The following is a 57,671-nucleotide window of genomic DNA, read 5'->3' on the forward strand; positions in this document are numbered from 1 at the left end:
GCATAAAATCTAATTTAAGTTGCTCCAGTTCAAGTATCCCAAGGGCTGAAGCCTATTTGAGTACTTTCAACCTTTAGTTATATTAATAATTTGGCCTGTATTTAAAGGTGAAGCCATACAATCAACTATTTCAAATTGGTTAATCTTAGGAATTGGAGTTTTTGGAACATTACGCAGTTTAGCAAAATCTCCCCAAAAAGGTGCATAGGAATACACACCCAAGGTTAACTTTCTATGCACATAATCAGTTTTCTTAAACGATTTTATTCTCGTCACCAACATTGATATTAATCGAACGGGAAAAGCTCAGGTATCGACATTCAAGTTTACTGTGTTGTCAATTGGCCATGATATATTTGCACTAGCTCACTTGCTCAGCTTGATTTCGTTTTAATTGAAATTTATTATGATTGTTTCATTAAAAACGTTTGATGATTGTTACGTTACTGCTTATTCCAAGCCGTCCCCAGACTATTCGAGACTGTTGACGCAGGTCTGCTGTTCTGCTGTTGTTGTGGGTCAGTGCCTTTGCATTCACAAAGGCGAACGTGGAATTTTGTTGAAAATTCAATATCCACAAAGTGACCGCCTGATCGTACAGCACAATTAAATTGTCTCATTGGTTATTAAACACGGGATTGTCAGTAGCTCAAGAAACATCCAATACCTAAGCTGTTACATGAATAATACCGGAGAAACTAGTTTTGTTGACTGAATGACGATAAAATGGGTGGATTAGTTGCAAAATCAACCAATTTACGGTTAGCAATCTCTGAATAATTTGTCGCACAAAAAAACAGTCTCGCGTTCTACTCGAGACTGCTTGTGGTGAGGTGCGGCGACCTTCGGAATGCTTGCGCACCGATCGCGTACCCCCACCGTGGTTTGGCACCACGAGTAGTATCGCACGTGGTTGCGGGTGAGTCAAGCGAAAATTTATCGCTGTTTCACGTGGAACATTTGCCAGCTTAAGCCTTACCGATAACCTTTAAGCCAGAGCTAGTCCCCAGACGAGAAGCGCCGGCGTCAATCATGGCTTCGGCTTCTTCCTTAGAGTGCACACCACCGGAGGCCTTGACCTTGATGCGGTCGCCCACGGCCTTCTTCATTAAGACAACGTCCTTAACGCTGGCGCCACGGGTCGAGAAGCCGGTTGAGGTCTTCACAAATTCGGCCCCGGCGTTGGCAACCAGTTCGGACGCCTGCATAATCTCTTCGTCGCTCAGCAGGGCCGTTTCGATGATCACTTTGGCCAGCTTGTGGTGGGAGTGAGCGGCGTCGATGACGGCCTTGAGGTCCGCGGTGACGGCATCCAAATGGCCACTCTTGAATTCACCAATGTTCATGACCACGTCAATTTCGTCGACGCCATCTTGAACGGCCTGTAAGACTTCGGCGACCTTGATGGCCGTGGTGTTCGCGCCCAGAGGGAACCCAATCACCGTGTCCGTATTGACGTCGGTGTCGGCCAATTGCTTGTGGGCGTAAGCGACCCAGTAGGGATTGATCATGACGGAGCGGAAGTTGTTTTCCTTGGCCTCGCGAACGATGCGGTCAATGTCGGTTTGGGTGGCTTCGGGTGCCAGTAAGGTGTGGTCGATAGTGCGATTTAAATTTTCCATGTGAATGTCCTCTTTTCGTGTTTGTCTAATTGACAGTCTTAATCTAACACGTTTTCTTACAAATGTAAAATACTATTTTTAACAAATGTAAAGTGTGGTAAAATGAAGACAAGCATTTAGTCCGGTCAAAACAACTATCAGGAGGCACCCACATGGCATTGTCTAAGAAACAAATCGAACGGCTCATCGCAATCAGCCGGTACTACTATCAGGATGATCTCAGTCAACAGGAGATTGCCCAGAAGATGAACCTGTCGCGGCCAACGGTGTCCAAGTCGCTTCAGCTAGCCCGCGAGAATCAGATTGTCACCATTAAGATTCAGGACCCGTTTGAAAATACCGCGGTTATCCGCGAGCAGCTTCAGGAAAAGTATCACCTGAAGGATGTGGTGATTGCCGAGCAGGCCAACTACGATGAACAGGGCATCTTGGAACAACTCGGTGCCGTGACGGCGGATTATTTGGACCGCATCGTGACGGACGGCGTCACCATCGGCATTAACTGGGGGCGGACCATGGAGGCCGTGGCCAATCACCTACACCCGAGCCACAACCGCGACGTGCAGCTGGTGCAGCTCAAGGGGAGCGTGACCAACTCCAGCGAAACCAACTATTCCGCGGACATTACGCAGAAATTTAACCAGGCCTTTCACACGCAGGCGAGCCTCCTGCCGCTACCCATTATCTTTGGCGATGCACAGGTCAAGCAGCTGGCGATGCAGGATCAATTTATCAGTCAGGTCGTCGCCAAGGGAAACGCCGCGGACATTGCGCTGTATACGGTTGGCACGACGCGGCCAACCGCGATGCTGTTTCAGTCGGGCTACCTCGCTGCGGACCAGATTGCCCAGTTGCGCACCGATTCCGTGGGAGACGTGCTCTCCCACTACATCACGGCCGACGGGGCGTTGGCGGCGCCGGACCTGGATGCTCGGACGGTTGCCATCTCGCTGGATCAGTTGGCCAAGAAACGCTATGCCATTTTAATCGCGGGCGGTCAGGCCAAACTGCAGTCGATTCACGCCGCACTGGTCGGGGGTCACGCCAACGTGTTGATCGTGGATCAGGCGGTGGCGAAGTCCTTGCTGACACTGTAGAAATTAATTGGATAGTAAAATGGGTCACAACTTGGATTGCGGGTTGTGACCCATTTTTGTGGAGCGCTTAATTTTACAGATTAACGTTTGAAAATCGTGGCGCCATAGGTTTCATTGCCCGTGTAATTACCGGCGAGGTTAGGCGTATGTTTTTGAACGATATCGAAATGTGACTTGCTAAAAATCTTGATTTTGACGCGTGCAGAATGCTTCTTGGCATAATGTAGGCGACCGTAGTAAGTGGTGGCGCTGCGCTTCTTTAACCCACTGAAGCGCCAGTGGTAGCGTAGGTTAGTCCCCTTGACCTTGATGGTGAAGTGATTCCCCTTGAACGTCGTTTTGTCGTGGAAGCCGCCTTGGCTGCCGTCGGTTAGGCGATACCAGGTATGGCTGCGGATGGACCGAGGCAGCGTTGTACTTTTCGCGTTGGCCGTCGTGGGGATACCAAGCGGAGCGAGGGTGATGAGTGCAAGACCGGTGACTGCTAGATGGGTTAGTTTCATTTTTAAAAGGCTCCTTAAAAATTAGGATGATGATCAATGGTGTAGTGCCAGCCTTTATTATTCATATAGGTCGTGTAGGTCCAAACGTTGTAAGGTGCTTGACCGTAGCCACCATGATCGTTGGACGGGTCAAACTCTCCGAGGGTCCAGTGCTTATGGCCGTTGAGGTAGCGCCAACTAGGCTTGATGTAGGTAACATCATCACTTTCACGGGCGCCAAATTCGTACCAACCATTATGATGGCGAACGTAGTAATACTTTGCAGCAATTTTACCATGTTTCCATTTGCCGTTACGTTTGGTTTTTGTGGCAAAATGAACGGTATGCTTGGTAAAGTGCAGACGTTCATAGCCCCATTTGCCGGTATAGGCATTTTGATAAGAATACCAATACTTATGATTCCGGAGGGTCTTACTATTGGTGTAGAGCTTCGTCTTGGCGCTAGCGGTGGTGCTAGGCGTCAGCGCCACTAATCCCGTGAGAACGGCACTGATAGCTAGCGTTGAATAAACAATCTTTTTCATAATGAATCCCCTTTCATGTGTCTCCAGTATACGAGTGTGAGGAGGCGTTTCAAGGGTAGTTTGCACTAGAAATAAGCTGAGCTATAATCTAATATATAGCGAATTTATAAGTGCAAGTATAAGGAAATTTGTAAGCCATATCATTGTTATTTTCGTTGGCACTATGCTGTAATAGATTTGCTAGAAGCTCCAACAGGCATTCGGGGAGGTCGAGTGAAAATGAAGGCAAAGTGGTTAGTCATCTTAGCAATTATCTGTTCCATGGTGGTCGGACTAGGGGTTGTCACATCAAGGGAACACGCCCGCGCAGCCAAGCCGCAACAGACGCTGCGGACGTTTCCACGAGCGTTACGCGGAACCTGGTACCGGTACGAGTATCACCGGTACCGGCGGATTCAGATATCCGCGCACAGTCTCAATGATGACGGCTTTAAGGCCGGGATTCACGCAAAGAAGTTGCCGCTGAAGATTTCCGCCGCACAACGCCGGGCCCATCCAACCTGGCTCATTGCCTATCCGGTGCGCTACCAGCACGGACGCTGGACGCGAGTGACCGGCTGGAATACCTGGGACGGTCATGGCGGGTATTTCCGTCAAATCCAGCAGCGCATTGGCGGGAAGTGGCTGCCCCTCCTCGAGATACAGAGTGGGTCGCAGTTGAGGACGGATGGGGTCGCCTTTCAGAGCAAACGACTGGCCAAACGATATGCCAATTTAAAAATTAATAACTAATATTTTATTATTAATAATTAAATGAGCCTGGAGAAAATTCCAGACTCATTTTTGATGTTCTTATTTATATGACCGAAACGTACGACAAAAGGCAACTAGTTCCGCTTAAAACAGCTAACCGTCTTTTGTCCTTAATACCACCAACGCGGATAGGTCGGATCAGATGCACGCCAAACGGCATCTTCGCCAAACCAATCGTACGGCGAGGTTTCCAAGTAGATGGGCTGCCGGAAGAGTTTAATCAAGCCCCACATGAGAAACGGGAGGAACAAGATGAACGTGACCCGATCCCAGGTTGGCCCGGTTTTAACCGTTTTGACCTTGGCGATGTGCTTACTGATGAAGGGCTGGTAGCGGTTGAAGACGGCCATGGTCGAGGCCGCGGTGCCGACCTTGTTCGGTAGATGCCAGGTCAGAAAGGTCTTGTTGAGGTCGGAAACACTGTGATAGAGGTCCTCCGAGGGATAGATGATCGTATGCCAGCCGTTGTTCGGGTAGACCAAGATAAATGAAATGCGTTGTTGTAACCGTTGTTGCCGTTGGATGACGGCAATCTGATGGTCACCATCAGTCGTTTTGCCAGCTAACTGTTGCTGGGCTAAGCGGTGTAAAACGCGGTCGCCCAGCTCGTTGCCCGCGGTGTTAAAGGGGTCCTGGTAGTTGAATCCAGCGAGGGGCGTGCTGAGGTGGCTGTAGGTATAGACCCAAAGTTGCGGCTGATGGCGGGTCTGCGCCCACTGATGGTTGATCCGTTTAATCTCGGCTTTCTGCTGAGGAGACAACAGGTTGGCCTGGTCCCGCACAACCGGCGCCGCCTGGGCGGTCAGTAGCCCGCAGATTCCGGCAATGGCCGTGAACCAGATAATCAAACTTGTTTTTGCCTTACCCATCGTGCTCGCCTCTTTACTTATATGCCACCATTATAGCATGGCGCCGGTGATGTATAATAGATAGGTGAGATTTTTTAGATGAGGTGAGTTTTTGAAGAAATTAGCACCCTTGTTCGTGGGGTTAGGCGCGGTGAGTTTTGGGATTCCAGCATCATTATTTAAAATTGCGGCTCGTGAAGGCGTGGTCAACGGACCACTCCTGTTCTGGTCGTTTCTAAGTGCCGTCATTATTTTAGGCGTGATTCACTTCGCGCGGCGGCAATGGCTGCGGTATCAGCACACCAATTGGAAACAGATTGGGCTGGTAATTGCGGCCGGTACAGCTTCCGGGTTCACCAATACGTTTTATATTCAGTCGTTAAAATTGATTCCGGTGGCGGCCGCGGCCGTCATGTTGATGCAGGCGGTCTGGTTGTCCGTGCTACTGGGCGCGGTGATCCACCGGCAATGGCCGTCACGGGTCCAGGTGCTGAGCATTGTCCTGGTTCTGATAGGGACGGTCTTGGCGGCGGGACTTTTCCCGATTACGCAGGCACTGTCCCCACTGGGGCTGTTCTTCAGTTTCCTAGCGGCGTGCGCGTACGCCTGCACCATGCAGTTCACGGCAAGCCTAGGCAATAACCTGGATGCCTTGAGCAAGACTTGGTTGCTCTGTATCGGGGCGTTCATTCTGATCTCCATCGTCTGGGGACCGCAGATTGTGACGGCCAAGGTGACCGGCAATACCATCTTCTGGGGTGTGTTGATTGCCCTATTCTCGATGGTCTTTCCACTGGTGGCCTACTCCATCTTCATGCCGTACTTGGAACTGGGTATCGGCCCAATCCTGTCATCACTAGAATTGCCATCATCCATCACGGTGGCCTTCATCCTGTTGGGTGAGACGGTCGATTGGCCGCAAATCGTGGGGGTATTGGTCATCATCGGCGCGGTTATTTTACCAAATGTTTGGAGCATGCGGCGCCGAGGTCAAATCAATTAAACTGTTTCACGTGAAACAAAAGGTCGTCTGAATTTTTTCAGACGACCTTTTCGTTTTGGCTCAAGTTGTTGGGACTAACCGTGGTCGTGGTCGTTCGGTGGGTCAGGACCACACTGGCCGTAGCGCCCAGAATCAAAATAGCGAGAATAATCTTAAGGATTCGTTTCATGGGAGCAGGCCTTCTTTGGCAGTGAGTATACCACGAAATGGGGGTGCCGAGGGCGAGGGTGTCTGGTGAAAACTGATTGTGACGGTCAATATTGGCTTATCTTCTCTGGAAATTTAGATGTAACGGGCAATGGGGGGTATCTGAAGCCCATTTACAAGGTAATAGTTAAGCCGAACAACCGCCTTAGTCAGTTATCACGGATAGGCTGTAGCATTGTTGCCAAATTGTGGTAACGTATCACGTTACTATCCGCGTCACGTCAATGATATAGCCACTAACTGGTAGCTGCACGTGGTGGTCAAAAGGGGCTCCTGTTATAGTTAAGACGTTGGCGAGCCCGACAAGCAAATGAGGGTAATCACCAACGGAAAAATGGCCTGCAGGCATTTTTCAAAAATAGTGTGTCCCAGAGCTGAACTTTGCTAGACGTGCGGCGTGGCGTCTCATATACTGGAATGAAACACCTAAAATTAAGGGGGTTACCCATATCGCGGTAACGTTGGATCCAAAATTAAAGAAGCTATTGCAGGCCAGCAACCTGGGCCTGAGTCGCGACCACCGCTTAGCGGGATGGTACGTCTTGACGATTCTCTATCATGATGGGGCGGCCAGTGGTGCGGTGACGAACCTGAATTACCTGGTCCAGAAATATAACAATTCGTATTTAGACGCTGAGGAAAGACCGCTCACGGAAGACGTGTTGAAGCGTATTCTGGATATCTTGGGCAACCAAGCGAGTCTGGTTGAAGTGTCCCCGCGCAAGGTGCGTAGTCGGATGGTGAATGGGGGCTACCACATCCATCAGTCATACGTTTACAAGATTACCAGTAGTGGCATTGAATATATCACCATGATGCAAAAGGTGATTGACGCGGACAATACGGTTACGGCCAACATTACCCGGATTCGGGAGTACTGTGAACTGGTAGCCAAGCTAGCGGACCCCACGCTTTCGGCTGCCAACACCCAACTGTACAACGACTTCCAAAACATGTTGTCCGCGTATGCGGATGTCATGAAGGGGATGCACAAGCTGGATGAAGACCTGAGTGAACTGGCCAACGACTTGGCATTCAATCATGGCGGGACCGCGGCCAGTCAGTTGCAACAGATGTTGCAGGACAAGGCGATTCCGGCGTTCAAGCAGCTGTTGAATCAGGGCCCGCGGATTCAAGCGTTGGCAGATTCGACCAATTTCAGTCAGCGGGTCGCCCGTAGTCAACAGGGGAGCGACGATTTGGATGCTGCCCATGCGGCTGGCGACCAGGCGAAGATGCTCTTGCGGTTTCAACGGGTCCAGGACTATGCGCAGCGGCAACTATTACGGCTAGCGGCTAGTTTCGACCCGAGTGCGACCGCTATCGACAATAGTCTCGACACGGTTTATTTATTGTTCCAAACGATTTTAAGTGCGATTCGCTTGTTGAGTCAGGAGTATGATCACATTCAGAGCCAAACGGTGGATGTGAAGGCCCTGACCAAACAGGTGGATCGGCTCCTGAAACACTATTCCTCAATTATTGTGCGCCAGCCGATTCCCCGGTACCTCCCCAATGATCGGGAGGACCTGGATGACACGGCCGACCTGCTGAACGCCACCACCATGGGCCCCGTCGTCTATGCGGCGGCAATCCGGACGAAGAAAGTGGCGACAGCGGCCGACAATCCTCAGCTGGCAACGGATGATCCGGAAGTGCCAACTGCTCAGGAAGGCCTAGCAGAATTTCAGAAATTAGTGATGCGTGATGCCACGCACGGGGTGGTCGACCACGACCTGACCTTCCACTCGCGGCATGCGCGTGACGAGGTGATTCGGTTGTACAGCGCCACCGGGTACGATCACTACGATAGCTTTGCCCCGTTTGGTCGTGCGATTGGCGAGGTCACGGCATTAGAGACCGGGCCGATTCACATTCACTGTGTTGGGGAGACCTATACGGTGACCTTGCCGGATGCCTTTACCCTAACGTTTGCGGAGGAGGAAGCGAAGAATGAGTGAGTTACGGGCGACGGAACGCTTAATCATTAATCAGTTAATTGATCACGGAATCTTTACCAGCACGATTACACCGCAGACTGCCGGAACCACGGCGGATGCCATCAACGCACTGAAACGACCGGTCACCCAACAGCGACTGAACAGTTATTTTAAAACGTTATTGGGTGTCGTGCCCGATAATTATCAGGAAAATTTACTCTTCCTGTTTAGCGATAAGCGCTTGGATGCCGAATCGGTTCACGTCCTGTTGGCGACGATTAAAGCTGTCATTAATTTACCGGAACTCCAGAACACCCAGAGTGACCGGGTGGTACCGACGCAGACCGTGATTAGTCAGGTGCGCAGTGAGGTCGTTTCGCTCGATGAAAAGGAAATTCGGCGGCGCATCACGGCACTCTTTGTGGACCGCTTTGCGTTGTTCACGCCGGATATGCCGGAGTTGGGACCGAGTGAGCAGACGGAAGAGGTCGAGGACTACTGGGATATCAGTCCGGACTTCAACTACGTCGCGCAGTGTCTGGTCAACCATTTGCAAGCTGGTGAAAGCGCCCAACCGGCAACGGCGACGCAGCGGGTCAACCGCGCGCTGCTGAATCACCGTTACCTGAGTCGGTCCTCCAAGCTCTGGCCAGACTTGTTGCTGCACAAGGAAGAAATCGCGGCACAGTGGGCACAACTCGACCGCTTTGAGTTGGAGTGTGGGGATGACTATGCGCTCCTCCTGGACAAGACCCGCCAACCGAGTCGGGCCAAACCATTTGTGGTGGCGATTGCCGTGGCGGGGTCGTTGGGGGTGGGTCTACCGGTGGATCAACTGGGAATCCGGATCCGTTCGATGATTCGACAAATTTTTCCAGATGAGTCCGTGACGGTCACACTGGTCAAGCAGGCACTAACGGATTTCGGCTTGGTCATCGCGGAAAATAGTTACGTCAGTCCCACGCCGATTGCCAGCCGCTTTGCGATGAAGACGATGTTAGAACAGGATGCAGGCGGACAGTCACCTGAAGGGGAGAATTAATTTGACGAAAACACATGAGCAATTGACACCAGTGAGCTACCACCTCCGCAACTTCAATAAGTATGTGAAATTGGATATGCAGGCCGCTGAGAACGGCAATCTGACCCTGATTGGGGAAAATGCTGCCGGGAAGACGACGCTGGCAAACTGCTTCTTTCCCATGCTGATTGACGGGTCCATCGCGACGCCCTCATTTAATTCGGCGAAGGGCACGGATAAATTAGATCAAACTGGGAACCCACGGAATAGCGCGCGGGAGACCCGGAACTTTGAGAGTATGCTCCTCGGCTGGGGAAGCGGTGCCATGCAGGTCCGAACCGGCTATAGTTACATTTACCTGCAGTCCACGAAGCGCCAGGTGATCTTAGGCCTGGGCGCGCATCGAGCAGTGGGCGAAACGCGGAAGCCAACTTGGTGGTTCGTGGTGATCAGCGATAGTCCCCACGCGGACTTAGACTTGGTGACGACCGATGAGGCGGGAAAGAGCCTGGATGAGGCAGATTTCCAGGCAGCTAATGCGGCCCTGGGTAAACAGTTACGACTCTTTAATCAAGCCACGAATTATCGGGAGTACGTGGCCACTCAAGTGTACGGGTTCACGGGTGGCGCGGCCTTGGGAAAATTAGCCGCCGTGTACCGGTTACTGGCGTCACCCATTTTAACGGCCGGGAATGCCCGGTTTACCCCGATTCGGGAGGCCTTGAAAAACGCTCAGGAAGGCATTGACCCCCAAATCATGCAACAGGTCGCCGATAGTCAGCGTGACGTGAACCAGACCAAGGGGGTGTTGGACCGGTTGAAACGGGCCCAACAACGGCTGCAGAAGATGAAGAAAGATATCTTCTGGGGCAACCTGAATCATATCCGGGAGACCACCTTGGCGCCGTACAGTCAGTTCAAACACGACTATGAGCAAAAACAAGAGGTCATCGACCAAGCTCGTCAGACCATGGTGTCGGTAGCGGAACAATTGAAATTGGTGGCAGCGAGTCTGACCCAGGGGACGGAGCAGTTGCGTCAGTTACGTCAGCAGAAGGCTGAGCAACAGAGCATCATGGTGTTACGGGACCAGTACCAGGAACAAATCAAGAATCTGAATCAGCAATTAGCCACTTACCGGGCCCAGGCCAAGCAACTGGCCGCATTACGGACCCAGCTGGCGGACCTGGTTCAGCAGCAACAAACCCTGACGGACCGGCAACAGGCCATCAAAGAACAGAATCTACGGCCATTGCTGACGCAGCTGGCAACGCACGCCACCGATTTAGCAGAACTGATGGACGTGGTCACCGAGGTGGAACCAGCCACCGTGAGTGACCGGTTAGCCCAGTACATTCGGCAGATGAAGAAATTGCTGACCCGCTACTTGGACGATGAGCAGGCCAAGGAACGGGTTAGCCAGGACGTACAAATCGTTAGTGAGATGCGCGGCGAGCTGGATACCCGCATCGACAAGCGCGTGGCGGGGCCTTTACAGGGACGGGCACGGAAAGAGTTGCACCAAGATAACGCAGAGGTCCATGAATCCGGGGCCGCGAAAATGAACGCGCAGTTCCAACAAATTTTGGCTAAGCAACAGGCAGCATTGGCGGCCCATCCTGATTTAAAAGCCATTCTGGCGCAGGATGATTTCTTGAAGCAACTCGGTCAACAGCAAAAATCCTTGGCGGGGATGGTCCAAGAGCTGACAGAAAATGACCGGCAGTTGGCAACGCTAACCGGGAATCAACAGCTGATCGATCAGCAAATTGCCCAGGTGGTTGGGACCATGGATGCGGACTTTGATGAGGCACAAGCAGAAGCGGACCGGCAGACTGCGCAGGACAAGCGAGATGCCCTGGTGATTGATACGCAGCTGGATCAAAAGATTGTTCAGGCGGAGCAGAATCAGGAAAAGTTCAGACAAGAACAAACGGTTTTGACGACTAAACGCGCGAATGCCGAGGGGCGGATCAGTTCTGCCCAGGAGGACATGACCGGCCTGGAACAACGCCTTACAAAATTGCGTGAAGACGGTAAGTTAATGCTCCAGACACTGGCGCCCTATATGCCAGCGGAAACCCAGCTGACCACGATTCTAGAGGCGCTGGCCTTTGTTCAGCAACATACCAGTGAGGTCCGCAATAGTAGTTATGCCGACGTGAGCGATCGCGTTGGCCGGGCTATCCACCGGAACAACAGCGACGGCATTGACCGCAGTGCCCTCGATACCATTTTTGAGGAGCGGGGCTACAGCGACTTTGCCAGTGCCATGCGCCAGCAGCGTTCCATCAGTCAAAATGGTCTGATTGTGGTGGCGTTTGATATTAACCGGGCCCTACTGCTGATGACCACGGATGAAAGCCACGTGAAAAAATCCTTGGCGGAACTGACGACAGGCAATAACGTCGCCCAGGAAACCTACTTGGCCGCCGCTGTGCAACGAATTACGGCGCAGTACCGGTTGATTGATGCCTATAACCAGATGTTGACGGAGGGGGTCAGTCGGGAACAGAGTATTAAGCTCAAGATTGAGCTGATTCCAGCCGACGTGGATCCCCAGATTATTGCGGAGGCCTGTGACCCGCAGCTACAGGAGCGACCGGCATTATTAGCTGAAGTTCAGAATCGCTTAGAGAAGCTGGCCAATGACCTGACCGTGGCGGATGACGATGATCTCTTCGAGGCAGCGGCCCAACGGTTACTGGATACGCGGCAATGGTCCACGTTCAAGGTCCTAATCAAGCGGCGGCAGAGTGACGAGAATCACTATGAAGAGGTCGACGATAAGTTCGTTCAGTCTGGGGGTTCAGGCGCGGAAAAGGCGCAGGCCATGGTTTTGCCCCTGCTGTTGGTACCCAAGATGGTCTTGCAGCGGGCGACCCTCACCGACGCCCCGTACCTGGTCATGTTTGATGAATTTGCCGATAAGCTTGACCCGGAAACGGCCAAGTCATTCGCGAAGACCATCGCGCGCTTTGGCTTTAACTTTATCGCGACGATGCCAAGTGGCGCACAGAATAAAATCTTGGCGGACCGGGTCGATAACGTGGCGTATGATGTGATTGCCCCCGTCAACCAAAACGATGGTCGGTTCCACGTGAACGTGGTCCGAGAAGCGCTGACTTGGGGGGATGTCCATGCGTGATTATCAGCAACGCTATACTCTGGCAACGGGTAAACGGGTGCCGGTGGAGGCCGATGTACTGGACGGCCTCTTTGACCGAATCGCCAACGGGGACGTGTTACCGCCACGGGGCCAGCAGGCCGTTGACCTAGGACTGACGGCCCATAGCCTAAATGACCCTCAGGAAAATCCGGCGGTGTATGACTACTATCACTGGATATTGGCCAATTATTTTGCTCCCGAGCAAATCAAGGAAGTATCGGCAAAATTGATTGGGATGGCCTTTACCTGCGCCAATATTTTTGCCACAGACCTCCCGCAACCGATGACGCTCAACCCGTGGCAGATTACCGCGATGACGCGCTTTCCACTCGCAACTGACCGGGCCGTCATTGTTGAAAACAACGGGGTGTTCGCTTGGCTGCTGCAGCTTCATCCGGACTGGCCACTGATCAATCAGTCGGGCAATGATTTCAACGCGGCCTACGTGGCGTTGATGCAGTCCTTAGAAAGCCGGTCCGTTCGGTTCACCTACCTCGGCGACCTGGATAGCCGCGGCATTCAAATGGCGGATCATCTGTTTGAGCTGCTGACCGCCACGTCGATTGACACCTTTACCGCCTTGCAGTCACCAGCCAATGTGGTTCGGTGGCTGATGCTAGCGGGAAAAACGGATACCCAGCGGACGCGGCAACTCACGGTTCAGAATCCCGTTTTCCAAAAGGAAATGAATTCGATTAACCTGTTGGGCAAATTTGTGGAACAGGAACAGCTGATTCAAACGTATGAAACGTTAATTATTGATTGGCTAAAGCAATAGAGACACAAAAGCCTCACCCCGGCAATGACAAGTCGTGGTGAGGCTTTTTGATTGTGTGGATGGCTAGTCTGATTTTGATTGCTTAGGGGTCAGCGATGGGTCACAGCTCCCCAGCGTTACAAGGGTAACAGTGATAAATAAAGCGGCAAAAGAGGTGATAAGTTTAATCAGCATGGGAATGGACTCCTTTCAAGCAGCTAGGGATAACTTGTTGGATTAGTTCACTTGCTGTGAGTGTAGCACGAATGACGGCTCAGTGGGAAAGAATCGTTTTATCCATCAATTGGTCGACAACTCGGTCTGCTGACCCGAATAGCCATAATCGCAATGGTAAGACTAATCCGCTAAAATAAGGGCACTATCAGTCATTAAGGAGGAACTATCATGGCCACACTCAAACGCATCGATTCACTGGAATTAGACCTCTTTCTCAAAGGCATCTTTACCCAGCAGTTTGCCGAGAATCACTTTGATTATGAAGGCAAGGTGGGGGAGGTCCTCGCCGTTGGGGCTTACGCCGGCGAGGACTTGGTCGGCGGAATCTTGATGCGCCGGCGTTACGACCATTTAGACATTGCCAAGCTGGCGGTCGCTCGGGACTACCGGGGCCGGCGATTGGGGACGCGGCTGATTCAAGCTGCTGAGCAGGTGGCACGTGACCGGAACATTATCAATATCACGCTGTCGACTCGGAGCTATCAGGCGGTCGGCTTTTACGAAAAATGTGGGTACCAGATTTACGGCACGCTGCCAGACCTCCCGTTTGCCGGGGTGACCACGACCTATTTTGTGAAGCGACTGACGGCAAAAAAAGCCCTCAGGTGAGAGCTTAATCACTGACGCCATCGTAACCAATGAACGTGTAGTAGGCCTGGCCGCCGATGCGGTAGAGACTATCAAACGTTCCCGCGGTCCCTGTCTCCGGGTTACCCTTGGTATGTTGGGGCGTGTGGAGGTTCTTTAAAGTTAATTTGTATTGGGTGTTACCCGAGTGGTGGACCCGGGTCGTCTTGACGCCCTGGACGTCGTGACTAAAGTACAGCGTCCGGTAAGGGTCGTGGAAGTCCGTCTTGGTGATTTTGGCCATGCCAACGGGTTTCTGGTAGAAGCCCAGTCCTGCGTTGGCCTTGGCATCATACTTTAGGACTTCCAGGTAGCCATCCGGGGTGACCCGGATACTCTGGCTGTCCGGTTCGATGGGGCTCAACGCCGCGTCGGCACCGCCGATGTAGAGGTCACCGTGGCTGTAGCCCGGCATGTAATCCGGGGCCTTGACCCGCTTAAACGCGGACAGCTTGGCGGTATCGGTGATGGTGGCCTGGGGATCATAGGCACTGTCGCCAGGATCAATCGTATAGCCAGCCTTGGCGCTGTTGGCCAGCGCCGCGTAACTCAGTCGGGCCAAGAACAACTGTAAGCTAGGGACCAAGTAGCTGCCGGATTTGGTCGTCGTCAGGTTCCCGGCTACCGTGATGCCGGCAGGGAGGGTGAGCTTTTGGCGAATCGGGTGGCCCGACTTGTAGGTTGGAAAGTAGGCGACCTTGACCGTCACCGGCCGGGTCGTCTGGTAGTAGGCACTGAGGTTCAAGAAGTCCGTGCTGGCCGTGTAGTCGCCGACCTTGACCAGGGCACTGGGTTTTTCAGTTTGGGCGCGGGCGGCTAGTAAGCCACTGCCGATTGCCAGGCCTAAGGCTAACAAACCGAGACTACTTTTAATGAGTTTTTTGTGGATGGGAACCGGCTCCTTTCGAAATTGCTAATACGCCTAGTATACCTGAAAAATGCGCGAAATGCACCGGAAATACGGGCTGAATCGGCGGGTTAACCCGGGTTATATTTGGCAAAATATTGGGTGATTTCTCTGACAACCAAACGGTTCGGTGTCGTACCAGAAATGTTTGGTATGATGAGGATGTTTAGAGGAGGCAGCATCATGAAAATTCGTGAAGCATTAAAGCAACAACGGGAGTAGCGACACTGGTCACAACAAGAACTCGCCGACCAACTCCAGATTTCCCGGCAATCGATTTCTAAATGGGAACGGGGAGCGGCCTTACCGAGCTTTGCCAACGTGGTCGCCATCAGCGATCTCTTTCACTTGTCCATCGACCAGCTGATTCGCGGGGACGCTGAGTTGATGACCAAGTTGACCGTTAAAAAGGACGAAGATATTGGTCCGGTGGGTCGGATTATCTATGGTGGTCTATTCTGGGGGGCCATTGGCTTTCTGATCACCTGGGCGTTGGGTATTGGTTATGAGGATGCCGCGGAGCTGGTTCAACTGCCACTGATGATTATCTTTGTGAGTTTACTACTCGCCATCTATGCCAATCAAAAGCAGCACCGAGCCCCGCTGTCTCGAACCGTCATCTGGCTAAGCATTGGGTTAATTGCGTTAATGATCCTACCGATGATTAGTATGGACGTTTCAGCTGCGATGGCAGCAATTCCGGGGAACCTCCGAGCTGGGTGGAACGCCGGTCAGCATGGGGGCTGGTAAGTTAACCCGGGTTGTAGCGGCCAGAATCTCGGGAGCCGGTCCGGGAAATTAACCCGGGTTATATTTTCCGCGACACTTAGCGTGACAGGTACCGGTCAATCCAGCCTACCGTTCTCGCCGGTTTTAGCGTAGACTAGAAGGAAAGACGACGAATTTTACTTTCTATCGAAAGGAGCTTTTTCCTAATGGCCAACGAACGGCGCGAACAGATTATTCAAATCGTGAATCAGCAGCACAAGGTGGCAGTCACCGACCTGGCTCAGCGGACCAAAGTCTCGCTGGTAACCATGCGCAAGGACCTCACGGAATTAGAAGCGGAGGGTCTCTTGCAGCGACAACACGGTTTTGCGGTGGTCAATAACCCGGATGATTTGAATTACCGGTTGGCCCAGCACCATGAGGAGAAGCAACGCATTGCGCTGGCCGCGGCTGAGTTGGTCGCCGACAACACGACCATCATGATTGAATCCGGCTCGGCCTGCGCGCTCCTAGCGGACACGTTAGGCCAGCAGGAAAAACGCGTAACCATCGTTACCAACTCCTACTATATTGCGAACTTTGTGGCGAGCTATCCGAATCTGGACGTCTTCGTTTTAGGTGGCAAGTACCAGCCGGAATCCCAGGTCGTGGTCGGGTCATTGACCAAGCAACTTCTCCAATCCTTCCACGTGGAACAGCTCTTTGTCGGCACCGATGGCTTTGATCAGACCAATGGTTTCTCGGGTGCCAACATTCTCCGGACCGAGGCGGCCCAAGAGATGGCGCAACGGGCCGATGATCTGATTGTCCTGACCGACGCCAGTAAATTTCAAAAACCCAGCTTGATTCAACAGTTTCCGCTGACCGCCGTTTCTACGGTCATTACGGATAGCGGGATTGCACCCGCAACCGCTGATTTTCTCCGCCAACACTCACTAAATTTAACAGTAGTCTAAGCACTACAGCGACGCGTTTTCTCTCAGAGGCAACGCGTTTTTTTCTGCCTGAAATTTGTGGTAGTTAATAACGGAAATTTTTAACCGGTCGGGGTATACTAATGGCGAAGACCAGTCAACGGAAGTCATAAAAAGCTGAATTGAATTCTCTTGGAGGATGAGAACATGAAAAAGTTGGGACAAATGATGGTAGTTGCCTTAACTACGGTGATGATTGGCGGGGTTGCGTCTAGTACGGCGAACGCGGCCACCTGGCACTCTGGCACCCCAAAAGCGCTGCGGGGCAATTGGCAACGGCAGTACCATGATCAGGGGGAAAAGATTGTCATGCACTTCAAAGTGAGTGCCAAGACCATCCACCTGTCACGGGTAAAGTCTGCGGAGACCTCCTGGACAAATCTAAAATACCAAAAGGTTGGTAAGAACACTTACAAACTGAAGGGGATTTATAAAAATGGGGAACTGACCGACAAGGATGCCCGCCTCCAAATCGTGACGAAAAATAAAAAGATTGAATTCAAGAATGCCTGGTCCAGTAAATACGATTACCTGGGCTGGTACCACAAATAACTGACAACTAAAAGACTGGGAAGGCCCAGTCTTTTTTAGCAGGCCGGGAAATTGGCGAAGTAAACTTGTTGACTTTAAAGTAACAGGTCACTATACTAGCCTATGTTATTTATAAAGTTACAGGTGAAAAATTAGCCAGCAGTAAATAAGGAGATAATTAATGATGAAATATGCAATTTCAGCCGCAACCGGTCGCTTTGGTCAGTTAGTCATCAATGACCTGTTAAAGACCGTCGATGCCAGTGATATCGTCGCCATCGTCCGTAACGCCAGCAAGGGACAACAGGTCTTACCGGCAGAAGTCACCGTTCGTCAAGCAGACTACAACGACGAAGCCGCTTTGAAACAAGCCTTGACGGGTATCGACCGGCTTTTGTTCATTTCATCCGTTCCCGGGGGCAAGGTTTCCCGGCAACAGCAACACGCTAACGTGATTGCTGCGGCGCAAAAGGCCGAGGTGGGCTACGTCGCCTACACCAGTTTTGCTCATGCCGATACGGCCAAGTCGCCACTGTCCGTGGATCACGTCGCCACGGAAAAACTCCTGAAGGCCAGTGGTCTGCGCTACAGCTTCCTGCGTAACGCCTGGTATTTGGAAAATGAAACCAACTATCTGAAGGCCGGTGTTCATGGTCAAAACGCGGTTTATGCGGCGGGGCATGGGAAAATCAGCTTTGCACTCGAACGGGAATATGCCGAAGGTACCGCACGGGTCATGACGATGGCGGACCCCAAGGCCGTTTACGAATTCGGTGGGGAACCCCGGACCTACGCGGACCTGGCAGAAACCCTGTGGAAGGTGACTGGGAAGTCCTTCACCTTTAAGAGCGTGGATGACGCGACCTACCGGGAATCCCTGGCGGCAGCGGGCATGGCCCCAGAGATGGTTGAGGTGTTGTCGTCGATGCAAGCCATGATGCGCGAGGGTGAGCTGGATGTCGAATCTAGTGATCTACCCGACGTCTTAGGCCGGCAATTGACGACCTTCCCCGATGCCATTCATGAAATCTTGCGGCGTTAGGCTAGGGGACTTGCCGTAGCGGCTAGTCATAAACAAATAGTTAAACGCAAGTCGATTGGCCCGGATGGTCGGTCGGCTTTTTTCGTGCCATTACGAACCAATTTAACTAAAATCAATTCAGTCACTTCCTCAATTACAATTAAATCTTTCTTCACTGGCATCTGAGCATATCTGTTGTATAATAACTAATGTAAGCGTTTTAAAAAGGAGGAAGACTTTTGAAAGCAGAAATTTCATGGCTGGATGATCCCCAAACTTTTCGGATCAATCAGTTACCCGCTCACAGCGACCACCGCGGTTACGCCACGGTCGCCGAAGCCGCTGCTCAGCAGAGTAGTCTGGTTCAAAGCCTTGATGGTACCTGGGAATTTGCCTTTGCGAAGGACCCCCAGCACCGTCCCGTGGGCTTCTATGAACCCGATTACGACCGCTCTGATTTCGACCGATTAGCCGTTCCGGGTCACATCGAACTTGCTGGTTACGGCCAGATTCAATACATCAACACGGCCTATCCTTGGGAGGGCAAGCATTATCGCCGGCCCGCCTACAGCATGGGTGCTGACCGCCCCGAAAAAGGGATGTTCAGTACCGACCCAGAAAATACGGTGGGGGCTTACGTGAAGCACTTTACCCTGAATTCCGAGCTGGAAGACCAACGCGTTAGCATTGAATTTGACGGGGTCGAACAGGCCATGTACCTGTGGTTGAACGGGCACTTCGTGGGGTATGCGGAAGACAGTTTCAGCCGGGCCGAATTCGACATGACACCGTATCTGCAAGACGGCGACAACGTGTTGGCCGTCGAAGTCTTTAAGCACAGCACGGCCGCCTTCCTCGAGGACCAGGATATGTTCCGCTTCTCCGGGATTTTCCGCAGCGTGCGCCTGGTTGCCAAGCCGGCCCTCCACGTGGAGGACATGACAATCCAATCTGGGGTCGACGATGCCTTCACGACCGGTGATTTCAAATTAAACCTGAAGCTTTCCGCCGCTGACCAACTGACGGGGTCCGTTCACGTCAGTTTAATGGATGACAGTGGCCAGCCACTCTGGACGGCCGAGGCCGCCGCATCCGCCGAGCTTGACTTAGCCACGACGGTCAACCACGTTCATCTGTGGAACCACCACGACCCGTACCTGTATCAATTGCAAATTGAATTGCGCGATGCTACAGGCAAGCTGGTCGAAGTCGTCCCTTACCAGGTCGGTTTCCGCCGAATCGAACTAAAAGACAAGATTATGCAATTAAATGGGCAACGCCTGGTCATCAACGGGGTCAACCGGCACGAGTGGGATGCCCACCGTGGTCGGGCCGTCACCGCCGCCGACATGGCGCATGACATGCAGGTCTTCCACGACAATCACATCAACGCCGTACGGACCTGCCACTACCCGGACCAGGATGCTTGGTACCACCTGTGTGACCGCAACGGGATCTACATGATGGCCGAAAACAACTTGGAAACCCACGGGACTTGGCAAAAAATGGGGGCCGTTGAACCCTCCTACAACGTGCCAGGCAGCCTGCCACAATGGCAATTGGCCGTCCTTGACCGTGCCAAGAGCAATTACGAAATGTTCAAGAATCACCCCGCCGTTTTATTCTGGTCACTGGGGAACGAATCCTACGCCGGCGACGATATCGCTGCCATGGACAAGTTCTACCATGACGCCGACTCAACGCGGTTGACCCACTACGAAGGCGTTTGCCGTAACCGGGTCTACGCTGACCGTATTTCCGACATGGAAAGTATGATGTACGATCCGCCACGGGCGATTGAAGACTATCTGCAAAATGATCCCGACAAGCCATTCGTAAACTGTGAATACATGCATGACATGGGGAATTCCATTGGTGGGATGAACAGTTACATTGACTTGATCGATAAGTACCCAATGTATCAGGGTGGCTTCATTTGGGATTACATCGACCAGGCACTTTGGACGCAAGACGAAGTGACCGGTCAGCCCGTTCTTCGCTACGGTGGGGACTTTGATGACCGCCATTCCGACTACGAATTCTCCGGCGACGGCCTGCTCTTTGCCGACCGGACGCCGAAACCAGCACTACAGGAGGTGGACTACTACTATGGCCAACACGACTAAATTAAACGTGATTTACGGCGACGTGACGCTAGGACTCAGCGGTCCTGGTTTCCACTACATCTTTGCCTACGACCGTGGCGGCCTCGAGTCGCTGGTGCGCTATGGCAAGGAATGGCTGTACCGGACGCCGAAGCCAGCCTTCTGGCGCGCGACGACCGATAATGACCGTGGGAACGGCTTTTCCACAACCTCGGCGACATGGTTAGGGGCCGACATGTTTAGCACCTGCACCCAAATTGACGTGGCCGTGGATGGTCAAGCGACTCCACTGCCAATCGCGCCGGAAAATAACAAGTACTCTGATCACGAGACGGCCGAGACCGTTGCCATCACCTTTACCTACACCACACCAACCGTTCCCGCAACCACGGTGACCGTTGAATACGTGGTCGACGCGACCGGGAAAATGACCGTCAACACCCACTATAACGGGGCTGTCGGCTTACCCGAACTGCCCGTCCTGGGCTTGCGGTTCGTGATGCCAACGACGGCGACTGGCTTTGACTATCAGGGTCTCTCGGGCGAAACCTATCCCGACCGGCTAGCTGGTGGCAAGCCGGGGACCTATCACGTAGACGGCCTGCCCGTGACGCCCTATATGGTGCCGCAGGAGTGTGGCATGCACATGGGCAATGACTGGGTCAAGGTGACGCGGGCCACGACGCAAAATAACGCCGACCCGGATCACCAACCGTTCAGCCTGACGTTCCAGCAAAATGGGCATCCGTTTGCCTTTAGCTGCCTGCCGTACACGCCAGAGGAACTGGAAAATGCGACCCACATCGAGGAACTGCCGTTAGCGCGGCGGACGGTCCTGACCGTTTACGGGGCCACCCGTGGCGTTGGGGGCATCGATAGCTGGGGCGCCGACGTTGAACCGCAATATCACGTTGCGGGGGACATCGACCACGACTTCAGCTTCGCCATTGCTGGCGTTGAATAACTAGACAAATATGAGAGAACCGACCGAGATGTTTGGGGTCGGTTCTTTTTGGTTGCACTTGTTTAGCTGGCTAGTATGATTCAGGTAGTGATTAGGTTAGGAGTGAGCAGTGTGAGACGGTCAAAAGATAAAACTGGTGGCAGACAGCCAGTCAAACCCAGCGTCTATTCTGAATCAGAATTAGATCCAGTGTTTATCGCGATGATTAAGAAGAGACTGTTGTCTGCGGCGTCGCAGCCGGATTTGACAGAGACACAATTAGCTGAGCTACTGGACCAGCAATTTGGGAAATAAGCGATAGATTTTCAAATAGTTTTGAACCGACAATTACTGTAAATCACGAGTGGTAATTGTCGGTTTTTCTATAAATTCAGCATAATCAAGTGAGCCCCTAAGGTTGAATGGTAATTTCAACCTTAGGGGCTTATGATTAAGCGTAATTTGAAAAATAGGTGGGACGGTAAACGGTCTCTGGAAACGAGTGTTTAGTAATGAAGAGAAAAATCGCGTTAGGGCTGATTGCCTTGCTGGCTTTGATGCTGGCGGCTTGTGGGCATCAGGCGACTAATCGACAGAGTCAGCGTGCCAGTGGCGATGAAATAGCATTTGGTAGAACTGGGCAAACGGCGAAGAGCCAGGTTTGGTACGGCATTAAGGGAACCGCGCAACCGAGTTCAAGGTCGACGTTGACCTCGGTAACGATCACCCAGAATGGCAAGGCCACCTCGTTTCAAGTTCCCGCTTCGTTCACCGTAAAGGACGTCGCTAAGCTATCCGTCAAACAGTTGAAGCAAAAGGGGACGGCAATGGCGAAGCAGACATTTATCCGAAAACGCCAAGCCGTGCTCACGTCAATTAAGGGGGCTTTGGCTGCGGAGAAAAAGATTTTGAAGACTGACCAAAACGCTACCGTTGTTAGTTATGCGGCGGTGAAGATGGATAGACGGATCATCGCCAATTATCAACGGCTGTTGGCGCGTACGGCGCAGACCAAATTTAAAAAGCCCCGACCCTTGCCGTTTGCCGTAGCGGTCGTGAAAAAAGCGGGCCGCGTCAAACAGGAAATGATTAAGGTTGAGAGTTATGCTTTTACAGGCGCAGTCAATAACCCCAACAATCAGTCACTTAACTACCAAAAAACCAGCCGCAAAATCTTCCCTAGGCCGTACACGCAGACGTCGCCCAAGGCTGTCAAAATTGGGAATGACTACTTTGGCTACTACCGTTACGCGGTGGGCAATGATTCGGGGTATGCCCTGACCAAGGTTGCGGGGCCCAGCGCCAACGTAAAATTTGATACGACCTCAATTAAAGGCCAAACGGGGTAGCTAGCTCGCGTTTGACCGGTTTTCACTGTAAGCGGTTGCTGTGAAATTAGTCACTAACAAAAAGTAAGTAGAATTACTGGCTTTTCCCCCAAGAGTAGACTATGCTGTCACTGTTAAGTAAGTTTGAGGCATTTCGACCAAGATTTGTTAGCCGCGATGACCATTAAGGAGTGCGAGTGATTATGGCAAAAATGATTGCAGGACAAGCGCTAGTTAAGGTTTTAGAAGCATGGGATGTGAACCACATTTACGGCATTCCCGGTGGGTCAATTAACCATACTGTGGAAGGTCTGTATTTAGAAAAGGATCACATCGATTATATTCAGGTCCGTCACGAAGAAGTCGGGGCCTTAGCCGCCGCGGCTGACGCCAAGTTCACCGGTAAGATCGGTGTGGCCTTTGGGTCTGCGGGACCTGGTGCCACGCACCTCTTCAATGGCTTGTACGATGCCAAAATGGACCATGTCCCCGTTTTGGCCCTGGTCGGCCAAGTTCCTCAGGCTGCGATGAACACGAACTACTTCCAAGAAATGGACGAGACGCCAATGTTTAGCGACGTGGCCGTCTACAACCGCACGGCCACCACGGCGGAACAACTGCCTTATGTGGTCAACCAAGCCATTCGTGAAGCTTACCGCCAAAAGGGCCCAGCCGTGGTCATCATTCCTGAAGACCTGGCTGCCACCGAAATTGACTATGAACCCGTCAAGACGCCCAACGTTGTCTCCAATACGTTTAGCGAAACCATCGATCCAGCAGCAGTGACTGCGACCATGAAATTACTCAAGGCCGCTAAGCACCCGTTGATCTACGCGGGCCGCGGCTTGCTCGGTGCCCGGGACGAACTGGTTAAGTTTAGCGAACAATTTAATATCCCAGTGATCAACACGGTGCCCGCTACCGGGGTGATTCCCACGAACCATCCGAATGCTATCGGGACGTTTGGTCGTTTGGGGTCCAAGTCCGGTTTTGAAGCCTTACAACACACGGACCTGATTCTCTTCATGGGTTCCGAATTCCCCTTCGCCCAGTTCTGGCCAAAGGATATTAAGATCATTCAAGTGAACGATAATTCGTTTGATATTGGTAAAATGGTGCCGGTCGATTACGCGGTCATCAGTGATGCTAAGAGTTACCTGCAGGTCATGATTGACACGGGTGAGACGCTGCCAGAAACGACTTGGCTCACGGCTAACCGGCAAAACAAGGCTAACTGGAATCAGTGGCTCGATCAATTGGCCGCCGATGACAGTCATGGCTTAGCGCCAGAAGCCGTGACCAAGAAGATTGCGTCCATGGTCGGTCCCAAGGATACTTACGGGGTCGATACCGGGAACGTATCCGAATGGGCCGTTCGTGGCTTGCCGATGGATCAGGACCAACGCTTCGCCTTATCTGGTTTGTTTGCCACGATGGGCTACGGTCTGCCAGCCGGGTTAGCCGGGGCGTTAAGCGTGCCCGACGCCCAATCCTGGTCACTGTCCGGGGATGGGGGCTTTGCGATGGTCGCGCCCGATATCATTACCGAAGTGCGTTATCAATTGCCCGTCATCAACGTGGTCTTCAGCAACCGGCGCTTCGGCTTCATTTACCGGGAACAGGTCGACACGAAACAACACCTGTACGGGGTCGATTTGACCGATGCCGACTGGGCTAAGGTGGGCGAAGGCCTGGGTGCGATTGGCTTCACGGTCACTAACAACCAAGAGGTCGAAACAGTCTTTGATCAAATCAAGGATCTGCAGGCCAAGGGTAACCGCAAGCCAATCGTGGTCAACGCCGTCATCAAGGACGACGACCCGATCGGCACGGCCTTCATGCCACTGGATGCTAAGCTTTACGGCCAAGACGCCGTGGATGCCTACGCCAAGGAAACTCACATCGACCTGAAAGCACAACCTGCTTTAGGTGAATTACTGCGGGCCCAGGGCGACAACTTGTAACTTAAATCTGAAATGACAAAAAGGCGAGTTCCCTGATAGTTGGGGCTCGCATTTTTTTGCGTTAGGTCACTAATTGATGAGCGTTAAGAGGTTTGACCACTTGTTTAAGAAATTTAGACAAATAGCATAGTCAGTAGTCTAACTAGTTGACAAATGTTATTCTAGACATAGAGGAGTTGAACCCATGATTAACCAAAAAGAGCTAACCATTAAATTAAATCACGTCATTTTGATTCAAGGTTTCCAGAAACTATCCATGAGTAAGCTCGCCACGGCGGTCGGCATCAGCCGGGCCAGTCTTTACTTGTATTTTAAAAATAAGGACGATATCGTCCAGGCGGTGGTGGACCGTCAGCTGAAATTCATCGCCGAACATCCCGTACCCAAGCAGTTTTCCCCGGCAACCTTCCTGCCGATTTGGCTCGATTCGCTGTTACTGATGGGCGCAACGACCACCACGTTTACGACCGACCTGCGCAAGGGCTACCCGGAATTGTCTGCCACGTTCACGGCGGCCTACCACGACTACTTTGACCAGTTGCGGCTCTACGTGGGGCAAGCGCAAACCAGTCAGTTTATTTTTGACCTGTACACACCAGACTACGTGATTTTTCAGGCAGAAACGCTGATTCGTGGGGTGCTGAATCAGGTCCGTAACCGGCAATTGTCGCTGGACCAGGCTGGCGAGTACCTAGAGTCTACGCTACATTTCCAACTAGCCGGCTTGTTAGTTCCCAGTAGCCAGGCGCAACTAGATGTGAAGCAGGTCGCGGGGTTCGAGGCGACGGTGCTACGCGAATTCCGCGAGACCTACGCTTTGATTGTGTAACGGTCAAATGGTGGTGTAACTTACGCCTCCGGGTTGGTGAAAATAAGGCGGGACGCTGTGGGCGAACGCCGGGAGCCAAGAATCGGTCTCCGGGCTTACTTTGAGCCGCTGGGGAGCGCGTCTCAAAGCTATCAGTTCTCTAAGCGGTAAACCGCTAAGATAACTCCCACGGCTGACCTTATTTTCACCAACCCTGCGGCTCACACTGGTTGAGACCGCTACGCAATAAGTTGGCAACCGTCTACTATTAATTAAAATCAGGTGGGACGCTGCCCGTTCCCACCTTGATCTGCCTCTGGTCGCTCTTATAGGTTGGTGTATTTTCACTACACACTGGTTATGACCATTCCATAATAAGTTGGTCATCTTTTATTACCATTTAGCATAGCACCACAGTCACTAACATTTAGGGCTGTGGTGCTTGTTGCGTCAAGGATAGAGTATCCCGTAGAATTCCTAGAACTCGGCCAATGTTGGTAACCGGTGTGCCTAAGAATTAGTGAAAGGTCATTTATTTTGAAAAAGTTCACCATTTTCCTTGCCTTAAAGTGCACATCAAGGGGTAACCTAGGGTCATTCAGTTGTGAGTCACTAAGTTGCCAAGCAGATCGAACGCTGCTTGGCTCAGACAAAGGAGTCTTAATATGCGTAAAAAAGTTATGATTTTAGCCGCTAACGGGCAAATCGCCCGGCTATTAAGCCGAAGGAGCTAAAATAACATGAACATTAAAGAAGCCAGTGAAAAAACGGGGGTCTCCTCCGCAGCCATTCGTTACTACGAAAAGGAATCCCTGATTCCCGCCATTGATCGGACGCCGGTGGGCAACCGGGATATTGACGACCGGATTATTCGGCGGATTCGCTTCGTGACGCAGATGTGAGCCGCGGGGATGAGCATTGAAAATCTCCGTCGTTACATTCAATTATTTGATGCGCAAGAAGATAACGCCAAGGAACAAAAGGCGCTCTTACAGGAACAACTAGGAGTCATGGAAGAAAAGCGCGACGACCTCCAAGCGGCCATCGACCACCTGAATTACAAGCTCAATCACTTCTATGATCACATGGAATCTACCGAGGAAGAATTGCGGGCATTGGAGCGTGAGCATGCTGATAAGGTTGCCAAGCAAGATGATGGAAGCAACCGCAATTTTTAAATGATCAGTAGATGGCGCGGTTAGTAAGGTTCTCCGAGAGAGTGAAGGCTTCATTAACTTGTACAGTTTCTACTGAGCATTTATCTTGTGTTTATAGGGGCCTCCGTATATACTAAGATATACGAAAGGGGCGCTGAAAAATGATGAAAAGTAAGACAGATGAACATGTTATTGGCGAATATGAAACCAGAAAGATAGGCCACTCATTGGTTTTGACGGTGCCTAAAAAGGCTGGCATAGCCGAGAAAGAAAAATATCTGCTAGTAAAAAAGGATGACGGCTCTTTAGAGTATCGGCCAGTACAAACCAATCCTTGGCACAATGGGGATTATGATGATATTGATTTTGAAAAGATTAATCAAGAACTTGGAAGTATTGATAATGGATCACCGGTTGGCAAGGAGAATGTTGAATGGTGACCTTAAAGCAAGGTGACATTGTTTTTATTGATGCGGAACCGCATGCAGGACACGAAGAGGGTGGACATGATCCACAGCGAGGAAATATTCGTCGGCCACTGGTTGTGTTATCAAATGATGCTTATAATAGCCGGACTAAGATGATTGTTGGGATGCCTATTACCTCTAAAATAATTAATAATCGGCGGATATTTTTACCAATTGCTGATCAAGGTAGTGGTGTTAAGGGATCTGTCATTACTTACATGATTCCGAATTACGATTATGTAGCTAGACATGCGGAAGTTGTTGGTAAGGTTAAGCCCAATATATTAAGCGAGCTACTTAGGCGAGCGCAGAATATATTCTGAGTTTATGACTTTGTGTAAGAGTGGTTAGTAGATCTCAATGATAGCTAATCTGATTTTTGATGAGTAGAAATTAAGGTGTCTGGGACAAGTCCCAGGCCTTTTTTCTATCTGAGTTTATGACTGAGATATTTGTTAAAAGACAGCAGTTTGCTTGAAATGTCTGTCACTTACTTTTCAGAAAAGGTTACTTTAAAGTGGGTTCAAAAAGATTCGGAAATTTTCCTTGCCTTCAAGTAACTGTAAGGTCGTATCCTAGAGATAACAAATTAGCAAAAAGGGGATTTTAGTATGGCCACAAAAGTGTTGATCGTTGATTATTCATGGTCCGGGAATACCGCTAAGCTAGCAACGGCATTGCAACGAGTGACGGGTGCGACGCAGGTTGAGCTGACCGTTCCAGCCGGGACCTTTCCTCAGGATATGTACGCGACTTCAGATGTGGCGAATCAGCAACTTGCCAGCGGGGACTTGCCGGAATTAACCAGCAAACTGCCCGACCTCGCGGAGTTTGACACGATTCTGGTTGGCGGTCCCGTTTGGTCGGGCAAGGTGGCCACGCCAGTCCGCAGCTTGTTGCGGCAACTCGCCACCTATACTGGCACGCTGGCCCCGTTTTACACGGACGCCGGGACACCGGACGATTATGAAGCCGACTTCGCCAGTCTAGCCCCACAAGCAAACGTGGTCCCCGGTCTCGGCCTGACCGCGGGTGACTTGGCCACGGCGGACCAGCCGTTGACGACCTGGTGGGATAGCTTTAAGTAGCTGAAGGTAACTGAAAAGGGTAAACTAATCACAGTTAGAAAAATATTGGAGGATGACCCAATGAAAACAGCAGTCTTCGTTGAACCGGGCAAAGTAGAAGTCCAAGAATTACCCAAGCCAACCGTCAAGAATCCCACAGACGCCGTCTTGAAAATCGTGCGTGCCTGTGTCTGTGGTTCCGACCTCTGGTGGTACCGCGGCATTAACGACCGCCAAAAGAATACGCCAGTCGGCCATGAAGCCATTGGTATCGTGGAAACGGTTGGGAGCGACGTCACCAACGTCCAGCCCGGTGACTTTGTCATTGCACCGTTCACCCACGGTTGTGGCCATTGTGCGGCTTGTTTAGCCGGCTTCGATGGTGACTGTGAAAATGCCCGGACCGACGATGAAGTCGTGGGCTACCAGGGTGAATACTTACGGTTTAAGAACGCTGACTGGGCCTTGGTCAAGGTTCCGGGTCAGCCCAGTGATTACTCCGACGCCCAACTGAACGACCTATTAACGCTGGCCGATGTCATGGTGACCGGCTACCACGCCGCTGCGACCGCCGAAGTCAAAGACGGCGACACGGTTGTCGTGATGGGCGACGGTGCCGTGGGCTTGTGTGGTGTGATTGCGGCTAAATTACGGGGCGCCAAGCGCATCATCGCCATGAGTCGGCACGCCGACCGTCAAGCCTTAGCCACGGAATTTGGCGCGACTGATATCGTTGCCGAACGGGGCGATGACGCGGTTAAACGTGTGATGGACCTGACCGATGGCGCCGGGGCTGACGCCGTGCTCGAATGTGTTGGGACGACACAATCCGTTGAAACGGCGGTGAAGGTTGCCCGTGCCGGGGCCGTGGTGGGCCGCGTCGGGGTTCCTCAGAAAGCTGAAATGAACACCAACAACTTATTCTGGAAGAACATCGGCCTGCGCGGCGGGATTGCTTCCGTCACGACTTACGACCGAGCTGTCTTGCTGGACGCCGTTTTGAAAGGTGAGATCCACCCAGGGAAGGTCTTCACGAAGCGCTTTGACCTCGATCACGTGGCCGATGCCTATGCCGCTATGGATAAGCGGGAAGCCATTAAATCATTGTTAGTGATTAGTGAGTAATGATTATAGATGTTAAGGCCATCAGAGGAGAAAATCATGAAAATTGATGATTTGATTCAAGAGGAGTTGAAAGACCCTGAATTTGCTGCAGCCTACCGCGATGAGGGCGAGCTCTTGGATACAGCAATGGCACTCTATCATGCCAGAGAATCAGCGGGGTTAACACAGGCTGAACTTGCAGAGCGTGCGGCAACAACTCAGGCAACCATTGCGCGGATTGAGCGAGGAGATAATGTTTCCTTTGTTAAGTATGCCCAGATTGCGCATGCCTTAGGTAAGCGTTTGAAAGTTAGTTTTGAGTAAAACATTTTGAAACTTACGAATTGGCTTATAGTAATTGATTCTTAATTATTAATAACTGTATTATTAAAAGGCACACATCAGTTAGATGTGTGTCTTTTTGCAAGCTAGTTATTTAATCAAAATCAAACCCTTAGTTCCCCGTGAAGCCGCCACGTACCGGCGATTGTCGCCGAGTGGATCGTCCGTATAGAAGGGTGCCGTCCAGTCGGTGACCACGGCGAAGTCAAATTCTAAGCCCTTGGCCACGGTCAACGGCATAACGTTGATGCCCGGGCGAACAGTTCGCGTGCCGTCACCCGTAAGCAGTTGGGCGGCCGGTAATTGCGCAGCGAGTTCGCTTGCCCGCTGCGTCGAGGGTGTCAGGATACCAATGCTCTGGCCGGCAGTCGTTGGCAGGGTCGCAAGCACGTTTGTCAAATCAACATTTTCTAAGACTTGCGGCGCCGTGCCCGCGGTCTGGACCGCCTGAATCGTGGTTCGCCAATCACCCGCAAACTGTGCGAAGAACCGCGTGATCTCGCCGGTTGCACGGTAGCTGGTGGTGAGGTGGCGCACCGCCGTTTGGGCCGGGTCAAAGTAGTCGGCAATCGTGACGGCTTGGCCCGTGAGCCGTTGGCGGTGGTCGCCCACGATGGTGAGGTCGGCGTTGTGGTAGAGGGCCGTCAGAAATAGCCAGGTATCGGCGGCGTAGTCCTGGGCCTCGTCCACGAAGAGCGCCGCGGTGGTGGTTTGTTGGAAGTTGGTGAAGCGAATCAGGAGGTAGAGTTGGTCATAGGGGGTCAGTTCGGCTAATCCCAGTTCCTGCGCAAATGCTGGCCAGTCGAGCCACTCGTTGATGTCTTCCGGCACGCGGTCGACGGCCTGTAGCCAGCGCCAGGCCCGCTGCATGCGGGACAAGAGCGCCGTGCGGTCGTTGGATTGCGCGTACGCCGCTGGGGCTAGACCGGTTGGCGTTTGGACCAAGGGTTCTTGAATGATTTGTGCCAATTCAGCGAGGTGGTTGCCGGCCGTCGTTGGGACGGTCAGCCCAAACCGTCGACCCCAGGATTGGACCAAATGTAGGTAGGTGGTGCTCAACGGTTCGGCCTCACCTAACGCCGGCAACACGCCGCGAATGTAGCGGCTGAAGGCGACGTTGGGGGTCAGAATCAGGATATCTTCCGGCGTCCAGCTATCGCGATGGCGGTACAGCTGGTAGGCTACGCGTTGTAAGAGCACGGACGTCTTGCCACTGCCGGCAACGCCGTCGACTAGGACGGTGGGCTGGCTACTTTCACGGATGATGGCGTTTTGTTCCTGTTGAATGGTGGCCGTGATTTCCTGCAGGCCACCGCTGCGATTACTGGCGAGCACGTCTAGTAACAGCGGGTCGCCGATGGCCGCGTTGGTGTCGATGACCTGTTGGAGTTGGTCGTGGTCGATGATAAATTGTTGGCGCTGCGTCACCGTCACGGGAATGGTGCGCCCATTCGCTTGATAGCTGGTCGCCCCGGTCCGGTTGGCGTAGTACGCGTCAGCCACGGGGGCCCGCCAATCGTAGATCAAGTCGTTGGTATTTTCATCGGTGTAGCCGACCTTGCCGAGATAGAGGGCCTCCGCATCGCCGTCGCCAAAGTCGAGTTGCAGCTTGGCAAAGTAGGCCTGAGGCAAGAGTAATTGCGCGTGGGCCAAACGGGTGACGGCCGTATCGTGGCGGGCGTTCAGGGCATCAATTTGCCGGTTGCCGGCCTCGATACTGGCAAAGGTCTCCAGTTGATCACTGAAGGTCCCCAGGTCGAGATGGCCTTCGCCATTGAGTTGTTGCTTCATGGCGCGGGCCGTGGCGGTCAGTTCGGCCAATTGCTGGGTGAGTCGCTGACTGTCGGTCGTTAATCGTTGGTAAATCTCCTGTAGATGGTGAGCCTCTGATTGTGCCATCCAATCACCTCCGAGGCCTCTAGTTTACGCGCTTTGGCGGCAATGACCAGTCTGTTTTTCGCGGGACGGCCATGGTATAATAGATGTGGGGAAAAGGCCGGGTACTCAAATGTGGTGCCTGGCCACTAACTGTAAAAAATTAATGATTAATAACAAAAAACACGTTGTAACTTTAATTAGTTAGAACGTGTTTTTAAGAACTAGATGGTGAATTTCTGTAGAATCTGTTGTCGTTGCGCCAACGGTTTCTTCTCGACTTGGGCGAAGTTGTGCCATTTGAAATGCCAGAGGCGGGTCTTCAGAAAAGTCCCCCGGAAGAGGAGCTTGGCCAAAGGCGCGCCAAACACTAAACGATAAAGCAGGTTGGGCGTGCTCATGGTCGTGATGATGTCAATCTTTGGTTGCTTGGTCAGTTTGGTCTTCATGGTGTCGGCCTGATACAGTTGCCCCTTGGCGTAAACTTTGTCGAGAAAACCCTTGGTCATGGCCGGCATGACTTCCCACCAAACCGGGAACATGAAGATGATCCGGTCGGCCGCGAGCAGGCGTTGCTGGTAGTCGGCGACTTGGGGGTCGGTGGCCTGTCCACGGCGCCAATTGCTAAGGTCGGCAGCGGACATGACTGGGTTGAAGCCATCCGCGTGTAGATCCATTAAATCAATGTCATTATTTTCCTGACGCAACTGGGTCATGACGCGTTGTAGCAATGCCGCTAAGAATGAGCGGTGGTGGGGCACGTTGTTGCCAGCGGTTGCGGTGTAGGGATGATCAAAGATGATAACAGTTTTCATAAGTAAGACCTCGTTTTTAGTTAATACAGTGAGTATAGACGGGGTGCCCGTCGTCGGCATTAACATATGTTAACGGGGTCAGTGAAAGGGGACGGCAATATGGTCGCACCAGCATACTTAGTCCAAAAATTTCCGGAAATTGGCGCGCACTGGGCAGAGCTACAGGACTTATTCATCACTAAAAAGGTTCCAGCCGGTACGACGCTACTCGCGGAGGGGGACGTGGCCACTGAAATTTTTATCATCACGCAAGGGGCGCTGCGGCTCTGGCACAATAGTGCGGGCAAGGACGTGACCCTGCAATTCTTCTTCGAGAATCAGCTGGTTTCTTCCTTTGAAAGCTTCTACCTGGGCCAGCCCAGTGGCTTTTCGATTGAGAGTTTCGAAGACACTGAGGTCCTGATGCTCAGCCGGGCGGATGCCAACCGGATTCAACAAAAGTATCCAGCGATTGAACCCGCCGTTACACGGTTCGTTTGCGAACGGTTCATTGCCTACCGCAACATTTTCTTTGACCAGCTCCAGTATTCACCGGTTGAGCGTTACCAGAAGCTGGCAGCCGATGCCCCGGAAATTTTGGACCGGGTGCCGCTGCATCTGGTGGCGTCTTACTTGGGGATGACGCCGGTGTCGTTGAGTCGGATTCGAACGCGATTGAAGGCACAAGATTAACATAGCTTCAAAAAGGCGTGGCGTAGATTTATCCTGAGTGTTCAGGTAAATTTACGCCACGTCTTTTTAGTGGTTAGTGTTAGGTTCGTTGGATTTGGCCGCGAGAAATTGCTGTTCACTACGTCCGATTTTGGCCATTAGATACGTGTTTGCGGTGATTTTTAGCGTCTCAATCAAGGAATCGTATTCTGAGACTGATAGGACAACGACATCATTTTTACCGCCAGGGGTTGTGATGATGAGTGGTTCAGAAACTTCGTTGACAGTTTTTAGATATGTTTTCAGAACAAACATCTTAATCATTGGCGCAACGGGTTCTGTGGGCAGTGTCACCCGGCAATACTTTTTAGACAATACGGACGATCAATTGACCCTGATGGCACGGAGCACGAGCTGCTTGGGTAGCTTGAATGCCGACCGTGAGCGGGCGCTAGCTGGCAGTGTGACCGATGCAGCGCTGTTAAAGACGGCCTTGCAGGGCCAAGATGTGGTGTTCGCGGCGTTGAGTGGCAACTTAGCGGGCATGGCCCAGAGTTTGGTGACCGCGATGGATGCGGCTGGCGTCAAACGGCTGTTGTTCATTGCCTCCATGGGTATTTATAATGAAATTCCTGCTAGCCTAGGTGCCGGTGGTAACCTGCAAAGCAACCCCATGCTACGCGGCTATCGGGCTGCAGCGGACGTGATTGAAGTCTCCGACCTGAACTACACGGTCATTTGTCCCGGTTGGTTTGATGGCGGCAATGACACCGACTATGAGGTCACTAAGAAGGGTGAACCGTTTGGGGGCCAAGACGTGTCGCGTAAGAGCATTGCTGATTTGGTGATGCGGTTGGCTCATGACGAGACGTTGGGTTCCCGTGACAGCTTAGGCATTAACCGGAAATAGAGGCGTGCTGCCGGCTACTGGATTTCAAAGGATGAGGAATCCAATCCTGAACGCAATCAATCAGAAGAAGGCTATTTAGATGAACGAAGAAATTGTCAACCACGCCCGTTTAAAAACGGACGCTTGTGAGAACCACACCCCATAGCATGGCGACCACAATTTACTTAGATACAGCGCTAGCCTACGAATAGGACTTATCCGCTAATTACCGAAGCCTTTTAGGTCCGTAGGTTGCCAGACGGACTTGTTTCTTATAAAGCTACTAAACCTTTAGCTAGAATATTTTTAGCTGCATTACGGTCGCGCACATGAAATGTCCCACAATTAGGGCACGTCCACTTGCGGTCAGCCAACGTCAACTTATTCTTGCCGACCATGATGTACCCACAGTGGCTACAAGTTTGCGTCGTATTTCGGGGATCAATCGTCAAAAATTTCCGGCCATATAGGTCAGCTTTGTAAGCCAACATGCCCAGTAAAGTTCGCCAACCAACGTCCGAGATGCTCATTGCCAACGCGTGATTCCGCAACATATTTTTACTCCGCAGTTCTTCAGCTACAACTAAATCGTGGTTTTTGATCAAGGTCGTAGAGACGTAGTGTAGGAAGTTTTTACGTTGATTGGTAACTTTGAGCTGTAACTTAGCTACTAGTAACCGTTGCTTTTGATAGTTCTTTGATTCTGATAACCGTCGTTGACTCTTTTTAGCTCGTCTGGCCCGTCGTGATAGTTTCCGCTGGGCTTTAGCCAGCTTTCCTTTAATCATCCGGTAATAGCGCGGATTATCAATCACCTGTCCATTGGAATCTGTCAGGAAATTATCAAGATTCAAATCAATGCCGACTTTAGATTTGACGATTGGTTGTTTAGCAACAAAGGGGTGTTCTGACCCAATCTGTAGGGACACAAAGTAATGATCTGCAGCGTCCATTGAAACTGTTGTCGTTCCAATTCTAATGTCATTAGCTTGGTCTAAAATCTTCGATGGAAGTCCCTTGAAACGGAGACGGCCTAGTTTGGGTAGCCATAGGTGGTGAGTGTCAGTTAGTCTAACGCTACCATTCTTCATAGTTGGAACTGTCACTTTGGCACTGTAAAGACAAGATGTTTGATAAGTCTGAGAATAACCACGTTTATGAAACTTAGGCGTTCCAGCCTGATGAACCTGGTAGAATAATTTCCAAGCTGTTTTGTAATTCTTGATGGCATTAGCCTTCATCAGACTGTCAAAGTCTGGATGGTTGAGCCAACCATGGATATTGGAGATAGCAGTTGATGGCTTTTTCAGCCGTTCAGTCAAGTCAGCAATCCGCTTCAAAACAAGCGTGATTGGTGTTTTAACTTTCTTCAACCAAAATAGGTCATTGTTCATCCCGTTCATTTCGTTATAAATAAAGCGACTCGCATCACTGTTACGTTTGATCAGCCTTTTCTGTTCGGTTGAAGGAAAGACCCGGACCTTAACCCCATAATGATAAGGTAATTGTGCCATCGTCTTCGTCATAAATTGCCACCTCCTTTTGCTTGATAGTAAGCATATCATATGAGTATACTGTATCCATAGTAAGTTGTCTTATAATAATATTTATGGAGGGTGCATATGAGTAAAAGTGATGGCGGAGAAATCCACGAACGAGGCTATGTTTACAACTTTCATTTTCAATTGGCCTGGGTCACCAAATACCGACACGAAGCGTTTACAACGCCCAAGCTGGTCGCTGAAATGACCGACATTCTAACGAAGATAGCCCGACTGAACGAAGTGACAATTGAGCAAATGGAGGTAATGCCTGATTATATCCACTTACTACTAAGCTTTAAGCCCAAGTACGCGCCAACCAATGTTGTCAAAGCCTTCAAGGGCGGCTCGGCTCGCCTATTCTTTGAACTACATCCAGAGATAAAGGCTCAAAAATCCTGGGGTGGACATCTTTGGTCGGCTAGTTACTTCATGAGTACCCTGGGTGATATGAGCAAGACGACCGTAGAAAATTATATTGCTAATCAGCGAAAGGCATAGGTGGCATTCATCCCTTGTTTGAAAACAAGGGAATTCTGCCAAATTTATATTAAATTTGTACCGCGCGTACAATACCGCCATGGCCGCCGATGATACAACGGTGTTGGACCGTTTGCTGGGGCCAGACTTTACGCTGACGCACATGACCGGTTACGTTCAGCCACGGGCGGAATGGTTGCGGGAGCTGGACCAGGGCACGATGCGTTACTTTGCCTCCGAGGAAGAACACGTGACGATGCAACCGACCGCGGCGGGCTGGCAATTAGTTGGGCAGAACCGCGTCACTGCCAGCATTCATGGCAGTGGTAAGTATGCGTGGCCGTTGAACACGGAGATGGTAATTCAACAGGTTGCTGGCAATTGGCAGATCATGTCGGCCGTGGTGACCACGTATTAGGTTAATAGAATGTTTCACATGAAACAACGCTAGCTTGGTCACTAGTGGCTAGGGCTGGCGTTGTTTTGGTTAGGGATGAATCAAGGTAGTGTGCGACTCAAATATAGGCCGACTCAACTCATCAAAATCACCGGGCGTTGAAGACACTGAGGGAATTGTTAGAAATGTGAAGGTTTGGTGACTTGTTGTCGAGATGGGTAGGACCTGATTTTAATTGTTGGGAATCAGTAGCTTCTCATGGTATACTGAACGCAACAAAGGCGAGGGTGTTGGAGCACCCCCGCCAATGGCAGAGTCGTTATTCACGACCAACAGTTTTATAGCGAACAAGAATCGTCCTAAACCCGTTGAAAGTTTAGAGGACGATTTTTATTTGTCCGGATGTTTAAACTCATGCCACGTCTTTTGCAACTTAACGATAGCCTTAACGAGGCTCGTCAATCGGTGTACCAACAGCGTACAGAGCGATATCAGAACAACGCCAAAAGCGACTAGGTCAAGTAACGTGACCGCTATCCAAGACAAGGCAACCTCCTTTCGTTTGGTATGGTGAAACGCTCTTACAACTCACGTCATAAGCCCCAGTCCCTTACAATTAGATTTACCGGTCGTCATTAACTTCTCTACGAAATTCAGTGTAACAGAGTTGGGACAAATAACCGCCTGAAAGCCCTCCATATCAGCATTTAAATGTTTTGCTATAACGTTATTTATTTCTCGCTAAACAAAGTAGTATGCACCAAAAAAGATTGATCTCAGCGAACTGAGGTCAATCTTTTTTGCAACGGTGGCCCTCTGAACAGAGCCGAGTTGCGGTTATGTGGATTTCTAAGGTTAGTTATTTTCAGGGTAAACGGGGGCCCATTTCATTTCAGCCACGGCCTGTTTGGCGTCGCTAATGGGTTCCTTGTTCAGGCCCTGATCCAGAACACTTTGGGCCACAATCTCGGCCAGCTTCTGGGAGAAGGTCGTCAGCTGGTCAACGGGGGGTAAGACCGCGGCACCGGGCTGGCTGGCGTCGACCAGACCGCCCAAGGCGTGGCAGGCGGCGGAAAGCGTTTCGCCGTTCAAGACCTTGGCCGTGGCGGCAATCAGGCCGAAGCCCAGGCCGGGGTACATCAGCGCGTTATTGCCTTGGCCAATGTGGTAGGTCGTGCCCTGGTAGTCCACGTCGCCGGCAGGAATTCCGGTGGCAATCAGCGCCTGACCGTCCGTCCAGTTGATCAGGTCAGCTGCGGTCGCCTCGGCGAGCTTCGTGGGGTTAGACAGTGGGAAAATAATTGGCCGTGGGGTGTGAGCGGCCATATCCTTGACGATGGCCTCGGTAAACGTGCCCGGTTGCGTCGATGTCCCAATCAGAACGGTTGGGTGAATCGTGTGGACTACGGCGGCTAAGCTCGTGAGTTCGTTGGCGTTGGCAAATTCGGACCGGTCACGCGTAAATGGCCGTTGGGCGGCAGTCAGGTCAGGGGTGTCGGTGAACAACAGGCCCTGACGGTCGACCGCGTAGAAATGGCTACGCGCTTCGGCCTCGGATAGGCCGGCCCGCATGAGTTCGTCGAGAATCTGGTTGGCAATCCCCATGCCGGCGGTCCCGGCACCAAACGTCACGAATTTTTGATCGGTGATTGCTTCGTGAGAAATGTTGAGGGCACCCAGAATACCGGCGAGCACAACCATCCCAGTTCCCTGGATATCGTCGTTAAAGGTGAGAAATTGGTCCTGGTATTTATCGAGAATGACCTGCGCGTTGCCACGACCGAAGTCCTCCCAGTGTAGCAGGGATTCGGGAAACAGCTTGCGTTCGGCGGTCACAAATTTATCAATAATAGCGAGGTAGTCGTCACCGGCCATGCGACGATGATGGTTTCCCAGGTACAGCGGGTCGTCCAGCAATTTTTGATTGTTGGTCCCAGCATCAATACTGACGGGCAGAACCTGGGCCGGGTCGATACCAGCCGCGGCGGTGTACACCATCAGCTTGCCCACGGCGATGTCGACCCCGTTGACACCCCAGTCGCCCATGCCCAGAATTCCTTCGGCATCGGTGACCACGACCAGGCGAATGTCCCGACCGTCAGCGGCGTTTTTCAGCGTTGCTTCGATGTTGTCGGGATCGTCCACGGAAATGAAGACCGCATTTTGTGGGTCCGTGAACAGGTGGCTGTATTCTTCAATGGCGTCGGCTACCGTGGGGTCGTACACGATGGGCATGAATTCCACCACGTGGTCGGCCATCAGCTTGAAGAATAAGGTCCGGTTTTCGTTAAAAATGGTCATTAAAAAGAGCCGCTTTTCAAGATTGTTGGCCTTACTTTGATATTGGGCATAGGCCTGGGTTGCCTGTTCGTCCAGCGTTTGGACATGGCTCGGCAGGGTGCCGACGAGGCCGAGGGCTTGGCGTTCGGCCGTGGTAAAGGCGGTACCCTTGTTTAAGAAGGGGTTATTTAAAATGCTAGCTGTTGAGTTCATAATGATTTTTCCTCCAAATTTCAATTTGTTGGGTTAAACATGTCGCCTCCGGACCGGTGAAAACTGAGCCGGAACGCTGTGGTGTTCGTTCCCGACGGCGAATTCAAAGTGCCCTGCTGTGGGGCCGGTTCCAGCCTGAGAAGCGGGCTTCCGCCTCGACTTTGAGCCAAAAGGCGGTCTCAAAGGTCGTCCCGTGCTCTAGGCAGGTAAAGCTCCTGCCAAGACCACCGACACAGCTGGTCGCTTTGATTCGCCTCTGGTCACTAGGACAGTTCTAGCTGATTGTCCCTAGTCCTGTGACCGACAGGGGTTAACTCGTCAGTGTGTATTAGATGTTTGATGATTAGATGGCTAATTCATGATTGCTATCATGGATTGATTAACTAACGTTGCTGACATTAAACGTTAATCACTGCTTCAACTTTACAAGTCCTACTATAGGTGGCCAGGCTAGTTATAGTCAAACATAGCAGTTGATATAAAAATAATTTATAATAGGTCTACAAACGTTGATATTAGGGGGACTAAATATGAACACGAAAGACTTAGCCTATTTTTCAGATTTAACCCAGGCCAAAAACTTTTCCAAAGTGGCGCAGGATTTTGGCGTGACCCAGCCGACGATTACCATGGCTATCAAACGGCTGGAGGCGGAATTTCAGACTAAATTGGTGCTGCGCGACCGGACGCGTAACGATTTGGTCGTGACGGCTAGCGGGGAGCAGCTGGCGGTTCATGCGCGGGCAATTTTGGCCGAACTTGACCTGACGCACCAAGAGATCACGCATCTGACGCAGGATCAGACCGTATTAGGACTGCCCCCAATCATTGAAAATCACTACTTCCCCCGGGTGGCGGCCCATTTGCAGGCACAGGGGATGCTGGCCAACCTCCAAACGCTGGAGGGCGGGTCGGTGTGGTTGCGGCAGGCGTTGCGGGACGGTCAAGCTGACCTAGCGTTGCTGGGGTCCACGGCACCCCTAAGCTATAAATCGCTAGTGGCCGAGGAATTTGACCGCCAACCGTTTCGCATTTTTGTGGCAGCGGATCACCCCCTAGCTAAACGGCAGCGCATTTACTTCAGTGAGTTGAAGTACGAAAAGTTCGTTCTATTCGATAGTAGCTTTGTCCACAACACGGCCTTTAATCAGTTCACACGACGCAACCATTTTCGACCAGAAGTGGTCTTCCGGGCCAACGACACCCACGTCATCATGAACTTGGTCGCCCAAAATGTTGGCGTGACCTTCCTCACAGCCATTGGCGCCCAGCACCGTGACGACGTGGTTCAGCTGGAACTGCTGGATGATGCTCAACCAAAGTTTATTGCCAGCATCGTTTACCGTGACTCTCACGTGTTGACGCCAACTCAGAAACAAGTGTTGGCGGTATTACGAACGACGTTGGGAGAATAGGGTGGCAATCCAGTGACTGGTTCACGTCAGGTTTCCTGACAGTTCTTTAAACATACTTGAAGAACTATGGTTAATTTTTATTTTCTTCAAGTATACTTGAAGAAATACGTTGATTTACCATTTTCTTCAAGTATAATTGAAGAAAATGAATTAGAGGTGATCCACATGGTCGTTCGGCAACTTTACCTGGATCGATTGAAAAAGTATCAAGATACGGAATTTGTTAAGGTTATTACCGGTGTTCGGCGATCCGGGAAGACCTTTGTACTACGGATGTTTCGCGATTACCTGCAAGAAAGCGGGATTGCGTCCAATCAGATTATCTTTATCAATTTTGAATCCATGAAGTATCAGCACCTACTCACCAAAGAAGCGTTGTATCAGTATGTCACGGAACACGTGGTTGCTCACCGAAAGATGTATTTATTTTTCGATGAGGTTCAGCGAGTGGTTGGCTGGGAGGATGCCATCAATAGCTTTCGGGTTGATTTTGATGCAGACATCTATGTCTCTGGTTCTAACGCATCCTTACTGTCAGGTGAGCTTGCGACCTTACTGACTGGCCGGATGATTGAGATTCCGATTTACCCGTTGTCTTTTAAAGAGTTTTTACAATTCACGAAAAATACTAAGCCACTTGAATTGGCTTTCAATGATTATGTGACAGAGGGTGGATTCCCAGCTGTGGCCCTGGTTGACGATGCTGAGGTCAAACGTAGTGTTCTCGATGGGATTTACAGTTCGATTTTGTTACGTGATGTGAACGAGCGAGCCGCAATTAGAAACGATGGGATGCTGACGCAGGTGGCAACGTACTTGCTCAGTGAAATCGGTAATCCAATCTCTGGTAACAAGATTTCAGGTGTTTTGCAAAATGAGGGATGGAAGGTCAATCCGACTTCAACATTGCGCTATATGGGGTTACTCTGCGATGCCTTCATTTTTTACCCTGCCAAACGCTATGATCTTCGGGGCAAGAATTATCTGCGCTCGACGGCCAAATATTATGCGGTTGATACAGGGCTGCGGAATGTCACGCTGAATCGTAATTATCGCGATAACTTTGGCCATCAGATTGAAAATATTGTTTACCTGGAGCTGCTACGTCGGGGCTACCGGGTTGATGTCGGTAAATATGATGATCAAGAAATTGATTTCGTCGCAAAACGGGGTAGCGAGGTGGCCTACTACCAGGTGACAATGCAGTTGCCTACCAAGGATAACCGTGAGATTGGGAATCTACAGGCTTTGGCTGACAACTATCCCAAGACCTTGATTACAGCCAATCGGATGGACGTGGGCGAAGCAGCTGGCATTCCGATTGTCCATATCGTGGATTGGCTATTGAATTAGGTCATGCCGGTTGCTAGCAAAATCGGCAGCGTAAAAATAGTAAGCGAAAAAGCGTCTGGGACAGCAACCCCAGGCGCTTTTGCTAGTTAAATTTACGCGATTGCATCAAGTGGCTAAATCTACTCGCCAGATTTAGGGTTTAGTTCAATCACCTGCGTCGCCACGTCCGTCACAAACTGCTGGTCGTGCTCCACGAATAATAGCGTGGGGTTGGCCGTGGTCACCAGGGTGGTCAGCTGCTCCTGATTGAAGACGTCAAGGTAGTTGAGCGGCTCATCCCAAATGAACAGGTTGGCCGGCGTGATCAGCGATTGGGCGAGCTCGACCTTTTTCTGTTGCCCCATGCTCATTTGCTCGATGGGGGTGTGAAAAACATCACGCGGCAAGCCCAGCTTCTTGAGCGTGTTCAACAAGGCATTGCGGTCCAGGTGGTGGGCCGTGGCAAATGCCGTCAGTGATCCCTGATTATCCTCTGAAAGTTGCCGGGTCAGGCTCAAGGACAGCTGCGGCTTCAACTCGGCAACGCCGGTAGCGGTCCCGGTAAAGGTTCCCCGCAGATAGTGGAGGAAGGAAGATTTGCCGCTACCGTTGGGGCCAATGATGGCGAGCCGGTCACCCTGTTCGAGGTCAAACGAGATGGGCTGAAATAGCTGCCGGTCGCCGTACCACAGCGAAAAGTCAGCGACATGGAGGAGCGGCTGGTAGTGGGTCGCGACCGGCGTCAGGGTGAGGGGTGCCACGTGCTCAATGTTTTGGCGGAGGCCCTCGGTGGCCTTAAGTTCCCGGTCACGCCGACGTTCCAGGTTGCGGGCCCGTTTCATCATTTTCGCGGGGAGGGTACTACTGCCAACGGCGCCCCAGCCGCTATTTTTCTCGTGAGGATTGCCATGGGTGCGGCTTTCGGTGATTTTGGCCCAGTTGGTGCGGTCAACCGCGACGTGTTGCAGGCGATTGGCTTCCTTTTTCAAGCGCGCATCGCGTTCCTCCTCGAAGGCGTCACGGCGCTGTTTCTGTTCCTCGTAAACGGCAAAGTTGCCGTGGTAGAGAATGACCTGCTGGCGTTCGATGGCTAGCGTGTGGTCGGTCACCTGATTGAGAAAGTGGCGGTCATGACTGACGACGATAAACCCCTGGCGCTTGCTCCGCAGGTAGGCGGCGACCCGTTGGCGACTGGGCAGGTCGAGGTGATTGGTGGGCTCGTCAATCAGTGGGTAGGCCTGGTCGTCAGCAAATAAAATGGCGAGGAGCGCCTTGGTTTGTTCTCCACCGGAGAGCGAGGCAAAGGGTTGCGTGAGCCGCGCGGGGTCCAGGTCGAGTTGGCGAAGCTCACGTTCGAGCTGCCAATCGGCGACCGGTGAAATGGCCTGCAGGACGGCAGTGGCCGACTGGCTAGGATCAGCAACGGTGGCGGGAAAATACACATAGTTCTGGTTGCCAGTAATGGTGCCCTGGTAGGGTAGACGCCCCCGCAACAGGTTAAACAGCGTGGTCTTTCCCCGACCGTTGCGGCCGACTAAGCCCAGTTTCCACTGGGATTCTAACGATAATTCAACATGATCAAAGAGTAAGCTGGCATTCGTATCAAAGCCGAAGGTCAGGTGGTGTAAGGCAATTTTTGGCATATAACGGGACTTCCCATCTAGGTTGACTAAGGGTCTTCAGTAATGGGGTGTTAGATGCTGCGTTCTTCACATTAATCGCATTCTTTCTCGGTTTAGATGGTTCCGCTGGTAGCTAGAAGGAAGCGATTAACGGAACTCTTAAATGAATTTTAGATTAGAAAACAATTAAAATCAAGTGAAAACGTTTAAGCTAGTTGCTGGCGACTGACTTTACTAGGAACCCCTAAGTCGTTGGGAAGGGATTCAGAAGAAAAGCGATAGTCGCTGGTTTGGGTCAAAAGGTACGCCCGATAACGATTTAGCCCTCAGACAATTCTAGTTTTTCTTTAATTTTCACAGAAGGTTTGGTATGCTTGTCAGATACTGAAAAAATCTCGGGGCAAGTACGGCATAGGCCTAGAGGGAAAGCGGGTTCACATGTCAGCAATTTATTTGCGTGGTCTCCTATTGAGTCTGGCCTTGGTATCCTCCATTGGGATGCAAAATTTGTTCGTCTTTAACAACGCTATCAACCAACCACTGAAGCGGGCCTGGCCCGTCACATTAATGGTCTGGTTTGCCGATACGGCACTGACTTTGGCAGGGTTCTTCGGCATGGGGGCAATCATCAGTGCCCACGAAATGTTTAAACTGATTATCATGTTCCTGGGTGGATTACTGGTCATTTGGATTGGGTTTGGCATCTTGCGGTCGGCGGCGAGCTTTAAGCTAGAGAGTGCCAACACGCTGTTACCGATGAAAAAATCCCTGATCAACGCGTGGGTCGTGACCTGGGCCAATCCGCAAGCCATTATCGATACCAGTCTGATGTTCGGGGCGATGCGGGGATCGTTGAGCAATACGCAAGTCACACCATTTATCTCGGGTGTGGTTTCGGCCACGGCCATCTGGTTCTTCGGTATCACGCTGATTCTGGGACTCCTAAAGGAACGCCTGCCACAACGCTTCCTGATGTGGGTCAACATTGTTTCCGGAGTCGTCGTAATGTTTTACGGGGTCTACTTGCTGTACCAAGTTGTACTGATGGTGATTTAGAAATTAATGAACGGCCCTGAGACTAGGGGCCGTTTTTGTTTACCCTTTTTTAGGTGTAGATTAGAGGGAGAACCGTTCGGATTCAAAGGAGGAACCCATGAAAAAAGCAGAAATTCTAAATAGTCTTCGGGTGGCGGCCGTTGCCGATGCTTTAGGCGTCCCGGCGGAAATGAAACAGCGGGGTCAGTATCAGTTGCTGGGGATGACCGGTGAAGGAACCTGGTCGCAACCGATGGGAAGTTGGTCGGATGATACGTCGATGACCCTGTGCCTAATTCAAAATATTTTGGAACAAGGGAGTGCCGATGACCTGTTGAATAAGTTTGAACGCTACATGATGTTTGGTGAATGGACGCCGCGGGGGGTGACCTTTGATGTGGGCCGCACCTGCGCCCATGCCGTTCGCCAACATGCCATTAACCACGTTCCCGCGGTTCAGTGTGGGGATGCTTCAGAACAGGCTAATGGTAATGGCGCGTTGATGCGAATTGCGCCGTTGGCATTTAGCCTTGCGAAACAGCCAGTTGATGAGCGCATTCGCCAGTCAATCGCCATGACCACCATCACGCACGGCCATCCACGAGCGGTCGTTGGCAGTGTCATTTATTTGGAAGTCCTGCATGAACTATTGCAGGGACACACGTTACCAACTGCGCTAAAGACAGTACAGGCACGAGTGCTAGCGGTATTTTCTGGCGAGCTAGTAATGGCACAGGAGCTGGCGGCCTACCAGCGATTGTTTGCGATTGACTTTGGCCAGCTACCCGTTTCCGCGATTAAAACATCGGGCTACGTGGTGGACACCCTAGAGGCAGCGGTCTGGGTGGCCTTGAATTACCAGGACTTACAGACCGGGCTGTTGGCTGCGGTCAATCTGGGTGGGGATGTGGATACGATTGCGACGGTAGCGGGCTCGCTCATGTCCGTCGCACACCCGGACCAACCGGTGCCAGCGGACTGGTGGCAGGCTACGTTGAATCATGAATTGCTGGACAAACTGATGGTGCCCTTTGCGGCTAGATTTGGCGATTAGTGGCCAAATTAAAATCCCTAGGTAACGACGAATAATTGTCGTTACCTAGGGATTCTTTGGTTATTTTAAATTAATCTTTCGGTCGAAAGGGCACCACATTATCACCCGCATCACCATTGTCAGGGTCGTCGGCCGACATGTCATCGAAGACCGACTGCATGAAATTGTCGAATTCAGCCGGCGTATCCGGCACGTCCTCCGCCGTGTACTCATCGGTCGCGAGCTTGGTAAATAACTGGTGGTGCCGGGCGTAGGCAAAGATATTGTGTAGCGCCTTGATGTCGGCGGGATAGGCGTAGAGCCCGAAGGTCAGGTTGGCCTCGTCGAGAAAATACTTGAAGTCGCGCTTGCCCATGGCCAGTTTGGTGGCCTGATAGGCATCGTTCATGATGATGCCCATCATGGTGTTTTTGAGTGTCAGGTAAACAACGTCCTCGTTGCCGGCCACGTCGATTAGATCAGCGAACGCAATATCATGTGTTTCCCGCCGGCCCGTCCGCAGATTTTTACCGGAGAGGGTCACGTGGGTGGTCGCTGGTTTTTGCCGGGGGGCTGGGCTCTCCGGTGTCTGCTTGAGGGCCAGTGCCATGAATGCATGGAAGGCCTTGTCATCGGTCAGGTTGAGCTTGTCGCGCATCTCGTTGATCAAGAGTCCCAGTGCGGTGCTGTAGGCAGCCGGATCCTTGAGGGTCTGCGTTGCCGCCGCGGCCTTGACCCAGGGCTCGCCGTCCGGACCGATACCTAATGTGAAGAGTGGTGCACCTTCGTCGTCCATGTTTTCCTCCCGTAAAAACGCATTTAGTCCCTCAATTATAACGTAATTGACCACAGCGGTGGGCCGTAACCGAAAAAATGTTCCATGTGAAACATCTAAAGTAAAATGGCGAGGCCCACGCAAACGAACAGCAATGGCGACAACCAAGCTCCGAACCGCGCGAAGAAGTGACTGGCGGCGGGCGACTGGGCAACGCGGTGACTGACAATCAGCCAGAGGCCAATCAGGGTCAGGAAAATAACCAGAACGCCACCAAACTCGGGATGGTCGAGCCGCGTAAAGTAGGGGATGTAGATGCTGAGGTTGTCGCCACCGTTACCAATCGTCAGCGACCAGACCAATGGCAGGCTGACCACGCGCGTTAAGGCTGGTGGCAAGCCGGTTGTGTGGCGCACGTGCCACCATCGCCACAGACCGGTGATCCCCAAAGTTAGGGGAACTAGCCCCAGCCAGCGGGTCCATTCGGCTAAGTTGTAGTGTAAGACCCCTCGGCTAGCTAGCCAGGCGACCAGAATCAGGGTGAGAATCCCTAGGTATTGGCCGAGAACAATGTGGTGGCGTTGTCGCGGTGTCTCTGCGGCCAACCACAGCAGGAGCAAGACGACCAGGTCGTCGGTGTCGGTAACCAAGAAGATACCAATGGCGGTTAAGGTGAAGACTAGCATGATGGTGGGCTCCTCAGTGTTGTAGAATTAAGTCCATTGTACGCTTGATTGGTGTTAGAACAAATCCGTCTACAGTCAAAAGTAGTCAAACTAATAATCTCAATTGAATCCTACAAAAATTTAGACTGAATATAAATCTTGGTGTAGGCTCACGGCAATCAAACCGAAGAATGTGGAAAAATGAAAGGAATCAAACGCTATGTGGGTACCCTAAAAAAGTACAAACCATTACTCGGATATATCACCCTGTTTTATCTCGTTATGGGGATTTCCAAGTACACCCAAATCTTGTATTTTCAGCAGAATGGACGATTGATGAATTTCTCTTTAGCGTATTCAGCGATGGCAGTTGCCGGCTCATTGTCATTCCTAGTAGCTAATTTGCTTGAAAAGGTGGCCCTAAGAAAAGTTGCTAATACTTTAGGACTTGTCTACGCGGTTGGTATGTTCCTAAGAGTGTTCTTTCAAAGTCGGGTAGTAGCAATCATCTCAGGAAGTCTTTCCGGAGTCGGTGCTGCGATTTTAATTTTAGTTATTAGACGGTGGCTATATTTGGAAGCGGATAGAAATTCCCAGGATAGGCAATTTCTCATTTCATCTCGGTACACGTTAATGCAGATAGCGTCACTATTGGCGACGTTAATGACGGGATTGATTTTATTTGCTATTTCAGCAAGTAACAGAGTCTACGTCATTATTTTGATTGCTTCGGCGCTCGGGATTATTTTGTTGCCAACGGGCTCAGTTCCTAGTGATGAAATTAAGATTGAGAAACGGTCACGAGCTATCACGTTACCAGATAATCGGGTACGTGGATTATTGTATTTAGGTGTTGTTATTTTTATGGGTATAGCAACGTCACTTGTTGACCCCATAGCGCCAGCAATTTTGAGGTCAGTCGGTTATAGTGTTGCGTCTGTGAGTCTTACGATGGCAATTTTAGGCATAGTGGCCATGTTATCAGCCTTTTTATTCCAATTGCCAGTGTTTAATAGACGTCCAGATAATTATTTTTGGCTGATTGAATCGGTTTCGGGAATAATTATTATCTTCTGCGGATTGATGAAACGGAACCAAGCCATTTGGACAATGGTCGCTTTTGGCGTGATGGCCGTTGAGGGAACCGGCTTTTTTATTTTGAAGGAGTTAATCGAGTACGAGATGTTTCCTAAAAATGAGCTAGTTCTTTACTTAGGATTGGCTCAGTCAGGATTCTTGATTGGGGATGCAATTGGGGCACCACTGGGAACAACCCTCTTTCAGCTTACTAATAGTCGCGTTTTGTTGGTTGTTTACGGGACTATGATTATGCTCTGTGGTTTTTTGTACAAAACGTTGTCTAGAAGTTTTAGACGAGATAGGTGTTTCAGATGAAAAGTTGCGTTGAGAGCTAAAAGATTAGAAAATCAAAAAATCCGCTCAATCCCAATCAGGATGTGAGCGGATTTTATTAAATAATCATAATTTAATCAGCCGGAGCGGGTTGGTTCTTGAACACAAGCTTCTTAGATAGGAAGAAGTTCAAAACCAAAGCGATCGCGTGGCCGATGACCTTGGTCATGGTCCCGTTGGTGTTCAACCAAGAAATCCCCAAGAACAGGATGACGGTTTCCAACAGGAACGTGGCGATTCGGGTCATGTAGAACGTGCCCATTTCCCGCATTGGCTTGTCGGACTTGTGCTTGAAGACAAATGTCCGGTCTAACCAGAAGGAGCATTGGACACTGATCAGCCAGTCGATGAAGTTGGCTAATTGATAGCCGATGCCCATCGTGTGGTAGAACAGGTAAAACAGGGTGATGTTGATGACAACAGAGATAGCCCCAAATAACAGGTAACGAGCGGCTTGGCCTTGGACCTTGTCCTCAACTTGTTTGAGTTGCGCAGCGTATTCGTTTTCCGTTTCGGTTAACTCAGCTTCGTACTCTTCTTGCGAGGCCGGGTAGTGATCGTGACGTAAGGGTTGACTTTCCATAGATTCCGGAACCTTTCTGTGACGTTTCACTTAGCTGGGTGAAACCGTCGTGAAAATCCCCTGGTCCCACCTGAGTTATGAAAACGTGTAATTGTAGTTACTAGCTCAATTATACCGTATTTGGCCGGCACTGCAATGGTAATACCCTAGCAATTTCAAATGGTTAATCAGTGACGTAGGCGTGTTGATAATCGGGACTCCCGTTGAACTTGTTGTAAACGACCCCCTTGATCTTGGGATTGACCAGCGTGTTGGTCCGCGCTTCGTAAAGTGGGGTCACGGCTTGGTCACGCAGGGCGGTCCGCGCGGCCGTTAACAGGTCTTGGTACCGGGCAGTTTGGTTCAGCGCGTCGACACCTTCGGACTTGGTCAGTGCCTGATCATAGGTCTTGTTGTCGTAGTGGCCCATGTTGGAGTTGTTCGTCGAGGATAGAATCTGCAGGGATTGAATCGGGTCGGCGTTGTCCATGCTCCAGCCGGTCAGGTTGAGCTCGAAGTTCCCCTTGGAAACGTTGCTCAGCATGGAGGGAAATGGCATCGCGGACACGTTGACCTTGAGGCCCAGCGTGCTGCTGACCGTGCTCTGGATGAATTCAGCGACGTTCTTGGTGGTGTCGTCATCGCCGCAGGTAATCGTGACGGTCAACTGTTGCTTGCCCAACTGCTTCAGCGCCTTTTGGTAAAGCTGCTTGGCCAAGGTTGGATTGTAATCGGCGGTGTTCTTCACGTAGGCGTCGGTGGTAAAGTCCTTCCCCGTCTTGGCGTTGGTCATCATGTGGTGAATGGCAAACGTTTTGGCTGGTCGTGAGCCGTTCTTCAAGACCTTGTCCGCGAGTTGTTGGCGGTTGATGGCCAGGGAAATGGCACGCCGCAGGTTCTGGTTAGCGGCAATCTTGTTCTGTTCATTGTATTGAATGAAGCCGATACGGCCAGCGGCCAACGACTTCAAGTCCGGATTGTGTTTGTTTTGCGTGGTTTGTTCCCCGTCGAGGGTGACCGCATCCAGTCGCTTGGACTGGTACAGGTTGTAGGCCGTCGAGCTGGTCTTAATGACCTGATATTTGATGCTGCTGAGCTTAACGGTCTTAGCAGCGACGTAGGTTGGGTTCTTCTTTAAGTTCCAGCTGTCACTGGTCCCGTTCCAGTTCTTCAGGACGAAGGGCCCGTTGTAAACGGTCGTGGCCGCGGATGAGCCGTATGTCTTCCCGTACTTCTGGACGGCCTTTTGGTTCAGGGGATAGTAGGTGGTGCTAGCCAGCATCTGCTTGAAGTAGGATGCCGGCCGGCTGAGGGTGATCTTCAGTTGGTACTGACCCACGGCCTTAACGCCCAACGTTGCGGGGGATTTCTTCCCGGCCGCGATGGCACTGGCATTTTTGATATTCGCAAATTGATAGGTGAACTCTGACTTAGACTTGGGATCTAGCGTCCGCTTCCAGGAGTAAACGAAGTCCTGAGCCGTGACCGGGTCGCCGTTGCTCCATTTGGCGTTGTGCCGCAAGTTAATGGTGTAATGGTGGCCGCTATCACTGACGGTCGTCTTGGTTGCCAGCGCATTTTGCGCCTCGCTGTTGGCGTTCAGGCGGTACAGGCCTTCGCCAACTTGGCTGAGCGTGTTGCTGGAGACGCTGTCGGTGATCTTGGCAACGTCGAGACTGGAAATCGTGGCCGTTTCGTACAGGTTCAGGTGTTGCGCGACCTTCTTAGTGGACTGCGAGTGACCGGTCACGGCGAAGACGCCGGCGCCGATTAGAATAATGCCGCCGCAAAGGGCGAGTGCTTTCTTGTGTTGTGCTAAACTCATAATTTTTTCCTCCAGAATGATTGAATTTATCGGTTAGAAAGAATAATGAGCGTTGCCATCGTTTGAGCATAGGTGAATCCCCCTCGGAAAAAGTGTAGACAAAAAACCGTCCTCAACAGCCAATGTGTTAAGGACGGTTTTAACCGCGGTGCCACCTTAATTAGACGGGTCCCGAAAAAGAGACCGCGCCCCTCTTCACAGGAAACTAACATTTCCCTGACAACTGACGTATGTCGCACGTCTTCCCGTACTGCAAAATGGTTCGGGGAAGCCCTCGGTGGTCCATTTAACTACCTGCGTTCGGCCGTACTCTCAGCAACGACGGCTCTCTTGACGTGCACGATAATCTTGATCTCCACCTCAATGGTTTGTTTCGGACGATTTATTGAATTGAGGCTAGTGTACCCCCGGGAAAAGGTGGTGTCAACCGGTAATTTTTAATTGGCGAGCTGCGGCGCCTTACCGGGCGGTCAAAATAGGCCGGAACGCTAGGGAAGGACGGTAAAAGCCTGAGGAGCGGTCTTTTACCTCGCTTTGAACCGCCTAAACCGCGTTTCAAAGTCGCCATTTACGGGTGTTCCTTGCTATGCCACCCCACCAGTAAATCCCCTGGCTGAGCCTATTTTGACCGCCCTCACGGCTCATACTAGTTTGGTTCCCGGTTGTCCCCACTTATTTCTGGTGACACTCTGTGTGAGTAGCTGATTTTTGATAGATAATAATCAGAGATGTAGATATTTGTTATTAATAGTTAGTCTTTAATAACAGTTTGATAACTACCGTCTAACAACTGAAATAGATTAGCCGCATCCGTTTCCTGATTCAGTACGATGGATAGCCAGTGCTCCTTGTTCATGTGGTAGGCGGGGAGGTAGCCCGGCTTGCTGCGGAGAATACTGCTAAGCTCGGGGTCGACCTTGACGTCTAACACGTCGACCTCTTCCTTGCCTGGTAGGCCGAGTTTCTCCTTGGGCACATTCATCACTAACCCGAACCACTTGCCCTGACGATTCTTGAGGACGGCATATTTCGGATAGGAGCTGAAGGTGTATTCAGGGGTGACGCCGTAATTATCTTCTGTGTAGGTAAAAATATCCTTGCGCGTGACCATGATGTCACAACCTTTCTATGTAGAAGTTCTGTCCTTATTCTACACGTAATCTGAAAGATTGTTTGTGGATTGTTTTGGATGTTAGAATCGAAAAATCAGCTTCTCACCAACGCAGTATTGCGCTCAGTGAAAAGCTGATTTTTAGGTTCTATTTCTTAACCGGTGCAGCTGGCGGTGTTGCTAGTCCGGTCTTCAGAGCCGCGCCAATGGCGGGAATTTGGCCTAGGTCGGCGACGTGATCACTTGGAACGACGACCACGTTAGCTGGCGAGTTAGCCAGGTCACTGAAGGCCGAAATCGATTGGTTTTCGAAGAATTCCTTCGTCGCTGATTCCAGACTGGAGTTCACCGTGTCAATCCGATACTTTTCAGCGTCGGCACGGGTCCGGGTGGCGGTGGCTTGGGCCGTCGCGGTGGCCATTAAGGCATCGTTCTTGGCCTTGGTGGTCAATTCGATGGACTTGGCTTCCCCCTCAGCCTTAGCGATAGCAGCAATTCGTTCCCGGTCGGCCGTCAATTGCTTGTCCATGGCGGATTGAATTGCCTTGGATGGCGTTAATTCGTCAATGTTGGTCCGGTCAACGTTGATGCCATAGGTGTCGGTCAAATCGCCGATGGCCGTAGCCAGTTCCTGGTTGATCTTGGCCGTGGACCCCAACGCTTGGTTCAAATCCATCCGCCCGATGATGTCTCGCAAGTGGCCCCGCACCAGTTGCGCCATGGATTCCACGGAGTCCGTGTTTTCGTACTGGTATTTCACGGCGTTGGTGACGTGGTAGTTCAGCGTTAGGCTGGCCGAGACGTCGGCGTTATCCTTGGTGATAACTGAATAGTTAGGCAGAGCCAGTGGTGACATCGCCAGACTGACGGTACGAATCTTTTGGATACCCGGCAGATAAAAATGAATCCCGGGCAAGACGGTGTGCTTGTATTTCCCCAGCGTCTCAACCAATCCTTCATTATTTTGACGAACAATTCTAATCCCAAACATGTCCAATTCCCCCTAGATTTTTTTCAACGTTAAAATATTCCCGTGACTCTCGATGACCGTGTAGTTGGCGTCCTTGTCCGGCTTCTCCGGGGCCTCCAGCAGATACCGATAGTAAATGCCGGCAACCAGAACAAGTCCGGATCTGACGTCCAGGTCTTTCCCGGCAATGGCGCGGCCAATCAGCTGCCGTTGTTCCCAGTTCCCCGCTGGTGCCGCACGCGCCAGGACCTGTGCGATGTAGGCGTTGATGCTCCGACCATCAGCGTCCGCCGCGTCCGCCACCCGTTTGAATAGACTTTCATCTAGCCGTAATAGAAAACGCTTCTGAGCTTCTTTTGCCATGATAACGCCCTCCTGATGATAGCTTAATGATATCACGATGATATCATTTTTGCCAGTCCCCTGAACGGTTAAAGTGGTGAACACTCGAATTAAAGCGTTAAGGTTGCGGGTGGTATAATGGCTAAAACTAAGCCGAAAGGGGCGGAACGTGTGACCAGATTGATAGTGTTACGTGGCAATTCTGGGTCCGGTAAAACGACGACAGCGCGGCAGTTACAGCGCGTTCTGGGGTCGACAGCCCTGTTGATCAGTCAAGATGTGGTCCGACGTAAAATTTTGCACGCCCCGGATACGGCAGGGACGCCGGCCATCGCGGTCATAGCCGAGCTGATTGCCTGGGGACGCGCACAGGGATTCGCCGTGATTATTTTAGAAGGCATCCTGAAACGTTCGGTGTATGGTGAATTTCTGCGGGACCTCAAGCAGGCGTGGGGGTCTGCCATGGTAATCGGTTATTTTGACGTGACCTTTGCGACAACGGTGAAACGCAACCAGACTAAGGCTCGATCGTTTAGTCGGGCACAGCTAACGCAGTGGTGGCTGGGGCGGGATTTACTGGGGAGTGAAGCCGTTTGTTTTGATGAGAGCAGCACGGTGGCGGAGCAGTGCCAGCGGCTTTTACAGGAAATTGCGGGGACAGAGTCTTGATGCTCGCCTAGTACACGGTCCCTTGGTATACTCTGGCTAGAGAAGCTAAGGGGATGTTTAGATGATGGGGAAGAAGTCACAGGAATCGGCGACGGTTAAGATGACAACTAAGAATCAGATTACGATTCCTAAAGTGATTCGTGAGGCGCCACAACTAAAGCAACAGGATCAATTGAAGTTTAAGATTTGTGAAAATGGGGAAGTTATTGTGGGGCGCGTAGAAGCTGATGATTTTTGGACGGTAGTCACCAGACAGGAAAAAGACTATGGTAATCTCAGTACGCCCGAATTAAACTGGCATACAGATGTAGGCACAGAAGACTTTGATTAACGGCAGTTAGTTGTTTGATGATGACGAAAAATCGGACCCCATACAATGGCGGGTCCGATTTTTATATTCAAATGGGATTAACGGTTAATCTTAGCGGTCACCAATTTCCCCCGGTCGTTGACAATCACCAATTCATTCATCGTAGAATGTTTGGTCGCCACAGCCTTGAAGGTGATACCGCCCTTGGGGGTCAGGGTGGTGGTGTAGATGTTGCCATTTCGTGGATCCTTGAAGCGAGTGGTGGTCCCGAAGCGGTAACGGTAGGATTTCAGACCAGAGCCGTGATTCGTATCGTTGCGCGTGGAGAAGGTGACGTCGTAGTACGGTTTGGCAAAGTTAGGCCGTTCCATCACGACCTCCACGCAATCCTGCAGATTCCGGTCAAACAACCCGATGCGGTGGTCAGCTGTGACGTCCAGCATGAGGTCGGCGCCGTGCTTAAATTCGTGTTCGATTTCAGAATAGTCCCAATAGGTGTAGGTGACGTGGGTCACGTGGCGCTTGAACGTTCCGGCGGTGTTCTTCGAGTGGCCGGCGAGAACCATGTAGCCTTCCTGATTCAAGAGGTCCTCGGCCTTGGTCTGGTAGTGCGTGCCAATCCGCCCCGTCAACGTCTGACTGCTCCACAGGTCATTCGCGGGATGGCCCTTTTTCCCGTAGACGTAGTGCACGACCACTTTTCCGTAATTTTTGGGTAGTTTTCCTTGGTCATTTTGGGTGGCCGGTTGCGACCGACTAAATGCACCGCCACCAACAAATCCAATCACGATAAAAATTCCTAACAGACTCAACCATTTTTTCAACATCATGTGTGCTCCCCGTGGATCGACTTTAAACTAAGCTTACCACTAATTAAGGGGACAAACCTTTAAATGTGAGTAAATAGTTCGACAGACGTATCGTGGCTAAAATAGTTGCCACTGTTTTGACAACTAGGCATCAGGAAAGGTTGTCTAAATGCTGATATAACAAGAATTATAGACGATTGTAACAGTTTTAAAAATGATTGTAACATGTTAGTGTTACAATCCAGAAAAACATGTTACAATTCTGGGTGAGGAGGATGATACACAGTGGAACCGCTAAATGAACAGATTATGCGTATTAGTCAGGAAATTGGCGTATCAATGGCAGCTGGGGAAGAAATTTCATCGGCTAACCTGCCACTGAATCGGTCTGATCAGAAAAATACTAGGGCGGCTTTGGGGGAAGTACTTGATCAGCTAGTTTTTTTCGTTGCTTATGATGGTGACAGGGTATTACGACCACTTGCATTCATGTCGCGGCTCAAACAAATGAATCCCAATAGACCCGTAATTTTGTGTATAGCACAGTTATCAACGCGGGAACGCCGAACATATCTGCAGAATGCGATTCCCTTTATAACGGCTGATGGCGAAACATTCTTACCGTTTTTAGGGTTGCGCTTGCATCCAAGGTTAGCTGTTTCATCTGGAAAAATTCCGGATGAGAAGTTTGCTTCAGCAGAGCAACGATTGGCACTAACGGTTCTTTTTGCTCAGCTAGTCCTTGAGCGACGTCAAGATGCAGAGAATTTATCTGAGATGGTTCCGTTCAAGCACGATGGTGATCTTTTTCTAATGACTGGGGGGCAGCGTTTTGTAAGCGCCATTGGCGAAAGAGTAGGTATCAAGAATCGCGTAACCTTTAATCGTGCGGCTAGCCAATTAGTTAAGCGTGGATTGTTGAAGTTTAGTGGTGAAACCAAGAACCGTGTATATTCATGTAGGTTTAATAGTCGGAGCTTCTTTAATAATATCAAACAATTTTTGATTTCACCGATTCAGAATTCTGGTAGCGTACGCTTGAATTTTTACCCAGAAGAAGTATCAGAGATTGATGCTTTATATACCGGAATTACTGGATTGGCTAAGGTCACAATGATTGGTGATGACACAAAGCTAAAGACGTTGGTGGTTAGTCGTTCAGAACGCAACTTACTGGATTGTTGGGCGGACAAAGTGAGCCCTTCGGTGACACCCGTTTGTGTGCTACAGATATCTAGGTATGATCTCAATGGCTTCAATTGGCTCTTCAGATTAGGTGCAGATTACCCTAAGGACGTGGTAGATCCCATTCATTTATTTACAATGTTTAGAAATGATTCAGATGAACGAACACAAGGCGAAGCAGCGGAATTAGTTGATCAGATTTGGAGTAGGGAGTAGCTAATGAAGTTTGATAAGTTTTTTACGTACTTTAGAGAATACACGGATTGTTATGTGATTATTGGTGGAAACGCCGCGGCTTTCTGGCTAGAACAAGATCAACAGGATTTTCGAGCAACCCAAGATTACGACATGGTGGTTATCTTTGAAAGTACAACGGATGACTTCGCTAAACATTTTAGAGCGTTTATTTTAGAAAATCATTATTTTGTATGCGAGACGGGTACCGATACCAATAAGCAAAAAGTCTACTATCGGTATAAATTGAACCCCCAGACGGGTAATGACGATGTGCCGAAACAGATTGAATTGTTTTCAAGAATTCCATTAAAGTATCAACTCGATTTGCCAACAGAAACGACGCCTTTACACTATGAGGAGGGGCCCAGCTTGTCTGCAATCGTTTTAGATGATAATTACTACCAATTACTCAAGAATTGTCAAGAGCTTGTAGGGGATGTGTCGGTGCTAAGTATTCCAGGGCTGATCTTTTTTAAGGCTAAGGCGCATCTTGATATTGTTCAGCGATTAAGTGAAGGCAAAAAGATTAGTCACCGAGCGGATAAGAGTAAGCACTTTAAAGATGTCTGTCGTCTATGTGATTTGTTGAGCCGTGAAGAGTCTTTTAAAATAGCATCTGTACCGGTTGCTTGTCAAAATGACTTAAGATCATTTATCACAATCGTAGAATCGGAAACGGATAAGGATTTTAAGCAACGCTTTAGGGCAGACCTGGGATTTGACCTTGGGCGCGGGGATGTTGTAGCTGCTTTAAACACGTTACTTTCAAAATAGGCTGACACTGTCACTAACTTAATAGAACGTAAAAAAATCGGACTACCTCACAGGATAGCCCGGTTTTATTAACAAAATTTAAAATGGCTTACTTCCCAGGAACGTAGCTGTCATCAATGACCAGAACTGGCTTGATGGTCTTCCCGGAAACGGAATCAGCGTTGGCTTCGTTGATTTGACTGAACTTGTAGAATTTTTCAGTCTTGTCGAAGTCGAACATGCCCAGCTTGTAGAATTCAATCAAACGAGGGATGTCGATCTGTGGAACGGAGTCGCCCATGTTAACACCGATGACGCTCTTGTCGTTGACACAGAGGTCGTTCCAAGTGTCGAGGTCGATGTGTTGGTCGGTAACGGCGATGGCAGCGGAGACCCCACCTTGTGCTAAAGCTTGGATGGAGTTGGAGATGACGCTGGAAACACCGGTCGTGTCGACCGCGTAGTTGACACCGAAGCCGCCAGTCAAGTCTTGAACCGCCTTGACCACGTCGTCAACCTTCTTGCTGTTGATGACGTCGGTGGCGCCGAGTTCCTTGGCTAATTCCAAACGAGAATCGACGATGTCAATGGCAATAACTTTGGTGCAACCAGAGATCCGGCCAGCCATCATAGCAGCCAACCCAACGGCCCCAGTCCCAAAGACTGCGATGGTGTCGCCAGGCTTTGGCTTCAAGGTGTTGAGGACAGTCCC

Annotated in this window: 56 protein-coding genes and 2 pseudogenes (1 of these 58 running past the window's edge); 37 read left to right on the plus strand and 21 right to left on the minus strand. The window is 51.0% G+C overall.

Features of this window, described 5'->3' with window-relative positions; genetic code table 11:
- Positions 1–968: 968 nt before the first annotated feature.
- Entirely contained in the window at positions 969–1,622 is a 654-nt protein-coding gene (deoC, locus tag EKM84_RS03900; RefSeq protein WP_125763887.1) for a deoxyribose-phosphate aldolase, read from the minus strand.
- Positions 1,623–1,774: 152 nt separating this feature from the next.
- Here deoC and EKM84_RS03905 point away from each other — a divergent pair, with 152 nt between their 5' ends.
- Entirely contained in the window at positions 1,775–2,719 is a 945-nt protein-coding gene (locus EKM84_RS03905; RefSeq protein ID WP_125763889.1) for a sugar-binding transcriptional regulator, read from the plus strand.
- 80 nt (positions 2,720–2,799) lie between these two features.
- Here EKM84_RS03905 and EKM84_RS03910 read toward each other — a convergent pair whose 3' ends face one another.
- Both EKM84_RS03910 and EKM84_RS03915 read right to left on the minus strand, forming a co-directional pair.
- Complete coding sequence (locus EKM84_RS03910) at positions 2,800–3,222, minus strand: hypothetical protein (protein WP_125763891.1); 423 nt, start codon at positions 3,220–3,222, stop codon at positions 2,800–2,802.
- Positions 3,223–3,236: 14 nt separating this feature from the next.
- Positions 3,237–3,746, minus strand: coding sequence for a hypothetical protein (locus EKM84_RS03915; RefSeq protein ID WP_125763893.1), 510 nt, complete (start codon positions 3,744–3,746; stop codon positions 3,237–3,239).
- 219 nt (positions 3,747–3,965) lie between these two features.
- On the opposite strand from EKM84_RS03915, the gene EKM84_RS03920 reads away from it, so the two are divergent.
- Positions 3,966–4,478 carry a hypothetical protein gene (locus tag EKM84_RS03920; protein WP_125763895.1) on the plus strand — a complete coding sequence of 171 codons (513 nt, stop codon included), beginning with the start codon at positions 3,966–3,968 and terminating at the stop codon, positions 4,476–4,478.
- 131 nt (positions 4,479–4,609) lie between these two features.
- Here the strand turns inward: EKM84_RS03920 and EKM84_RS03925 are convergent, their stop codons facing one another.
- The gene (locus EKM84_RS03925; protein WP_125763897.1) at positions 4,610–5,368 is read right to left on the minus strand and encodes a hypothetical protein; all 759 of its coding nucleotides are present in this window, start codon (positions 5,366–5,368) and stop codon (positions 4,610–4,612) included.
- Positions 5,369–5,459: 91 nt separating this feature from the next.
- Between EKM84_RS03925 and EKM84_RS03930 the strand changes: the two genes are divergently transcribed.
- Complete coding sequence (locus tag EKM84_RS03930) at positions 5,460–6,350, plus strand: EamA family transporter (protein ID WP_125763899.1); 891 nt, start codon at positions 5,460–5,462, stop codon at positions 6,348–6,350.
- 37 nt (positions 6,351–6,387) lie between these two features.
- Here the strand turns inward: EKM84_RS03930 and EKM84_RS14405 are convergent, their stop codons facing one another.
- A complete protein-coding gene (locus EKM84_RS14405) occupies positions 6,388–6,519 on the minus strand; it encodes a hypothetical protein (RefSeq protein WP_263853622.1) in 132 nt (43 codons plus the stop codon).
- 487 nt (positions 6,520–7,006) lie between these two features.
- Between EKM84_RS14405 and EKM84_RS14550 the strand changes: the two genes are divergently transcribed.
- The 5 genes from EKM84_RS14550 to EKM84_RS03955 all read left to right on the plus strand — a co-directional run bounded on the left by EKM84_RS14550 (position 7,007) and on the right by EKM84_RS03955 (position 14,290).
- The gene (locus EKM84_RS14550; RefSeq protein WP_125763901.1) at positions 7,007–8,518 is read left to right on the plus strand and encodes a hypothetical protein; all 1,512 of its coding nucleotides are present in this window, start codon (positions 7,007–7,009) and stop codon (positions 8,516–8,518) included.
- Entirely contained in the window at positions 8,511–9,539 is a 1,029-nt protein-coding gene (locus EKM84_RS03940) for a hypothetical protein (RefSeq protein ID WP_125763903.1), read from the plus strand. Before EKM84_RS14550 ends, EKM84_RS03940 begins: the two co-directional genes overlap by 8 nt.
- Position 9,540: 1 nt before the next feature.
- Positions 9,541–12,666, plus strand: a complete 3,126-nt coding sequence (locus EKM84_RS03945; RefSeq protein WP_225418133.1) for an SbcC/MukB-like Walker B domain-containing protein — start codon at positions 9,541–9,543, stop codon at positions 12,664–12,666.
- Positions 12,659–13,465: a DUF2399 domain-containing protein gene (locus tag EKM84_RS03950; protein WP_125763905.1), complete on the plus strand. Its 807-nt coding sequence runs from the start codon at positions 12,659–12,661 to the stop codon at positions 13,463–13,465. The genes EKM84_RS03945 and EKM84_RS03950 overlap by 8 nt, the downstream gene beginning before the upstream one ends.
- A gap of 384 nt (positions 13,466–13,849) precedes the next feature.
- Positions 13,850–14,290 carry a GNAT family N-acetyltransferase gene (locus EKM84_RS03955; protein WP_125763907.1) on the plus strand — a complete coding sequence of 147 codons (441 nt, stop codon included), beginning with the start codon at positions 13,850–13,852 and terminating at the stop codon, positions 14,288–14,290.
- A 4-nt stretch (positions 14,291–14,294) separates the two neighbouring features.
- Here the strand turns inward: EKM84_RS03955 and EKM84_RS03960 are convergent, their stop codons facing one another.
- The gene (locus EKM84_RS03960) at positions 14,295–15,164 is read right to left on the minus strand and encodes a hypothetical protein (protein ID WP_225418134.1); all 870 of its coding nucleotides are present in this window, start codon (positions 15,162–15,164) and stop codon (positions 14,295–14,297) included.
- A gap of 285 nt (positions 15,165–15,449) precedes the next feature.
- On the opposite strand from EKM84_RS03960, the pseudogene EKM84_RS03965 reads away from it, so the two are divergent.
- From EKM84_RS03965 to EKM84_RS04040, 16 genes and pseudogenes are all read left to right on the plus strand, one after another.
- Positions 15,450–15,965, plus strand: a pseudogene (locus tag EKM84_RS03965) (helix-turn-helix domain-containing protein); the annotation flags it as partial.
- Between the two features lie 185 nt (positions 15,966–16,150).
- On the plus strand, positions 16,151–16,900 hold the full coding sequence (locus EKM84_RS03970) for a DeoR/GlpR family DNA-binding transcription regulator (protein WP_125763911.1): 750 nt from the start codon (positions 16,151–16,153) through the stop codon (positions 16,898–16,900).
- Positions 16,901–17,065: 165 nt separating this feature from the next.
- Complete coding sequence (locus tag EKM84_RS03975) at positions 17,066–17,470, plus strand: hypothetical protein (protein WP_125763913.1); 405 nt, start codon at positions 17,066–17,068, stop codon at positions 17,468–17,470.
- A gap of 160 nt (positions 17,471–17,630) precedes the next feature.
- Positions 17,631–18,491: an SDR family oxidoreductase gene (locus EKM84_RS03980; RefSeq protein WP_225418135.1), complete on the plus strand. Its 861-nt coding sequence runs from the start codon at positions 17,631–17,633 to the stop codon at positions 18,489–18,491.
- A 218-nt stretch (positions 18,492–18,709) separates the two neighbouring features.
- Positions 18,710–20,596 (plus strand): glycoside hydrolase family 2 TIM barrel-domain containing protein, encoded by a 1,887-nt coding sequence (locus EKM84_RS03985; RefSeq protein ID WP_125763917.1) that lies wholly within the window; start codon positions 18,710–18,712, stop codon positions 20,594–20,596.
- A complete protein-coding gene (locus EKM84_RS03990) occupies positions 20,580–21,539 on the plus strand; it encodes a beta-galactosidase small subunit (RefSeq protein WP_125763919.1) in 960 nt (319 codons plus the stop codon). Before EKM84_RS03985 ends, EKM84_RS03990 begins: the two co-directional genes overlap by 17 nt.
- A gap of 111 nt (positions 21,540–21,650) precedes the next feature.
- Entirely contained in the window at positions 21,651–21,833 is a 183-nt protein-coding gene (locus tag EKM84_RS03995) for a hypothetical protein (protein WP_125763921.1), read from the plus strand.
- 197 nt (positions 21,834–22,030) lie between these two features.
- Complete coding sequence (locus EKM84_RS04000) at positions 22,031–22,867, plus strand: hypothetical protein (protein WP_125763923.1); 837 nt, start codon at positions 22,031–22,033, stop codon at positions 22,865–22,867.
- A 182-nt stretch (positions 22,868–23,049) separates the two neighbouring features.
- Positions 23,050–24,810, plus strand: coding sequence for a pyruvate oxidase (spxB, locus tag EKM84_RS04005; RefSeq protein WP_164511301.1), 1,761 nt, complete (start codon positions 23,050–23,052; stop codon positions 24,808–24,810).
- A gap of 184 nt (positions 24,811–24,994) precedes the next feature.
- Complete coding sequence (locus EKM84_RS04010) at positions 24,995–25,639, plus strand: TetR/AcrR family transcriptional regulator (RefSeq protein ID WP_125763925.1); 645 nt, start codon at positions 24,995–24,997, stop codon at positions 25,637–25,639.
- 719 nt (positions 25,640–26,358) lie between these two features.
- Positions 26,359–26,796, plus strand: a pseudogene (locus EKM84_RS04015) (MerR family DNA-binding transcriptional regulator).
- Between the two features lie 140 nt (positions 26,797–26,936).
- A complete protein-coding gene (locus tag EKM84_RS04020) occupies positions 26,937–27,215 on the plus strand; it encodes a hypothetical protein (RefSeq protein ID WP_125763927.1) in 279 nt (92 codons plus the stop codon).
- Complete coding sequence (locus EKM84_RS04025; RefSeq protein ID WP_125763930.1) at positions 27,209–27,565, plus strand: type II toxin-antitoxin system PemK/MazF family toxin; 357 nt, start codon at positions 27,209–27,211, stop codon at positions 27,563–27,565. Before EKM84_RS04020 ends, EKM84_RS04025 begins: the two co-directional genes overlap by 7 nt.
- A gap of 288 nt (positions 27,566–27,853) precedes the next feature.
- On the plus strand, positions 27,854–28,330 hold the full coding sequence (locus EKM84_RS04030; protein ID WP_125763932.1) for a flavodoxin: 477 nt from the start codon (positions 27,854–27,856) through the stop codon (positions 28,328–28,330).
- Positions 28,331–28,390: 60 nt separating this feature from the next.
- The gene (locus EKM84_RS04035; protein ID WP_125763934.1) at positions 28,391–29,434 is read left to right on the plus strand and encodes a zinc-dependent alcohol dehydrogenase family protein; all 1,044 of its coding nucleotides are present in this window, start codon (positions 28,391–28,393) and stop codon (positions 29,432–29,434) included.
- 36 nt (positions 29,435–29,470) lie between these two features.
- On the plus strand, positions 29,471–29,737 hold the full coding sequence (locus tag EKM84_RS04040; RefSeq protein WP_125763936.1) for a helix-turn-helix domain-containing protein: 267 nt from the start codon (positions 29,471–29,473) through the stop codon (positions 29,735–29,737).
- Between the two features lie 108 nt (positions 29,738–29,845).
- Here the strand turns inward: EKM84_RS04040 and EKM84_RS04045 are convergent, their stop codons facing one another.
- Complete coding sequence (locus EKM84_RS04045) at positions 29,846–31,654, minus strand: UvrD-helicase domain-containing protein (protein WP_125763938.1); 1,809 nt, start codon at positions 31,652–31,654, stop codon at positions 29,846–29,848.
- Between the two features lie 200 nt (positions 31,655–31,854).
- Complete coding sequence (locus tag EKM84_RS04050) at positions 31,855–32,445, minus strand: NAD(P)H-dependent oxidoreductase (protein ID WP_125763940.1); 591 nt, start codon at positions 32,443–32,445, stop codon at positions 31,855–31,857.
- Between the two features lie 99 nt (positions 32,446–32,544).
- On the opposite strand from EKM84_RS04050, the gene EKM84_RS04055 reads away from it, so the two are divergent.
- Positions 32,545–33,117 carry a Crp/Fnr family transcriptional regulator gene (locus tag EKM84_RS04055; protein WP_164511302.1) on the plus strand — a complete coding sequence of 191 codons (573 nt, stop codon included), beginning with the start codon at positions 32,545–32,547 and terminating at the stop codon, positions 33,115–33,117.
- A gap of 66 nt (positions 33,118–33,183) precedes the next feature.
- Here EKM84_RS04055 and EKM84_RS04060 read toward each other — a convergent pair whose 3' ends face one another.
- Complete coding sequence (locus tag EKM84_RS04060) at positions 33,184–33,420, minus strand: type II toxin-antitoxin system Phd/YefM family antitoxin (protein ID WP_125763944.1); 237 nt, start codon at positions 33,418–33,420, stop codon at positions 33,184–33,186.
- Between EKM84_RS04060 and EKM84_RS04065 the strand changes: the two genes are divergently transcribed.
- Entirely contained in the window at positions 33,356–34,006 is a 651-nt protein-coding gene (locus EKM84_RS04065) for an NAD(P)H-binding protein (protein ID WP_125763946.1), read from the plus strand. The two genes, EKM84_RS04060 and EKM84_RS04065, sit on opposite strands and share 65 nt — an antisense overlap.
- A gap of 251 nt (positions 34,007–34,257) precedes the next feature.
- Here the strand turns inward: EKM84_RS04065 and EKM84_RS04070 are convergent, their stop codons facing one another.
- On the minus strand, positions 34,258–35,511 hold the full coding sequence (locus tag EKM84_RS04070) for an RNA-guided endonuclease InsQ/TnpB family protein (protein ID WP_125763949.1): 1,254 nt from the start codon (positions 35,509–35,511) through the stop codon (positions 34,258–34,260).
- A 96-nt stretch (positions 35,512–35,607) separates the two neighbouring features.
- On the opposite strand from EKM84_RS04070, the gene tnpA reads away from it, so the two are divergent.
- Entirely contained in the window at positions 35,608–36,027 is a 420-nt protein-coding gene (gene tnpA, locus EKM84_RS04075; protein ID WP_125763951.1) for an IS200/IS605 family transposase, read from the plus strand.
- A 55-nt stretch (positions 36,028–36,082) separates the two neighbouring features.
- Positions 36,083–36,424: a nuclear transport factor 2 family protein gene (locus EKM84_RS04080; RefSeq protein ID WP_125763953.1), complete on the plus strand. Its 342-nt coding sequence runs from the start codon at positions 36,083–36,085 to the stop codon at positions 36,422–36,424.
- Between the two features lie 834 nt (positions 36,425–37,258).
- Here the strand turns inward: EKM84_RS04080 and EKM84_RS04085 are convergent.
- Positions 37,259–38,896 (minus strand): malolactic enzyme, encoded by a 1,638-nt coding sequence (locus EKM84_RS04085; protein ID WP_125763955.1) that lies wholly within the window; start codon positions 38,894–38,896, stop codon positions 37,259–37,261.
- Between the two features lie 530 nt (positions 38,897–39,426).
- Here EKM84_RS04085 and EKM84_RS04090 point away from each other — a divergent pair.
- Positions 39,427–40,311 carry a LysR family transcriptional regulator gene (locus EKM84_RS04090; protein ID WP_125763957.1) on the plus strand — a complete coding sequence of 295 codons (885 nt, stop codon included), beginning with the start codon at positions 39,427–39,429 and terminating at the stop codon, positions 40,309–40,311.
- A 165-nt stretch (positions 40,312–40,476) separates the two neighbouring features.
- Complete coding sequence (locus tag EKM84_RS04095; protein WP_225418136.1) at positions 40,477–41,664, plus strand: ATP-binding protein; 1,188 nt, start codon at positions 40,477–40,479, stop codon at positions 41,662–41,664.
- Positions 41,665–41,783: 119 nt separating this feature from the next.
- Here EKM84_RS04095 and abc-f read toward each other — a convergent pair whose 3' ends face one another.
- Positions 41,784–43,286: a ribosomal protection-like ABC-F family protein gene (gene abc-f, locus EKM84_RS04100; RefSeq protein ID WP_125763959.1), complete on the minus strand. Its 1,503-nt coding sequence runs from the start codon at positions 43,284–43,286 to the stop codon at positions 41,784–41,786.
- 417 nt (positions 43,287–43,703) lie between these two features.
- On the opposite strand from abc-f, the gene EKM84_RS04105 reads away from it, so the two are divergent.
- Both EKM84_RS04105 and EKM84_RS04110 read left to right on the plus strand, forming a co-directional pair.
- Positions 43,704–44,321, plus strand: coding sequence for a LysE/ArgO family amino acid transporter (locus EKM84_RS04105; protein ID WP_125763961.1), 618 nt, complete (start codon positions 43,704–43,706; stop codon positions 44,319–44,321).
- A 97-nt stretch (positions 44,322–44,418) separates the two neighbouring features.
- Positions 44,419–45,354, plus strand: coding sequence for an ADP-ribosylglycohydrolase family protein (locus tag EKM84_RS04110; protein ID WP_125763963.1), 936 nt, complete (start codon positions 44,419–44,421; stop codon positions 45,352–45,354).
- A 70-nt stretch (positions 45,355–45,424) separates the two neighbouring features.
- Here the strand turns inward: EKM84_RS04110 and EKM84_RS04115 are convergent, their stop codons facing one another.
- Both EKM84_RS04115 and EKM84_RS04120 read right to left on the minus strand, forming a co-directional pair.
- On the minus strand, positions 45,425–46,129 hold the full coding sequence (locus tag EKM84_RS04115; protein WP_125763965.1) for a hypothetical protein: 705 nt from the start codon (positions 46,127–46,129) through the stop codon (positions 45,425–45,427).
- Between the two features lie 95 nt (positions 46,130–46,224).
- Complete coding sequence (locus tag EKM84_RS04120; protein WP_125763967.1) at positions 46,225–46,794, minus strand: cadmium resistance transporter; 570 nt, start codon at positions 46,792–46,794, stop codon at positions 46,225–46,227.
- A gap of 180 nt (positions 46,795–46,974) precedes the next feature.
- Here EKM84_RS04120 and EKM84_RS04125 point away from each other — a divergent pair, with 180 nt between their 5' ends.
- Positions 46,975–48,168 carry an MFS transporter gene (locus tag EKM84_RS04125; RefSeq protein ID WP_125763969.1) on the plus strand — a complete coding sequence of 398 codons (1,194 nt, stop codon included), beginning with the start codon at positions 46,975–46,977 and terminating at the stop codon, positions 48,166–48,168.
- 91 nt (positions 48,169–48,259) lie between these two features.
- Here the strand turns inward: EKM84_RS04125 and EKM84_RS04130 are convergent, their stop codons facing one another.
- The 5 genes from EKM84_RS04130 to EKM84_RS04150 form a co-directional block, all read right to left on the minus strand.
- Positions 48,260–48,769, minus strand: coding sequence for a GtrA family protein (locus tag EKM84_RS04130; protein WP_125764413.1), 510 nt, complete (start codon positions 48,767–48,769; stop codon positions 48,260–48,262).
- A 163-nt stretch (positions 48,770–48,932) separates the two neighbouring features.
- Complete coding sequence (locus EKM84_RS04135; RefSeq protein WP_125763971.1) at positions 48,933–50,573, minus strand: peptide ABC transporter substrate-binding protein; 1,641 nt, start codon at positions 50,571–50,573, stop codon at positions 48,933–48,935.
- 751 nt (positions 50,574–51,324) lie between these two features.
- Positions 51,325–51,684, minus strand: coding sequence for an MmcQ/YjbR family DNA-binding protein (locus tag EKM84_RS04140; RefSeq protein ID WP_125763973.1), 360 nt, complete (start codon positions 51,682–51,684; stop codon positions 51,325–51,327).
- Between the two features lie 148 nt (positions 51,685–51,832).
- Positions 51,833–52,675, minus strand: a complete 843-nt coding sequence (locus tag EKM84_RS04145) for an SPFH domain-containing protein (RefSeq protein ID WP_125763975.1) — start codon at positions 52,673–52,675, stop codon at positions 51,833–51,835.
- A gap of 12 nt (positions 52,676–52,687) precedes the next feature.
- Complete coding sequence (locus tag EKM84_RS04150) at positions 52,688–53,017, minus strand: toxin-antitoxin system HicB family antitoxin (protein WP_125763977.1); 330 nt, start codon at positions 53,015–53,017, stop codon at positions 52,688–52,690.
- A 150-nt stretch (positions 53,018–53,167) separates the two neighbouring features.
- Here EKM84_RS04150 and EKM84_RS04155 point away from each other — a divergent pair, with 150 nt between their 5' ends.
- Together EKM84_RS04155 and EKM84_RS04160 are read left to right on the plus strand one after the other, a co-directional pair.
- Positions 53,168–53,665, plus strand: a complete 498-nt coding sequence (locus tag EKM84_RS04155; RefSeq protein ID WP_164511304.1) for an AAA family ATPase — start codon at positions 53,168–53,170, stop codon at positions 53,663–53,665.
- 64 nt (positions 53,666–53,729) lie between these two features.
- Positions 53,730–53,996 carry a type II toxin-antitoxin system PrlF family antitoxin gene (locus EKM84_RS04160; RefSeq protein ID WP_164511305.1) on the plus strand — a complete coding sequence of 89 codons (267 nt, stop codon included), beginning with the start codon at positions 53,730–53,732 and terminating at the stop codon, positions 53,994–53,996.
- A 77-nt stretch (positions 53,997–54,073) separates the two neighbouring features.
- Here EKM84_RS04160 and EKM84_RS04165 read toward each other — a convergent pair whose 3' ends face one another.
- Positions 54,074–54,805: a MucBP domain-containing protein gene (locus EKM84_RS04165; protein ID WP_225418137.1), complete on the minus strand. Its 732-nt coding sequence runs from the start codon at positions 54,803–54,805 to the stop codon at positions 54,074–54,076.
- 264 nt (positions 54,806–55,069) lie between these two features.
- Between EKM84_RS04165 and EKM84_RS04170 the strand changes: the two genes are divergently transcribed.
- Together EKM84_RS04170 and EKM84_RS04175 are read left to right on the plus strand one after the other, a co-directional pair.
- Positions 55,070–56,185, plus strand: coding sequence for a hypothetical protein (locus tag EKM84_RS04170; RefSeq protein ID WP_125763986.1), 1,116 nt, complete (start codon positions 55,070–55,072; stop codon positions 56,183–56,185).
- A gap of 3 nt (positions 56,186–56,188) precedes the next feature.
- Positions 56,189–56,980: a hypothetical protein gene (locus EKM84_RS04175; protein WP_125763987.1), complete on the plus strand. Its 792-nt coding sequence runs from the start codon at positions 56,189–56,191 to the stop codon at positions 56,978–56,980.
- Between the two features lie 88 nt (positions 56,981–57,068).
- On the opposite strand, the gene EKM84_RS04180 is transcribed toward EKM84_RS04175, so the two are convergent.
- Positions 57,069–57,671 carry the 3' portion of an NAD(P)-dependent alcohol dehydrogenase gene (locus EKM84_RS04180; protein WP_125763989.1) on the minus strand. Its footprint extends 522 nt past the window's final position, so the window shows 603 of its 1,125 coding nt (coding positions 523–1,125); the start codon falls outside the window, past its right edge — the gene reads right to left on this strand; its stop codon occupies positions 57,069–57,071.

This window comes from Levilactobacillus mulengensis (assembly GCF_003946045.1).
In the GTDB taxonomy this organism is placed as follows: domain Bacteria; phylum Bacillota; class Bacilli; order Lactobacillales; family Lactobacillaceae; genus Levilactobacillus; species Levilactobacillus mulengensis.

Coding starts and splice junctions, on each gene's coding strand:
- EKM84_RS03915 (WP_125763893.1), bottom strand. CDS start 3,746: ATGAAAAAGATTGTTTATTCAACGCTAGCTATCAGTGCCGTTCTCACG.
- EKM84_RS04135 (WP_125763971.1), bottom strand. CDS start 50,573: ATGAGTTTAGCACAACACAAGAAAGCACTCGCCCTTTGCGGCGGCATT.
- EKM84_RS03910 (WP_125763891.1), bottom strand. CDS start 3,222: ATGAAACTAACCCATCTAGCAGTCACCGGTCTTGCACTCATCACCCTC.
- EKM84_RS04060 (WP_125763944.1), bottom strand. CDS start 33,420: ATGATTAAGATGTTTGTTCTGAAAACATATCTAAAAACTGTCAACGAA.
- EKM84_RS03955 (WP_125763907.1), top strand. CDS start 13,850: ATGGCCACACTCAAACGCATCGATTCACTGGAATTAGACCTCTTTCTC.
- EKM84_RS04160 (WP_164511305.1), top strand. CDS start 53,730: ATGGGGAAGAAGTCACAGGAATCGGCGACGGTTAAGATGACAACTAAG.
- EKM84_RS04020 (WP_125763927.1), top strand. CDS start 26,937: ATGATGAAAAGTAAGACAGATGAACATGTTATTGGCGAATATGAAACC.
- EKM84_RS04090 (WP_125763957.1), top strand. CDS start 39,427: ATGAACACGAAAGACTTAGCCTATTTTTCAGATTTAACCCAGGCCAAA.
- abc-f (WP_125763959.1), bottom strand. CDS start 43,286: ATGCCAAAAATTGCCTTACACCACCTGACCTTCGGCTTTGATACGAAT.
- EKM84_RS04110 (WP_125763963.1), top strand. CDS start 44,419: ATGAAAAAAGCAGAAATTCTAAATAGTCTTCGGGTGGCGGCCGTTGCC.
- EKM84_RS04010 (WP_125763925.1), top strand. CDS start 24,995: ATGATTAACCAAAAAGAGCTAACCATTAAATTAAATCACGTCATTTTG.
- EKM84_RS04065 (WP_125763946.1), top strand. CDS start 33,356: ATGAGTGGTTCAGAAACTTCGTTGACAGTTTTTAGATATGTTTTCAGA.
- EKM84_RS03970 (WP_125763911.1), top strand. CDS start 16,151: ATGGCCAACGAACGGCGCGAACAGATTATTCAAATCGTGAATCAGCAG.
- EKM84_RS04035 (WP_125763934.1), top strand. CDS start 28,391: ATGAAAACAGCAGTCTTCGTTGAACCGGGCAAAGTAGAAGTCCAAGAA.
- EKM84_RS03905 (WP_125763889.1), top strand. CDS start 1,775: ATGGCATTGTCTAAGAAACAAATCGAACGGCTCATCGCAATCAGCCGG.
- EKM84_RS04025 (WP_125763930.1), top strand. CDS start 27,209: ATGGTGACCTTAAAGCAAGGTGACATTGTTTTTATTGATGCGGAACCG.
- EKM84_RS03980 (WP_225418135.1), top strand. CDS start 17,631: ATGATGAAATATGCAATTTCAGCCGCAACCGGTCGCTTTGGTCAGTTA.
- EKM84_RS04175 (WP_125763987.1), top strand. CDS start 56,189: ATGAAGTTTGATAAGTTTTTTACGTACTTTAGAGAATACACGGATTGT.
- EKM84_RS04050 (WP_125763940.1), bottom strand. CDS start 32,445: ATGAAAACTGTTATCATCTTTGATCATCCCTACACCGCAACCGCTGGC.
- EKM84_RS03925 (WP_125763897.1), bottom strand. CDS start 5,368: ATGGGTAAGGCAAAAACAAGTTTGATTATCTGGTTCACGGCCATTGCC.
- EKM84_RS04145 (WP_125763975.1), bottom strand. CDS start 52,675: ATGTTTGGGATTAGAATTGTTCGTCAAAATAATGAAGGATTGGTTGAG.
- EKM84_RS04120 (WP_125763967.1), bottom strand. CDS start 46,794: ATGCTAGTCTTCACCTTAACCGCCATTGGTATCTTCTTGGTTACCGAC.
- EKM84_RS03920 (WP_125763895.1), top strand. CDS start 3,966: ATGAAGGCAAAGTGGTTAGTCATCTTAGCAATTATCTGTTCCATGGTG.
- EKM84_RS03975 (WP_125763913.1), top strand. CDS start 17,066: ATGAAAAAGTTGGGACAAATGATGGTAGTTGCCTTAACTACGGTGATG.
- EKM84_RS04115 (WP_125763965.1), bottom strand. CDS start 46,129: ATGGACGACGAAGGTGCACCACTCTTCACATTAGGTATCGGTCCGGAC.
- EKM84_RS04140 (WP_125763973.1), bottom strand. CDS start 51,684: ATGGTCACGCGCAAGGATATTTTTACCTACACAGAAGATAATTACGGC.
- EKM84_RS04150 (WP_125763977.1), bottom strand. CDS start 53,017: ATGGCAAAAGAAGCTCAGAAGCGTTTTCTATTACGGCTAGATGAAAGT.
- EKM84_RS04165 (WP_225418137.1), bottom strand. CDS start 54,805: ATGATGTTGAAAAAATGGTTGAGTCTGTTAGGAATTTTTATCGTGATT.
- deoC (WP_125763887.1), bottom strand. CDS start 1,622: ATGGAAAATTTAAATCGCACTATCGACCACACCTTACTGGCACCCGAA.
- spxB (WP_164511301.1), top strand. CDS start 23,050: ATGGCAAAAATGATTGCAGGACAAGCGCTAGTTAAGGTTTTAGAAGCA.
- EKM84_RS04045 (WP_125763938.1), bottom strand. CDS start 31,654: ATGGCACAATCAGAGGCTCACCATCTACAGGAGATTTACCAACGATTA.
- EKM84_RS04125 (WP_125763969.1), top strand. CDS start 46,975: ATGAAAGGAATCAAACGCTATGTGGGTACCCTAAAAAAGTACAAACCA.
- EKM84_RS04105 (WP_125763961.1), top strand. CDS start 43,704: ATGTCAGCAATTTATTTGCGTGGTCTCCTATTGAGTCTGGCCTTGGTA.
- EKM84_RS03950 (WP_125763905.1), top strand. CDS start 12,659: ATGCGTGATTATCAGCAACGCTATACTCTGGCAACGGGTAAACGGGTG.
- tnpA (WP_125763951.1), top strand. CDS start 35,608: ATGAGTAAAAGTGATGGCGGAGAAATCCACGAACGAGGCTATGTTTAC.
- EKM84_RS04095 (WP_225418136.1), top strand. CDS start 40,477: ATGGTCGTTCGGCAACTTTACCTGGATCGATTGAAAAAGTATCAAGAT.
- EKM84_RS04085 (WP_125763955.1), bottom strand. CDS start 38,896: ATGAACTCAACAGCTAGCATTTTAAATAACCCCTTCTTAAACAAGGGT.
- EKM84_RS04000 (WP_125763923.1), top strand. CDS start 22,031: ATGAAGAGAAAAATCGCGTTAGGGCTGATTGCCTTGCTGGCTTTGATG.
- EKM84_RS03990 (WP_125763919.1), top strand. CDS start 20,580: ATGGCCAACACGACTAAATTAAACGTGATTTACGGCGACGTGACGCTA.
- EKM84_RS04055 (WP_164511302.1), top strand. CDS start 32,545: ATGGTCGCACCAGCATACTTAGTCCAAAAATTTCCGGAAATTGGCGCG.
- EKM84_RS14405 (WP_263853622.1), bottom strand. CDS start 6,519: ATGAAACGAATCCTTAAGATTATTCTCGCTATTTTGATTCTGGGCGCT.
- EKM84_RS04130 (WP_125764413.1), bottom strand. CDS start 48,769: ATGGAAAGTCAACCCTTACGTCACGATCACTACCCGGCCTCGCAAGAA.
- EKM84_RS04030 (WP_125763932.1), top strand. CDS start 27,854: ATGGCCACAAAAGTGTTGATCGTTGATTATTCATGGTCCGGGAATACC.
- EKM84_RS04040 (WP_125763936.1), top strand. CDS start 29,471: ATGAAAATTGATGATTTGATTCAAGAGGAGTTGAAAGACCCTGAATTT.
- EKM84_RS03940 (WP_125763903.1), top strand. CDS start 8,511: ATGAGTGAGTTACGGGCGACGGAACGCTTAATCATTAATCAGTTAATT.
- EKM84_RS04070 (WP_125763949.1), bottom strand. CDS start 35,511: ATGACGAAGACGATGGCACAATTACCTTATCATTATGGGGTTAAGGTC.